Below are 57,671 nucleotides of genomic sequence, written 5' to 3'. Positions count from 1 at the left end.
TTGTCGTTGTACCCCCGCACACCTCGGAGAGTGCCGAAGTAGTGATCAAAAGAGCGGTTTTCCTGCATCAACACGACAACGTGCTCGACCTGGTCGAGGGAGCCAGCCGGTCGGGGCTGCGCGAGTGCATGGCGCAATGATGGCGGCAGCAGCGTGCTCGCAGCGGTGATAGCACCGACTCCTGCGGCGGTCTGCAGGAAGTGCCGACGGGAAAATTCAGATATATTTTTAGGTGAAGTTGCCATAGGCATCTACGTTAAGAAGCGCAGATTACCAGCTGGAAAATTGCGGTTTAAATTTCCTCAATAAACTGCTCTAGACGGTCAACCACAGCCTGTGGCTCACGCGCCCAGCGGTTGTGACCAAGGCGTTGCTCAATAAACTCGTACCTCGCCGAATTCGGCAACATCCGAACCAACGCTTGCGCAGATTCCGCTGGGCAATCACGGTCACCGCCACAGTTCAGCAATAACGCTGGGGTAGTTACTTTCGGCATCTCAGCGGCATAGTCGATGTCTGCACCCCGTGGTCGCAGCAAGCCCGTGCGCGAGAAGCGCGCCCACTCCACCACATGATTGCGAGCCTGCCGACCGTAACCGGCCACATCGAACCTGCCTGCCGGCCAATAACCCAAAATCTGGGATACCACCTGCATAAATGGTGCACCGTAACGAAGCCGCTTGTACTCGTTGCCAGTAAAACACCTATAGTGCGGGGTGCCGGATCCGACCATCACCACGCCGGCCACATCCGCTTCCGGTCGGGCCAAATACAGAGAAGCAATCTGGCCGCCCATGGAATGACACAGCAAATAAACGGGAAGCTTCTCCCCTGCTGCCAGATGGTCGAATTCCTTCCGAGCACGAGCCACCGCCAAGGGATAATCCACCGACGCTAAATCCTGGTAGCCCCAATTGTGACGGCGGGTGGCCACCGCAGTCTGGTTACCCTGGCCGCGTAACTCCGAGGTCAGGACGCAAAAACCTCGACGCTGTAACTCTTGGGCAATCGGCCGGTAGTAGCGAGCACCCATGCCAAAGCCCGGCCAAATAACGACAATGCCCCGAGGCGAACCTTCGGGAAACCGAAGCGCCATCGGGGTCACGGAGCCATCTGGCAATGTCTCCTGCACAATACGTGGCACGACTGGCGGTTCCCCGTTGACCATGCTTCCCCGAGTATCTTCCATTTCATAAACATTAATGGCTGAACGGAGGTTTTGTCAGGGGAACCGACAAGCCGATAACCAGACTTGGTATCGGCTTAGACGTCGAGGAAGCGAACGTCCTTCGCATTACGGGTAATGAACGAACGTCGTGAAGCGACGTCATCGCCCATCAGAATGGTGAACAGTTCGTCCGCCTTCTGCGCGTCCTCGAGGGCGACCTTACGCAGCACGCGGTGATCCGGATCCATGGTGGTATCCCACAGCTCAGCGGCGTTCATCTCACCGAGACCCTTGTAACGCTGAACACCATCGTCCTTGTTGATCTTGCGGTTGGCAGCCAGCCCCTCTTCCAGCAGCTGATCGCGCTCAGCATCGGAGTAGGCGTAGCCCGGCTCACCCTTGGCCCACTTGAGCTTGTACAGCGGCGGCTGGGCGAGGTAGACGTGCCCTTCATCAATCAGCGGACGCATCAGACGGAACAGCAGCGTCAGTAGCAGCGTGGCAATGTGCTGACCATCGACGTCGGCGTCGGCCATCAGCACAATCTTGTGGTAGCGCAGCTTCTCGATGTCGAATTCGTCGTGAATACCGGTGCCCAGCGCCGTAATAATGGCCTGGACCTCGTTATTCTTCAGCGTCTTATCCAGGCGCGCCTTCTCGACGTTCAAAATCTTACCGCGTAGCGGCAAAATGGCCTGGAACAGCGAGTTTCGGCCTGCCTTTGCAGAACCACCTGCGGAGTCACCCTCCACGATGAACAGCTCGGACTGCTTCGGATCCTTCGAACGGCAGTCCGCCAACTTACCCGGAAGACCGCCAAGATCGGTCGCGGACTTACGACGCACCAGGTCACGGGCCTTACGAGCCGCCTGACGGGCATGTGCCGAAGCAATGGCCTTGTTAACAATGGCCTTGGCCTCAGCCGGATTGGCCTCCAGCCAGTGACCGATGTGCTCATTAGTCATGCGCTGGACGAAGGAACGCACCTCGGTGTTACCGAGCTTCGTCTTCGTCTGGCCCTCAAACTGCGGATCGGCGACCTTCACCGAAATCACGGCAGCGAGACCTTCACGGCAATCCTCACCGGAGAGGTTGTTTTCCTTCTCCTTCAACAGGCGGTGCTCACGCGCATAGCGGTTCATCAGCGATGTCAACGCAGAACGGAAGCCCTCTTCGTGCGTGCCACCCTCAATGGTGTTAATGGTGTTGGCGAAGGTGTGCACCGACTCGGAGTAACCCGAGTTCCACTGCATGGCAATCTCGACCTCGTGGCCGTCACCTGCAGCATCGAAGGAAATGATGGTCGGGTGGATGATGTTCTTCGACTTGTTCAGAGTCTCGACATAATCCCGCAGACCATTCGGGTAGTGGAAGACCTTACGGCGCTCCTTCGGCTTGGTGGTCTTCTCTGCCTTCTCCTTCTGCTCCTCAACCGCATCCTTGGCGATTTCAGCGGATTCGGTCTCCGCCTGCTCCGCCAGAGCCTCAGCCTCGAGCTCCTCCTCGGAGACACGCTTGTCCACCAACGTGATGGTCAGGCCCTTGTTCAAAAACGCCATCTCGCGCAGGCGGCGAGAAATGGTGTCGAACTTGAAATCGGTGGTCTCAAAAATCTCCGGATCCGGCCAGAAACGCTGCGTGGTACCCGAACCGCGAGTCTTCTTACCTCGGATAATTTCTTCCGGAACAGCCTGGTCGAAGTTCTGGTACCAGGTGTAGCCATCGCGGATGACCTCGGTTTCCATGCGGGTCGACAGCGCGTTAACCACCGAAATACCCACACCGTGCAGACCACCGGAAACAGCGTAGGACTCGGAGTCAAACTTGCCGCCGGCGTGCAGCTGAGTCATAACCACCTGCACCGTCGGCATACCCGACGGGTGCATTTCGACAGGAATACCACGGCCGTTATCGCGGACCTGAACGCCGCCGTCTTCCAGCAGAGTGACCTCAACATCGGTGGCGTAACCCGCCATCGCCTCGTCGACGGAGTTGTCTACAACCTCCCACACCAGGTGGTGCAAGCCACGCTCACCAGTCGAGCCAATGTACATACCCGGCCGCTTACGCACGGCCTCGAGGCCCTCGAGGATGGTAATCGATGAGGCGTCATATTGATGTTCGGTAGCAGCCACGGTTCGGCGCGTCTCCTATTCTTGGTTCTCTCCCCGCGCAACATTCGTCAGCGCGCGAAAAATAGGCCGGCGGTCAAGCGCTATCAGCGCCAGCCAGAACTACATAGGACTACTAGATAGGTCTGGCTAGTTTGGAAGTCGATAACGTCTCAAGAACCGCCTGCCGGTTTTCTCCTGCCCATCTTACCCCAACGTAGTCCCCTACTGTGGATATAGCCGATGCGCTCAAAGGACCAAATTTCGCAGTTTTACGCATACCGACGGCTAATCGTAGACCGTTTACCGACCTTTACCCGTAAGTATCACGCGGTCCTCGGCCCTCGATGTGCAATTTGCCCTTGCGCCAATTCGGCGCTTTCGGCCCCAGCACCTTAATTTCCTCAACCACTCCATCCCCGACGCGTTCCGCGATCGACTTCAAAACCTGTCGCTGTGCCAGCCGCAGCTGTGTTGCCCATGCTGTCGATTGGCACTCGACCACCAAAGTGCCGTCCTTGAACTCCTTGACCTGGGAGTGTTCCGCGACAACCTTGCCGACCATCGAATCCCACTCCGTCATAATCACACCGTGGGCAATGTGGATCTGCCAGCCGCGATCGACTACTGCCTTATTCAGCACCGCACCAATCGGCGCAGGTCGACGGTCATATTTCCGGTACAGCCGAATCCCCGCCTCCTTCAATAGGCTCGGCGAAATCACCGTTCCGGCACGATCTCGCACCACTGCTTGCGCTGCCCGCTGCTTATCGACGTCCGCAACGATCCCCTCCGCGGCCTTCACAGGCACACGGCTATCGAGGCCAGACCACGAGCCCTTCTTCTTCGGTGGCCGCTGGAGATTCGGTAACTTGTGACCGCCCTCCTTTGCAGCATCGCGCATGCGGAAGAAAGCGTCACTGATCAGGTCGTTTTCCTCTTCCGGTGAGTTATCCGGCTCCATGTTCTCGACCATACCCGTCACTCTTCCGCGACTGGGTTTTCATCCAGCAGTGAGATTCGCCCCTGCTCAGTCTGCGCCACCGTTACCGTGTGATGGGTCACCGAAGAATCCTCGACCAGTGCCTGAGGCAACTCCTCTCCCACCGCCGAGGTGATCAACACCTGCTCAGCCTGCTGCGCAATTTCCATGAGAGCTTCCCGACGATGCCGGTCGAGCTCCGCAAACACGTCGTCAAGCACCAAAATCGGGTCGGGTCCATCGGCCCGGAGCAAAAAGTACGCGCCGAGACGCAGCGCGAGTGCAAAAGACCAGGTTTCGCCGTGGCTAGCAAAGCCCTTGGCGGGGTCATTGCCGAGAATGAGGTCGAGATCATCGCGATGCGGACCAACGAGACAGGAACCGCGCTCAATCTCCGCGGTGCGGCGCTCCGCCATCTTCGTCAGCAGCAGTGCCTCGAGCAGCTCCGGTTCGCTGGGCAATGGCCCGCCATCCAGGCTGTCGACCTTCGGCGCATAGGCGATCGTGGCTGGGCGCGAGTGCGGGGCAAGCGTGGCATAGGCCTCGCTGACATGCTCGGAAAGCTCGGCGATCAAATCCATACGCGCAGCCATTAACGCCGCTCCCACCTGCGCCAATTGCGCATCCCAGGTATCCAGCGTGCTCAGTGCGGCCTGCCCCTCCGAGGAAGAATAGCCACGGCGCAGCGTCGAGCCCGCCGACTTCAGCAGCGCATTCTTCTGACGCAAAATCTTGTCATATTGAATGCGGATACCGGCGGACAGTGGCCGTCGTAAAGCGAGCAAATCATCGATGTATCGGCGACGGGAAGCGGGCTCGCCCTTGACCAGCGTGAGATCCTCGGGCGAGAAAAAGACCGACTTAACGATCCCCAGCAGCTCCCGCGGAGACTTCAGCCGCGTGCGATTAATCTGCGCCTGATTCGCGCGATGCGGATTGATGAGCAGATGCGCCGTCAGCTCGCGGCCATCATTGACCGCCGTCGCCGAAATGCGTGCCGACGGGGTCCCCGAACGAACCAGCGGAGCATCCGTAGACACTCGATGCGAGCCGAGCGTGGAGAGATACCCAACGGCCTCGACGATATTGGTCTTGCCGTAGCCATTTTGCCCGGTAAATACGGTAATTCCAGGCGTGAACTCGACTTCCAACTCCGGCCAGGAGCGGAAGTCCCGCAAGGACAAATACCGAATGTGCATAGCCGCAAACTAGCCCGGCAGGCGCACAGGCATCAGCAGGTAAGTGAAGTCGGTCTCCGGCGTTGGGTAGAAGCCGTCCTCACCGAGCTCCGGGATAGCTTCCGGCTCTGGAATGAGAATCGCGGGACGCGACGGCTGCGTAAAGCCCAGCAGAACGCGGTGGGAGCGAACAGCGCTGAGCCCCTCGAGCAGGTACTGCGGGTTGAAGGCGATCAGAAGTGGTTCCCCATAGAAGTTGCAGGCCACAGTCTCTTCTGCGTGACCGACCTCGTCGCCATGAGCGGAAAGGACAACCTGGCCATCGGAGAAGTCCATGCGAATCTGCGCACCGTGATCCGCCATCAGAGACACACGACGGATGGCATCCTGCAGCTGGTCAACACGAGCAACAGCCATGGAGGAATGCTGCTTCGGCAGCAGCGGACGGAACTTCGGGAACTCGGCGTCCAGCAGTCGCGTGGTAGTGCGACGAGGATCGGCGAGGATAGCCAGCAGACCTTCAGAGCCGACCTCACGATCATCGGATCCGTCGCCGAATGCCAAGGTCACTGGCTCGCTGGAAGTGGTATCGAGAGTGCGGGCAGTCTCCGCGAATGTCTTTGCCGGGATGAGCAGCTTGGTCTCCCCCTCAGGGATCTGCGCCCACTCGAAACTGCGAACCGCCAGGCGGAAACGGTCGGTGGCAGCGAGAGTGACCTCGTTACCTTCGGTTTCCATCCGGATGCCGGTCAGCATCGGCAGCGACTCATCCTTGCCGGCAGCGATAGCGACCTGACCAATAGCCTCAGCCAGCAGAGCAGCACCGACAGTACCGGTAGCAGCCGGAGCTTCTGGTAGCTGAGGGTAATCCTCCAAGGTCAGGCTTGGTAGCTCGAAGCGGGAAGAACCACAGCGAACGATGACCTTCGTGCCATCAAAGTGCATCTCTACCTGCTTATTCGGCAACTTAGAGACAATGTCAGAAACCAACTTGCCATTGACGGCGAAGCGACCGGGCTCATCGACCTCTGCACTAATACGAATCTGAGTCGAGACCTCGTAGTCATAGCCAGCGAGCTGCAGACCATTGTCATCCGCGAGAAAAATCATGCCACGCAGAATCGGCTGAGTCGGGCGTGCAGGCAGGTTACGAGCAACCCAGCTCACCGCACCCGCGAGATCGTCCTTAGCCGCGCGAATACGGACTTCGGTCTGCTCCATCGTTCCTCCACCGGTATTGGATGTCTGTTATTAGCCGTCTTTTGTGTTGTCAGCACGCTATGTCAGCGCACATGACTGGAGTTACAAAGATTCCATCGTACAACTCTACTGCAGACTGCCAAAGACCTCACTGGGATTCTTGTAGTCCGTCTAGTGCTTGATCGTAGTTCTTACTCGTTCTTGGCATTTATGAAGTTGTGCGCGAGAGGTTGCTTGCCAGAGGTTGTGCGCAGGCCCCCTTTTATCTAGAAGTTTCTAGAGATTTTTAAAGTCGGGAGTAGTAATAGGGGGTGTGCACATTGTGAAATTACATGATTCCCGCTGGTCTTCACTGATTTCGCGCTGTGGATAACCAGTGCGTCTAACTGTGGATAACTTGGGTGTCTGTGGATAGTGTTCGGGCTTCATCTTTCATCCACAAAATTTAGGAGTTGTCCACAGCTCTGTGCACGGAAAAACCGCAGTTAATAACAAGAATTCCGCACGCCGAACCCAAGGATTTTAAGCCGTGCCGCGAGCTCGGTCACGAATGCGTGTAGTCAGGTCGTTGACCTGGTCCTTTGAGGGCTTTTTCTCCTGAATTTCCTTAACAATCTTGCGTTCAGCGTGCAAAACCGTCGAATGGTCACGATTTCCGAACTCTCGGCCAATCGACGGCAACGAAAGCTCGGTGAAGGACCTCGTCAGGTACATAGCAATCTGGCGTGCATGAGCGACCGGGCGAGTCTTACCCGGGCCCACCAAATCCGCAACCGTTAAGTCGAAGTACTCAGCCGTGGTGGAGATGATGATCTCCGGGGTAATCTGCACCTCGATTTCGTCGGCACCGAGGATCTCCTGCGCAAACTTCAAGGTCACAGGCTCATGAATCATGGATGCGTGAGCACTAATCTGCAGGAGACGCCCCTCGAGCTCACGAATAGAAGACGAGGTGTTCTCCGCGATGTACTGGAGTACATCATGCGGAACGACCAAATCAGACAGCTGTGCCTTCTTCGACAGAATTGCGATTCGCGTCTCCAAGTCCGGGTATTGCAGATCCGGATTGAGCCCCCACTGGAAGCGGGTACGAAGGCGATCCTCCAGGGTCTTAAGCTCGCGTGGTGGGCGGTCCGACGACAGCACAATTTGGTGATTGGACTGGTGCAGGGCATTGAACGTATGGAAGAACTCTTCCTGTGTACCTTCCTTGCCCTCCAAGAACTGGATGTCATCGATGATGAGCATGTCCAAATCGCGGTAGCGACGCTTGAAGGATTCCTGGGCGTCGTCACGCACGGAATTAATGAAGTCGTTGGTGAACTCTTCCGAGGAAACGTAACGAACCCGCAGGTTAGGGTACAAATGCTTGGCGTAGTGACCAATGCCGTGGAGCAGGTGCGTCTTGCCAAGACCCGAACCGCCGGAGATAAACAGCGGGTTGTAGGTGCGCCCCGGAGACTCTGCAACAGCGACGGCGGCTGCGGCGGCGAATTTGTTCTGCGGACCAATAACGAAGGTCTCGAAGGTGTAGTTCGGGTTGAGGGTGGGCTCCTCGAAAGGCATGCTCATCTCGGTTGGAGTGCCGTGGCTCTCGGAACGGAAAGGACTTGTGACCTGGCGCTGATCAGCAATAGTCATCGGATTCTCGGCAGATGAGTGCGAAAGCCCCTGGGCCATTGAATCCACGGCGTCCATCGATCTGTGCTGTGACTGGGCACTTTGCTGATTATGGACATTTGGCTGATGCGTCTGCGGCACTTGTGGCATCTGTGTCGATCCCTGGTGCTGCTCGTGGAGATTGAAGTCGTTCGTATCTGCACTGGGGAACGGGTAGTTACGGCCAGACTGCTGCTGGTGCTGCTGCTGGTTTGGCTGTTGACGCTGAGCCTGCTGCGGACGCGAAGCTGCAGATGGCATCTGCCCCGAGTGCTGTGCAGATGGTTGAGTGGTCTCTGCTGCCTGGCTATCTTCAGCGTCGTCAGCAGGATCGGCAACGGTGATGACTGTTTCCAACTCCTCGCCGGTCAGCGAGGCTAAGACGGCCTCGATAATGCCCTTGAGCTCTTCTTTTACCAGTGCCTGCACCACTGGCGATTGAGTGCTGAGCAGGAAAAAACCTGGAAAGTCACCAGTGTGCGTCACTGACCGCAGCAGTGCCTTGTGTGGCGGGCGTAGTGGTGCAATGCCCAACTCCGGCGCACCTTCTGGTGAAGTCAGGATAGAAACGACCTGCTCCCAGAGTCCACCTGGCAATTCTGGTTGTTCGCTCACTGTGTGAATGTCCTTTTACATGTTTACGTTCATCAAATTTATCGAGGCGACCTGTTTTTGTGGAGTGTTTTTGGCATGGCGAGAGCGCCATATCTGCCCATTTGGGGGCTATTTCTTGTAATTCGCCCTGTGGGGTGTTTCTACACAAGGTGCTATACGCCCCGAGCAGGACTTCCACATGTTTGTCCACACCTGTGGATAAACCTTGTCGCTAATTGACTAACAGTTTATCCACAGTTTGCCCACAATGAAAAATAGCCCCCTAGTCTGCGTTTACCTAGGTAAACACGTTATTTCCCCTGCTCGCTGTGATTCATGGTGTGGAAGTTATCCACAGCTAATGGGATAAACACCCTGTGGATTGCAGTGCATAGGTCAGTATTTCCACAGGTCAACATCGGTACCGTCGGAAAACTTGGAAAATGATTCTCCAGGTAAATCCGGCGTGTTGATTTGAATTTTTCGCTCGATTCGACGTAACCTATCTGGGTGTTTCATATCCATTGAGATATGAGTCCGAGCTTGTGCTTGGACCCGACAGAACGCATGTAGCTTTCAATCTGTCGGTAAGTAATTTTTCCGTGCATCACGGGAATGCGTCAGACGCATCGCTGCCTCGCACTCGAAGCGAGGAGTTTACTGCGGTGTGTTCAGCGTGGACTCGTGGTCGTTTGAGTTTCAAGGAGTGTCAACCGTGTCGAAGCGGACGTTCCAGCCGAATAACCGCCGTCGTGCACGCGTGCACGGCTTCCGTACCCGTATGCGTACCCGTTCCGGTCGCGCCGTTGTGGCAGCACGCCGCAGCAAGGGCCGTGCCCGCCTGTCCGCTTAAGCAAGAGGACACCGATTTCGGTGCTCCCTCAGAGCAATAAGCTGCGTTCTTCGCGTGACTTCACGGTCACCGTACGACGTGGACGCCGAATCGGACGCAAGACCTTGGTCTTGCATATTCGTGACACCGCCGCTTCTGGCGGTGAAGATAAGACCGATACGCAGATTGCCAGGTTTGGTGGTCCGCGTGTCGGTCTTGTCGTATCTAAAGCTGTGGGCAACGCCGTGACTCGTCACGCTGTATCCCGCAGGCTCCGCCATGTTATGGCCGCGGCCGCGCAGAATCTTCCGTCCACCATGGACATTGTCGTTCGCGCGCTGCCTGCATCTGCCACAGCCACCAGCCAGGAGCTGTCCCACGATGTGCAATCGGCACTCGCCACATACGAACGTCGGCGCTAATTCGCTTGACGACGGCCCCCTCGCTCAGACCCCCGGCGCACGTGTGGCTGAGAGGGCGATTCTCTTCTACCGCCGTCGTATCTCTAATCTGAAGCCCACGAGCACATGTCGTTTTGAACCGACGTGCTCCGCATATGGTCTTGAGGCTGTGCGCCGTTTCGGAGCTATTCGTGGCCTGTGGCTGACTTTCTTGCGCATCTTCCGTTGCGCACCCTGGCATCCGGGTGGCTGGGATCCAGTTCCTGCCACATTCCCCGGCCTGGGTTCGTGGTTGAGGCGAATGCACAGGTAACCTCTAGTAATGCTTAGCCTTTGACGGGGCTTTGTAGACGAAGGCGCGAGTGCGCTGTCCCCTAAAGAACGGAGTGATCTTAGACCGTGCTCAATTTCGTGTATGTGCCGATTTCGGCCATCCTGTGGTTCTGGCATAAGGCCTCAGGTTTCCTATTCGATCCCTCCTCGGGTATCTCCTGGGTGCTGGCCATTATTTTGCTTGTGGTCACCATCCGTATCCTCCTGTTTAAGCCGATGCTGAACCAGCAGCGTTCTGCCATCAAGATGCAGCAGCTCGCTCCTGAGATGCAGGCCATCAAGGAGAAGTACAAGAACGATCAGCAGGCTCAGGCTCTTGCTATGCGCCAGCTACAGAAGGAAATGGGTGTCAACCCGCTCGGCGGCTGTTTGCCGATTCTGGTTCAGATGCCTGTGTTCATTGGCCTTTTCCACGTGCTGCGTTCGTTCAACCGAACGGGTACGACGGGCAATGCGCTTCGCATGTCGGTGGAGCAGAACTGGAATACGCCTAACTACGTCTTCGGTGTAGATGAGGTGCGGTCCTTCCTGCTGGCTCGTGTGCTCAATGCTCCACTGTCCAGTTCGGTTGGTATGGGCGAGGATCAATACGCAGCCTTTACTGTGCCTGGTACGCCTGCGGACTTCACCCGCATGGACATCATGATCGTTGCCATTCCGCTGATTGTTATTGCGGCACTTGCAACGCACTTCAACGCTCGCATGTCTGTTGACCGCACGCGTGCCCGCCAGGAAGCCGGTCTGGTGAAGCGCCAGGAAGGCGTTATGGGTCAGCAGATGGACATGATGAACAAGATGATGCTTTGGTTCTTCCCGATCATGATTCTTGTTACCGGTGCTTTCTGGCACATCGGTCTTCTTGTCTACATGGTGACTAACAACGTCTGGACCTACTTCCAGCAGCGCTACATCTTCGGCAAGCTGGATGAGGAAGAGAAGGAAGCTGTCGCAGCTAAGAAGGCTGCCAAGCGCGAGGCACAGGAGAAGCTCGCTCCGAAGGTTGGCCAGAAGCCAATCAATCCGAAGAAGGGTGGCAAGCGTCAGGCAGCGCAGAATGCGCAGCAGGCGCAGTCCGGTCAGGCCTCTGCAGCGAACAAGGCTTCTAGCCATCTTCCGGATGGTAATTCGGGGAAGGGACAGCAGGGCCCAGCCTCGAAGCCAGCGCCAGGACAGAAACCCGCAAATCGGAAGAACCGGAAGCGGAAAAAGAAATAGCTGAAGTGGAATCGCCCTTCGTCTACATAAGTTAATTAATCGAAACGCCCCGCAGTTGATGCGGGGCGTTTTTGCTTGCCTTCGTGCTCTATCGAGCAAACAACGTTACTGTTATTACAGGCATGTAATTTTCTCCGGGGCCTGGAGTTTGGCATCCAACTTTGATCAATGTTTCACGTGAAACATCGCTGTTGCACTGTCGTACACTAGGGGTAATGAAAAGCTCGACGGGTGACGGCACAGCTGCCCCATTGGAAAGGTTAGTGGAACTGTTGAGTAACTCCGCGAAAGACGTCGATAATCAAGAAGCCTCCGCAGGTTTGGTCGATGCGGATCTGCGTTCGGTGATAGATACCGTGTTTGGAGGGAATGCCGATCGAGCATACCGCTACCACTCATGGTTGGCTGAGGAGGCTACAGTCCGAGGTTTGATTGGGCCACGTGAAACTCCAAAGCTGTGGGATCGGCACATTATCAATTCTGCGGTAGTTGGAGAAGCGATAGGCAAAGGGCTTGTAGTTGCGGACATTGGTTCGGGGGCAGGCTTGCCCGGGATTCCGCTTGCTCTTGCACGACCAGATTTGAAGGTGGTTCTTGTAGAACCATTGCTGCGCCGTACGACTTTCTTGAACGAAGTTGTGGAAGATCTCGAGCTGGACAATGTGACCGTGGTTCGCGGCCGCGCTGAGGAGAAAGTGGTTCGCGCTGAGGTTGGCCAAGTAGATGTCGTCACTTCTCGCGCTGTTGCCCCTCTTGGGAAATTGGCGGGCTGGTCGCTTCCTTTAGTTAAATCCGGAGGCGCGATGGTTGCACTGAAGGGTGGAACTGCGCAAGAGGAGATTGATCGGGACGCAAAGCTTATTGCCAAGGCGAAGGGAACTAATCCCCGCGTTGTAGAGGTTGGCGGTTCCGTGTTGGGAACTTCGACGTACGCCGTGATTATTCAGAAGAAGTAGGTTGTAAGTCCCCCTCCCCTACTCCACTGCCGGTTCGCTTGTGTTTTGGTTTCGACATTGAGGCGCGTAGTGCCGTCGGGCTAGAGTGGGATAAGTATCGCGGTATGGCAAAGTCCTACCGGCCAAGGTGGATGTTTCACGTGAAACATTTCCACAATCGTCGGCGTCTAACGCTTGTTGGGGCTTGATGATTACGCTTTTGCAGATAGTTACTAAGTTTTTATTCGCACTCCAGTGGCCATGATTGGTGATTGCTGTGCTTGTAAGGGGAATAGTTAATGAGCCGGAAGTCCTGGCAAGACACACCCATCGCTGCGGCAGCTCAACGGGCAGCGCAAGTTAAGGCCCCGAACCGTTTATCGCTTCCACGCCCCGAACGCCCGCGCCGTATTACTATCGCCAACCAGAAGGGTGGCGTGGGCAAGACCACTTCGGCAGTCAACATCGCGTCGGCGCTCGCGCGGCATGGTCTCAAGGTGCTAGTCATCGATAATGACCCGCAGGGAAATGCTTCTACGGCCCTGGGGATTGAGCATGTTTCCGGGACCCCGTCGACGTATGAGCTTCTAATTGGCGAACTACAGATTGACGATGTCATCCAGCGTTCCCCTGAATCTGAGAATCTCTTTTGTGTGCCAGCGACGTTGGACTTGGCGGGCTCCGAGATTGAGCTGGTCTCGCTCCTGAACCGTGAGCGCCGACTTCTCGATGCAGTGTCAGATCAGTACCTGATTGACAACGGCTTTGACTTTCTCATTATTGACTGCCCTCCTTCGCTCGGTCTGTTGACTCTGAATTCGATGACTGCCGCCAACGAGGTTTTGATTCCGATTCAGTGTGAGTTTTACGCCTTGGAGGGTGTGACTCAGCTGATGAATAACGTGCAGATGATTCGTCAGCATCTCAATCCGGAGCTACATATTTCTGCTGTGCTGCTCACTATGTTCGATGGCCGCACCAAGCTTTCGGAAGAAGTTGCCAATGAGGTTCGTAACTACTTCGGTGAGGTTGTGCTACGTAATCTCATCCCTCGATCCGTGAAGGTATCGGAGGCGCCGGGATATTCGCAGACCGTAATTTCCTACGATCCAGGGTCTCGGGGCGCAGTTGCTTATCTTGACGCCGCGAAGGAATTGGCAACGCGTGGCGACTATTCCGCAGTTCCGGGTGGAAGTGCGATTGGGCAAAAACCAGCTTCCTCCCCTACCCCGTCCAATTCCACTGAGACAAATTAAAGCCACTAGGAGTAGTAACCGATGTCGAATCAAAAAAAGGATCACCGCAAGGGAGGGCTCGGTCGCGGTATCGCCGCGCTGATCCCAACTGCTCCGGCGGCTAACCCCTCGGTAGGTGAGAGTGCCGCGGATATTATCTTCGGTCCCCGCCGTACCCAGGGGACGAAGCAGGCCGGAAGTAGCGGAGTTGCCGACGTACTGGGAACAGCCGCGACGGGATCCGGCACCTCGTTGACTGAAGGGAAAAACGCCGGAAAATCTGCAAAATCCGGCCAGAGCAAGCCTCATACCGACGAGGCGCAGAAACGTCACAGTGACGATAAGGCTATTGGTAAGTCTAGCGATGTTTCACGTGAAACATTGCCCTCGGCGACGTCGGGAGTAGTGGACCATAGCAGCGCGGAGCCGACCGATATTGACGCTTCGGCCGCAAACGAGTTTGGCGCGACCTATCGCGAGATCGACTTGAAGCTGATCACGCCGAACCCGAAGCAGCCACGAGAGGTCTTCGATGAGGAGCCCCTGAATGAGCTCGCTCACTCTATTCGTGAGTTCGGTTTATTGCAGCCGATTATCGTACGACCAATCTCTGAGGATAGTCGTGCGGCCGCACTCGAGGCAGCGCGCAAGGAAGATCCGAACGCGCCGCAACCCGAGTTTGAAATCATCATGGGTGAACGGCGCTGGCGTGCTTCTCAGCGAGCTGGGGTCGACACGATTCCCGCCATCGTTCGCGATACTCCAAACCAGGACATGCTTCGCGATGCCCTACTAGAGAACATCCATCGCGTTCAGCTGAACCCACTCGAAGAGGCCGCTGCGTACCAGCAGCTACTCGAAGAGTTTGGTGTAACTCAGGCAGAGCTGGCGGATCGAATCGGTCGCTCGCGGCCCGTTATTACCAACATGATTCGACTCTTGCAGTTGCCGGTGGAGGTACAGCGACGAGTAGCGGTCGGTGTTCTGTCGGCTGGTCACGCACGTGCCTTGCTTGGAGTTAAGGCAGGTAAGGAAGAACAGCAGCGCCTCGCCGAGCGAATTGTTGCTGAAGGACTATCCGTCCGTGCGACCGAAGAAGCAGTGACATTACTCAATGCCGGCGAGCGACCGAAAAAGCAGCACCGCGAGCCCACTCCGCAGCCGGAGGTCCTTCACAATTGGGCTGACCGCCTGTCCAATTCTTTTGATACGAAGGTGACTGCCCAGATGGGCAAGCGTAAGGGCAAAATCGTTATCGAATTCGGCAACCTCGAGGACTTTGATCGCATCATGTCACTGATGCATCTCGACGAAGAGTAAACCCGGTTACTGTGACTGAAGTATTCATCGAGAAAATTTCGCTGGCCGACATCGAAGGAATCTATCCAGAGACGATGTTAAGCCTGTTTTGGGAACAGGGCATGGAGCATATCCGTACAGCAACTGCCCTACCCCAGTTCTCGACTGAGCCGCGCGAACCTAATTTGGACCCCAGCACGCCAGAAGAGGATGAAGCGCTCAACGGTGATTTAAAGCATTCGGACGGCCAACCCCCTACTCGGCCAGGCGGAGCTAGTGAAAGCCTCTTAAATGGCGATTTAAGCCCTGATTTAGCCGCCCAGGTGCGCTTGGAGAAGGAAGCATGGCTCAATACCGTCTACCTTTCCTGGGGACCGTGCGGATATTCACTACGACGAAAGCCACCGGCATCACTTATCGATGGGAAACTTGAGACCGTCGGCACGCTGCTCTTTGCTCCGCCACGCTTCTGCCCGACGACATTTTCCATGCCTTCCGGACCAATATCGCCGGATGCGATTGCGCTGACGAGTCTGCATTACAACGCTTTAGAGGTTGACGATGACATGCTCCGCGTGCTCATTGTGACCGCTCTGCACAAGCTCGCGCTGCGCGGGATTTCAGCGGTAGAAGCGTTTGGTTGCAGTGGCACGGCGGATTCTATGTCGGGACCCACGCCGTCATCGCCAACGCCTGACGACGGTACGGAGAACCTAATCGCTGATTTCGAAGCGCAACTCGAAGAAAAGCTAAATCCTAAGCCGTGTATTTCAGATTCGTTGGCGGCGATTAACCATAACGCCGGTGATTTGATTCGTACGCGAACCCTTCTTGACTCCGGGTTTCGGGTGGTCACTCCACATCCGATTCATCCGAAACTCCGTATCGAGTTGGATGCGGAATTGGATTGGGACGAAGAAATCGGCCATGCGTTGGATCTAAGTGCGAAAGAACCCTTTATGCGCTCAAAGCTGTTCAGTCTTTAGCGCCGGGTTTGATTGATCAGCCGTGTTTAGGCTTTTTCCTCTTCAATCAGCTGCGCAAAGCTGTAAGCGCCGGTCATTGGCTGCTGCTCTTCATCGCCCAGGTACAGACGCTTTACAGCGACAACGATAGATTCGGCAATTACGTCACGCTGATCTGGGGAAGAAAGAATTGCGACGTCATCCTCGTTGGTCAGGTAACCAACGGCGACTTCCACCGTGGGCATCCTGGTCAGACGGAGGAGATCCCAGGTACGGGCGTGCGAGCGGCAGTCTACCAGGCTCGTACGGGCAACAATCTCTCGCTGGATAAGGCCAGAGAGCTGTTCGCCCAGAATGGAGTTGGAGCCCTTCATCGAGCCAAAGTAAAAAGTCGCAATACCACTGGCGCGGTTGTTGTGATAGTGGTCGGCCTGCAGGGAGATGAAGACGTCAGCGCCAAATGCGTTGGCCATCTCAGCGCGATCCTCGATGGACGGATTGTCGGTACGAGGACGAGACAGAATAGTCTCTGCACCTGCCGCGACAAGGCGACCCTCGATGCGAGAGGCCAAATCCCAAAGAATCTCTTCTTCAGAAATCTGACCGTAAGGGCCGTCGACCACAATGCCGGGCTCCCCTGCCCCAAGACCTGGATCAATGACAATGCGCTTTCCAGAGAGCTTCGGCCCCATCGTGCGCAGTATTTCCTTCTCGTGGAAGGCGTTTACAGAGCCACCAGTAACCCTCCTGCCCAAGTAGCTGAGCGCCCGGAGAGTAACGGGACCACAGATACCGTCGGGCTCCAGCCCGTAATTGAGCTGGTATTCACGTACAGAGGCATCGGTCTTCGGGCCAAAGTGGCCGTCTACTCGGGCATCGTGGAAGCCGAGTTCCTGCAAGGTAGCTTGGAGAACGCCTACGTCCTCACCGGTCATTTGTGACAGTGGATCGTAGGACAGTACGCGGGTGCCCAGAGTGTACGAGGCTTCTCGCAGTAGGCGCAGGGTGCTGTCGCGGATGATCCCGTCGGCATAGACACCGCGGGACTGTTGGAACGCCAGGAGAGCGTTGCGCATATCCTCATCAAAGAGGTCATCGTCACCAGACCACTGAGGCGAGTTCTCCTCCGCGGCTGAGCCCTCCCAATTGGGCAGAAGCCCAAGACGAGCCAGGGTAGAACGTACCTCGGCTACACGAGGTGACCTATCGCCCACCTTCAGAAACTCTGGCACGAAAACTCCCTTCCGAACTCCACAATTATGTTTAGGCCGTTGTGGGTCCTCACAACACTTAATCAGTATTACTGGCCAGTGAGCTAAACGAAACTTCAGTTAAGAAATCTCGCGCACTCTCAGAGGATATGGTCAGCAATACCTCTCAAGTTGGCGGCAACCTGGTTCCTTCACGGTATTAAGGAAGACGTAAACCGCCATTTCCAGCAAGATTACCAGGTCGCAGGCGCGAATTGATTGTTACGAGGGCGCGTCGGCTAGCCCGACGGCAGAACCCCAGGACTAACTCTAAATCACAACCACAACTTCAGTCACATCATAATGGGGTGTGTCCAACGAAGGTGGCAATAGCGAAGTGGCGGGTGGGCAGTCGTAACCAGGTATCGGATAAGGAGCAACCCCAAGTTCTTTTAAAGGTGCTTTTCGATGAGCGACGTGATTTCGCCCTTCGGGCGGACTCCGCGAATCTCTTCGACCTTCTTGCCGTCCTTGAATAGGAGCAGGCTTGGGATGGACATGATCTGGAACATGCCAGCCAGTGCACGCTCCTCATCAACGTTGACCTTGGCGATGACGGCCTTGCCATCGAGCTCGGTCGCAACCTCGTCCAAAACGGGAGCAATCTTCTTACACGGGCCACACCACTCTGCCCAGAAATCAACAAGCACCGGCTTATCGGATTCGAGGACATCGGACTTAAAGGTGTTGGCGGTGACGGTTACCGGAGCCATGAAATTCTTCTCCTTAGAATGAGCTCGTTTGAGTTCTTAGTGGTTTTGTTTTGTGGTCTTGATTCTAATTTTTCAACCTAGCTTCTTCAGCCTCGCGTACGGATTTGGCGCTCAAGGCGTCAAAAATTAGGGCTTCCGGTGGTGCGAGTGAAGTACTAAATTGTTAATTAATGGTGTTCTTGAGAACGCTGCAAGTGCTCGATGAGTACGGGGCGTACCGGGCTATAACACGTCCTGCTGCGCCCTGATTGAGCTACAGCTAACAACAATTGGGCTTACCGGCTATCGGATATTCCCCATAGTTGGATATCTGCAATCGTAGGGCTTATCCAACAATTGCGATACCCCAACTATTAGGTGTTTATCCAGCTAGTGCGACTGCCCTGCTGTCAGCTACCGAGCAACAGTTTCCAAGTAGTGCTCAGCATCCAGCGCAGCCTTGCAGCCAGAACCAGCGGCGGTAATTGCCTGCTGGTAATGGGAGTCAACAACATCGCCCGCTGCAAAGACGCCCTTGAGGGAGGTCTGGGTGCTCGGAGCGGCTACCTGAATGTAGCCATTCTCATCGCAATCCAGCTGATTGCGAACCATCTGCGAACGTGGCTCGTGGCCAATTGCTACGAACATGGCAGTCACATCCAGGACGGACTTCTCACCAGTGACGGTGTCTTCCAGCTCGAGACCGGTAACTGAACCCTTGTCCTCACCAAGAACCTGGGACACAACCTTGTTCGTCGCAAAGCGAATCTTGTCATTGTTCTGCGCGCGCTCGACCATGATCTTCGACGCCCGGAACTCATCGCGGCGATGGACAATCGTCACCGAGCGGGCGAACTTGGTAAGGAAGGTTGCCTCTTCCATTGCGGAGTCACCGCCGCCGATGACGGCGATATCGTGGTCGCGGAAGAAGAAACCATCACAGGTGGCACAGGCGCTGACGCCATGACCAAGCAGCGCCTGCTCGCCCGGAGCGCCGACATAACGCGGGGCGGCACCGGTTGCCAGGATGACAGCGTGAGCCTTGTGCTCTTCTTCACCAACCCAGACAGACTTGATATCGCCGGTGAGATCCATGCGATCGACAATCTCCATGCGCAGGTCAGCGCCGAAGCGCTCTGCCTGTGCGCGCATCTGATCCATCAGCTCTGGTCCCATGATGCCCTCGGAGAAACCTGGGTAGTTCTCCACATCGGTAGTCGTCATAAGCAGACCGCCAAACTCGATGCCCTCGAACACCACAGGCTTCAGGTCGGCACGGGCTGCGTAGGTGGCAGCCGTGTAACCGGCGGGACCGGAACCGACGATGATCAGGTCGTGAACGATATCGCTCATGAAGACTCCTATAATTTTTATCTCTCACATCACATGGCGCACAGTGATGCTCAGTAGTAAGCAAATTTTTCAGCTCCGGGAAAGAAATTACCGGAACCAGCCACCTCAACCAACGTGAGGTTAGCCATCTCTATTCCCCCAGCCTCTCCCCTGCTCCGCAGTTGTTAGGTCACCTGCACTTCTTCCAATTGTCGCCGAAGCGTACGACGCGCCCGCGCCCGCCGAGACTTCAACGTCCCGCTCGGCTGCCCAATACTGCGAGAAGTCTCCTGCAGCGAATAGCCAAAGATGTCCAAGTACAACAGGGCATCCCGTTGATCCGTTGGCAGCTGCTCCAATGCGGCGGCCATAGTCACACGTAGCGGAACATCCGGGCAGGGAATCGGCTGTGAACTCATAAACGTCTCAAAATCCTCCTCCTTATCGCAGAGAGGGATCTCCCCGAAACGACCGCGGTTGTGGTCAATACACGCATTCTTCACGATGCACGTCAGCCACGTCGCCACCGTCGAACGCCCGCGAAAACTCGCAGCCCCCGCAATTGCCCGCGCCAACCCCTCCTGCACCCCATCCAAGGGATCGAAATCATCCCGACGATAACGCCGCGCCATAGCTACCAACTGCGGGTAATAACGCTGTGCCAACACCGCGAACGCGCGACGATCTCCCGCCAGGTGCGCCTTCAACAATTCACGATCGATCTCGTCTGCCGTTGCATGCTTTCGCATACCGACGACGCCACAATCCCCCAGTCGCCGACCCGCGTGGGCCTTACGGTGACTGCCCCCAATTCGATTTCTTCCCCCAAAGTTCATGGCTCCTATGCAAACACGAAACCCGCGCTCTCCGCTTGGCAAAACTGCCGTGGAGACCGCGGGCTGTGGATGAATTTCAAAACGTCCCAGTAGCTGTGGATAACTTGGGACAACTTGAACTGTTGCCACCTAAGGCAAGCTCAGAGCGTTATTCCGTACCACGCACCTGAATGTCGCCAATAGCAACTGGCAGCAACGAATCCGGAGATTGCTCAGCCAGATTGCGGTCGCCGACAAGTGGGTTGTCCGCATCGGAATTCTGCGACTCAGCATCTGTATCAGCATCTGTATCAGCATCTGTATCAGCGTCAGTGTCTGAGTCGCTGTCGGCTACCGCTTCCGCAGCCGTCGGCAAGCCGGAGATCCAGACAACAAGGTTCTTCCACTCAGTGTCGCGGCTATCGATTTCGATGGTCGTCGTACCTGAGGTGGCAGTAGCGCTTCCGAGAACCGTTGTGTCATCCAAGTTCGTCGAGTCGGCATCTCGTAGGCCGCGAACTTCAATGTGTGCGCCCGGGGTCGCCGCGACCTTAAGCTCTCGAATGGTTGCCGGTTCATCGAGAGTGACCCGAATACCGACACCAGGTTTGAAGTCCTCTGGGCGATTGCCGAACTGGCTGAGGTAAGTCGAAGTTACCCAAAAGCTTTCCTCGTCACTATCGATGGTCAGCTCAGCCATGTCCGGATTGTCTGGACCGGCTGCCGGGTTGTCGCTGTCGGCCTGCCACTCGTTAGCGTCGGCAAGCGAAAGCGTCGTGATCGGAGCCGGGCCGCGTCGTACGGACTCGGAGTTAATCGGTGCGTCCGAGGAACGGTTAACCAGACCAAAGATGCCCGCGGCGACAAGTGCACCGACAATGACTACACCGACAACGACTGCGCCGGTGCTGAATGCGCGGGTGCGATTCTTGGTGTGGCGAGCGTTTGATTGGGCTACACCGTCGGCATCGACGGATTCGCGCGCACCGGTGTCGGGGTCGATTGCGAGAAACTCCGAAGAGTCGGGGCCGAGCGCTGCAGTGCGCAAATCCTCCGCGAGTGTGCGAGCTGGCGACTCCTGTTGGTTGAAGTTCTCCGGGCGAACCTGCTTCGCGCGGTCGATGGCAGCAGAAATATCGGAGGGGATATTTGGCACGTTGTAGAACAGCTCGTCGATGACAGAAAGCAACGCGTTGTAGTCCGAACGTTGCGAGCTATCGGGCAAAACGACGGGGAAAGCGTCGTAGATGTGGCCGTCGCTGCTGATGCGCAATTGCCCAGGCTTGTTTGTCAGGCCAAGGCAACGTCCAGATTCGTGGGCGTCGGCGATTGTCTCGGCAAGTGATGCTACTGCGAGTGCCAGGGCATCCGGGTGGGCGGCCTGATCGAACCGCTCAATACCGATACTGCTGGTCCAGTCGGCGACGATGAGCACCTCGGTGCGTGTCTTCGCCACGCTATGAATGCGGGACATCCCGGTGCCGGCCAGGTCACGCAGCTCGTTGGTCGTCGTGGCAATCTTCTGGGCAGCAACCGATGGCGAAGTGTCGTAGTACGGCAGTGCAATCGTGTCGACGAAGACAAGTGCGACATCTGAGTTGTCGGGATCTCCCATATCCATGGCGCGCCACAGGCGCAGACCTGGGGAGGTCGCGACTTCAGAACGCAGACGGAAACGACCACCTGAGACCATCTCGCCGGGTACATAGCGGGTCGGGCGAGAACCCTGCGTCGGCATCGGCGGCAACAGCGGCGAAGCGGTGAAGCCCTCGTTTGCCAGACCCGTGGCCTCGCCAATCAGGTTCGACGGGGCAATCGAGAAAGCATCAGCGGCGAAGCCACGTTCGCGCTCCATATCCTCACGGTCGGCGACGGCATTGTCGGCTGCATGAGGCTGCGGAGCAAAGCGACGTAGACCCGGAATGCGGCCGAGGAAGCCACCCAGAACGCGGACCTCTTCCAATGGAGCCTGAGCGAGCACCAGGCCGGTACCGATGAGGAAGACCACGCCGGTGACGATGGTCTGCAGTAGCACACCGAAGGAACCGAAGAAATCGAACAGCACAAGGTCGGTCAATGCGAATGCGCCCCAAGCAACGGCGACACCGACAAGCGACGCCCCCAGTGCCCACAGCACGGTGTGGACGGTCGCCTTACTGTCCAAGTGTCCGAGAGTGCGGCGCAAGAGCAAGAAGCCAATTATTGCGCCGGCGACGAAACCGAAACCGTTGGCGGCACCGAGCAACACGACGACGGTCTCATCGTCAGAAGCCAGACGAGGAGCGAAGAACGACAGAATCACCTTGACGGTGGTAATGCCGAGGATGATGAAAGTCGGGGTCCAGGCCTCTTCACGGGCGTAGAAAACACGCAAGTGCAAAAGCACAATGGCGTATGGAATAAGCGAGAACGCCGAGAAGGACAGCGTCCAGCCGAGAATCTCTGCGGTTTCGCGGGGGAACTCCAGATACGCGAAAAGACCGACGGCGATGGGGCGGCCGAATGCGGTGAAGAAGGCAACGATCGGCACCAGCGCAATCATGGTCAGGCGGGTACCGATGGACAGATCTCGGACCACTGCCCCATCGTTGCCGTCGGCTGCATTGCGGGACAGTCGCGGCATGATGGCGGTCAGCAAGGTAACGCCGATGATGCCGTAGGGCACCTGCAACAGCAGCCAAGCCTGCTGGTAAATCGTCGGCGCTGCCTTGGAGGCAGTCGAGGCAATATTGGTGGTGATGAAGTAACCAGCCTGGGAAATTGCCACGTAGGTGATAATCGCGACACCCATGCCGGTGAACTGTTTGATGCGGTCGTCGATACCCCACAGCGGACGCAAATCAATGCCCGCGCGCTTGAGGTAGGGAATCATGATGGCTGCCTGAATGACGACACCCAGGGTGGTACCAAGACCCAAAAGCAGGATGTGCGGATCGGAGAGTGAACCGTCCGAATCCGGACTCAACTGGCCGGGCAGGAACAGATATAGCAAGAGCGTGGCAATGGCCACGACGTTGTTAGCGACAGGTGCCCACGCACCGGGTTTAAAGATTCCCTTGGTGTTTAGCACCGCCATGAGCAGCGCAAATATGCCGTAGAAGATAATCTGCGGCAATAGTAAGAACGCAAATGACGTTGCCAGCGGAACGTTGACCTTACCGGCCTCGTTAAGGCTCAATCTGGTCAACAGTGGCGCACCTATCACCGCCAGCACCGTCACCACTGCCAACAGCGTCATAGAGACAGTCAAGAGACGTCTAATGAAGGCGGCACCGTGATCTGGATCCTCCTTCTCCGCGCGCACCAACACTGGCACCACCAGAGAAGTCAGCACTGCGCCGAGGACGATTTCCGTAATCAGGTTCGGCAGTGTGTTGGCGACGTTGAAGGCTGAAGCCACAGCCGGACCCAGCGTCGCGCCGATGAGCAGGTTTCGCAAAAAACCCGTAATGCGCGAAATCAGGGTAGCGATTGCCATCGAGCCCGTGGAGGCGACGATGTCCGAGTTCGACTGTCCCTGATTTGCGTCCGCCGTCGAGCCTGCGGAGGAATCGCTGGAAGCGGTTGCTGTCGCAGTTGCCGCCTTTGCTGGCGATGGTGATGCCGATTCCGTCATCGCGTCAGCGGCGGTATCGGCATTTGCCTTATGGCCGGATACGCGAGTTAGGTCCGGGGCCGCTTCGGCCGGCTGAGATTCAGCCGTTGGCCGCGCCGCCGGAACTGGGGCCGGTGGCGCGGGGCGACGAATGCGGCCTCGAAGTCCAGATTTATGCGCGTCTGAGTCAGTCACATGTCCTATTGTTGCTTAAAAGGGGGTCTATTTCCGAAAGTACTGAGACCGTTTTGCGGCAAAAAACCCACCAACAGTGACGATGACGAGGGTCACGATAGCCAAAACCCCAACCGAAGCGCCCGATTGCACGGAAATACTCACTGATCGAGAAATCGGCGTGCCGCCAGGTGATTCGAGCCACAGCAACAGGTTGTGGGAGTTGTCTCCACTATCCCGTGGCCGGTCTCCCTCTGGAGCATTGGTCGCCGGAGTGGATTCTGCATCATCACCCGACTTCGGAGTGAACTGAACAGTCACCGACCCCTTGGCGGGGATGGCGGCCTCATACTTCTCCTCCAACACCGAATCTCCAGCGCCGACGCGCACGAACGCGGGAACCGGCAGCGGCAGGCCATTACGAGCCAGCACCGCAATCGGCGACAGCTGCGTTGCGCGGGTGTAGACACCGCCGGGAGCTACCAACGTCACCGAATTGCGCAGGCGTCGATTCATAATCAGTGCCTGGTCGCTGAGTTCTTCGCTCCGCCGCTGCACGTCAGTTGACTGCAGCTGATTTCGCCGGCCGAGAGTTGTAAACGAGCGCAGCAAGTCGTGCCGCAGGGGACGGGTGAATTCATACCGCGTCAGCGCGACATTGGGATCGTTGGACATGATTGTGGTCAGGTCGGTGATCTCGCGGGAGGCCGTCTGAGCCTTCTCCACGAGCGTCTCACTCACTGGCGCGGGATCGGCAAGCTTGTCAATTGGAGTAACCGAGCCCGCATCCAGGTCGTGAGCTGAAGCGGTGATGGAGTCCATCAGCGGAGTCAGCTCAGCCAGGTTATCGTCCACGGCTTTCCTGACCGCAGCCATGAAATCTTCAGCGTCGCTAGCGCGTGGATCCCAACCGGACGGCGGTGCTGCCACCACAGCCGCGCGAGGGTCATCCGAATCAGTCAATGATTGGAACAGAGTGCCAATCGCTGTCTGCATCCGTGCAGCTTCGGAGTCGATTCGGAAATCGTAGCGTCCGAGCAGATTCGAATACGCCACAGTCTGGGGAGACCGTCCTGTTGCAGCCAGAGAGGTTGTCAGTGCCCCAGGGAGGGCGAAGGCGCGGCTACCGTCGGCAAGCACGCCACTATGGCCGGGGCGCAGTGTCTGACCATCGGCGGTGAAGGCGGTGTTGTCTGCGACTAACACGGTGGTGTCGTGCGCGGCTTCGGGTGGAGTGGGCGACGGTGGCATCGTCTCGCCGGTATCTACGCGGTTTTCGAATGCGCGCTCCGGGGTGGTCCCGTTCAGGGCCGTGGCCGCCGAGTACAGCGGGGCGCTTTCCGACGTCACGTATCCCTCGGCCGGCAAATAGAGGCCCGGCAGTGCCTGAACGTCCAAATGCTTGGCGATAGTCTGCCGACCAGCGGCGAGTGCCTCCATCGAAAGCTCGTGATCCCCCACGCGAGCCACGGCGCTGGCATCGGTGCCGCCCCACGGCAGTGACAGTGTGCAGGTGTCCTGTGTGAGATCGTGCAGCCGATTGAGCCAGGCGGCAGCATTGTCACTGGCGGGCATATGCGTGAGATTGGTGTCATCCGCGTTTCCCCAGGAATCCCGCAGTCGCGGAGAGGACTCCACAGGACTTGGGCGGCTGGTGCCAATCCAGTAGTCGCGGGTCATCCTGGAGATTGCGTCGAGGGTCTCCGGGTCGATGGCGATGCAGGTTGATTCCCGCAACCTCTGCCCATCCGGGCCGGCAAAGCCCTTTTCCAACGAGGTGAGCAAACCGTCGAGGCGGCCACCGCGTTCGAGAGACTCGGCCAAAGAATTGTCGGTGAGGATGAGATTCGGCGACGAGGGTGCGTCACCGGTCTCACCGCCGACCAGTGGCACTGGCTGGCTGATGGGCCAAATCAGCGAAAACGGCACTGGGTCGCGGCGGGTGGGCGCATCGGAATTGTCGGTCTCATCGTTGTCGTTCTGATCACCGGCAGGCGGTTCCGGCTCATCACCTTCCGCTTGCGGATCCGTCACCGGAAGCAGTGCGCGTGTTTCCGCCAGCAGGCGGTCGATGTCATCTGCCGGTTGCCCGTTAGCATTGATGAGCAGCGGAAACGTGCCGGCTTCCGTGATGTCGAGTCCTTCTGGAGCCGGTGCGGAGATAGGAACACTTAGCGTAACCTCACGCTTCTCCCCCGCTTTCAGCTCGATGGGGGCACTGAAGGTCCCAGCCACATCAAACACCGATTCAGGCTCAGCGAGAATCGTCCGCGCATCTGCAGAGGAAGCCAGTGCGCCGGCCCGCTGTGGGCGCAGCGCAACATTGCTGATATCCGCATCGGAGGTGTTGTGCACCTGCACCTTGATGGTCAGCGTCGAATGTAGAGCCGCGACATGCGGAGTGAAGCTGGTTATCGAAAGCCGAAGGGGGCCCTGTTCACCGACACGATTGGTGCCACTGCCCCACAACTGCTCATCTTGCGCAAAAGCTGGGGGCGCAACGGTCGTCGGCAAGCACAGTATGAGCGCTGCGGAAGCGGCCGTGACTTTACGAACAACATTTCTTGGCAACTGCAACCTGAACATGCGCAATCACCTCGGCGTCTGCCGGCCTGCTCGCTTTTCCGCGCGGGCGAGATCGGGCAGCAGATTGTGCGCGCGCCGGGCCAGTTTGCGTTCGTCAGCGTAGGCCAACCGTTCCACCAGGGTGTCTACAGGAACCCACATGACCTGGGTGACCTCGGGGTCTTCGTCGTTCAAATCGCCATCGACGTAGCGCAGAAGGTGATGGTGCACGGTCTTGTGAATCCGCGTGCCATCGGAGACAAACCAGTAGTCAATCACACCGAGCTCTTCGATGACCTCGCCGCGAATGCCCGTTTCTTCCCACACCTCACGTTCGGCGGTGGAATCGAAAGCTTCGCCGGGTTCGACATGGCCCTTAGGCATCGACCACAGCAGGCGCCCGCGACGATCGTGCCGACCAATCAGCGCGACATAAATCCGTGACAGGTTGACTTTGCCGCCATCGCCGACAGCCTCAGCAAGCCCCGAGACGACCAGTCCGCCCGCCGAAGTCTCAATCGAGGTCTGCATCGGCGCTGCATTTTGCGCGCGCGACGAGTGCGCACGGCGATTGTTTGTGCGCTTCGTCTGTGCGTGACGACGGCGATTGTTCCTATCCTGACCGTTCTTACGGCCACCGCGGTTGTTCGACTGCTTCGAGGGTCGTGCCGACTTCGGTGATTTGGAAGATTTCTTGGCGCCACCGGAGTTTGGCTTGGCCTTTTGGGGGCCATTGGCACCGGAGCCACTACGTTTCGCAGAATTTCCGCTGGTAGTAGCGTTGCTAGTGTTGGTGGACGAGGAAACGCCACCCCTTCTGCGCGGTCGCCGACGACGTCGACGGCTCTTCGCCGCCGAGTTGTCATTGCGTACCACGTTGTTCATTCCACTTAGACTACCGGGTTTATAGGTATAAGCGGGTATTGTGTCGGTCGTGACACAATCGACTCCTTCAACGACAAATGGTGACCAGCCCGGGGGGACTACACCTCACGGTGCTACTCCGGCGACTGCTGACGCAGACCCACAGGTGCGCAGGACGGCAATGCTGGCAGTGGCGGATCAGGCGATCGCCAAGGAGTCGGAGATCCTCGATTCGCTGGCAGCCGCGTTTAGTGCAGCTGGCCATCGCCTGTACCTCGTGGGCGGTTCTGTGCGCGATGCTCTCTTAGGGCGACTGGGCGTGGATCTCGATTTCACCACCGACGCGCGCCCGGAGGTGACACGCGCAATCCTCGATGACTGGGCGGACATTGTCTGGGATACCGGCATTGAATTCGGCACACTCTCCGCGGAACGGCATGGCCGTCAGGTGGAGATCACCACCTTCCGCGCGGATACGTATGACCAGGTCAGCCGGAATCCGGAGGTCACTTTCGGTGACACGCTGGAGGGCGATCTAATCCGCCGTGATTTCCGCTGTAACGCCATCGCCGTGGAGCTCCACGGTGACGGCACCCGCACCTTCCTCGACCCGCTCGGAGGTTTCGAGGATCTTGTCGCGGGTGTGTTGGACACCCCGGGGGCGCCGGAGGTCAGTTTTGGCGACGACCCCCTGCGGATGCTGCGTGCCTGCCGCTTCGCATCCCAGCTGGGGTTCGACGTGGCACCGCGTGTGCTCAAAGCGCTGAAGGAAATGTCCAGCGAAATTGACCGCATCACGGTCGAGCGCATCTCCACCGAGCTGAACAAGCTCATCCTGGGTGCGGACCCAAGCCGAGGTATCGACCTGATGGTGGAATCGGGGTTGGCCGACCGCGTGCTGCCGGAGATCTCCGACATGCGCATGACGCAGGATGAACACCGCCAGCACAAGGATGTCTACCAACACTCTCTGCAGGTCATGCGGCAAGCTATTGACCAGGAAGAACCCGGTGAACCGGACCTCGTACTGCGCTGGGCGGCACTGCTGCACGACTGCGGCAAACCCGCTACCCGTGCCTACAACGAGCAGGGAAACGTCACCTTTTACCAGCACGAAGTTGTCGGCGCGAAGCTGGTGCGACGCCGCCTTCGGAAACTGAAGTTCCCGAAGAAGACCAACCACGAAATCTCGCAGTTGGTCTACCTGCACATGCGCTTCCACGGCTACGGCGAAGGCAAGTGGACGGACTCGGCGGTGCGACGTTATGTCAACGACGCCGGAGATCTGTTGGAACGACTCAACAAAATCGTGCGGGCCGACTGTACGACGAGAAACCGTCGTAAAGCAGCACGCCTCGCACGAGCCTGCGACAGCCTGGAAGCGCGAATCAAGGAGCTCGCCGAGCAGGAGGACCTCGCACGCGTCCGCCCCGACCTGGATGGCAACGAAATCATGGAAATTCTGGACCTGAAGCCCGGCAAAGAAGTCGGACAGGCCTGGAATTACCTGAAAGAGCTGCGATTGGAGTCCGGTCCGCTGGAGCGTGAAGATGCTATCTTGGCGCTGAAGAAATGGTGGTACGAGCAGTCCGGTGAGCAGGCTGAAAGCGAAAGTGAGAGCTAATGGCATCGATTAATCCGGAAAATCTCTACGGCGACCGGCTTTTTACCAGCCTCGAGCGCAACGACCCGGCTGCCGGTATGCTGCTGCTCGCAGCACCCGGCATGCTCTCGCCGGAGTTTTCCCGCTCGGTGATTTTCCTCATTGAGCACGATGAACACGGCACCCTTGGTGTCGATCTCACACAGCGTTCGCAGACGCCGGTGCACAATGTGCTCGAGCCTTGGGCGCCGCTGATGGCCAAGCCGCCGGTGCTCTACGTCGGGGGTCCGGTCAACCAGACACAGCCAATCTGCATTGGTGTGGTGCGAAATGGTGCCACCCTCCCAGAGGAGACCGACAGTATTACCGGTGCCCCGCTGATGGAACGCATCGCTCACAGGTTTGCGCTGGTCAACCTCGGTGCGGAGCCGGAGGGCGTACGCGACCGCATAGATGGCGCACGCATCTTCGCCGGTTACGCAGGCTGGGATCCGGGGCAGCTGGAAGACGAGCTCGAGCGCGGTGACTGGTACGTCGCCCCTGCCCTGCCCTCAGATGTACTCGCGCCTGCTGCCGCAGACATCTGGGGTGATTGCATGCGCCGTCAGCCCTGGCCGCTGCCACTGTATGGCACCTATCCCGTAGATGTACGTGACAACTAGATGAGTGAGCACATCAATACCGAAGGAATCAGCGCTGAAGGAAGTAGCGCCACAACCACAGCAACTGGCGACCGCAGCGACATAGCTGCCGGCATCCGGCAGACACTGCCCGTGGGCATGGGACTCATTCCGCTAGGGCTCGCATTCGGCCTGCTCATCGCACAAACTGGCTTTAGCTGGTGGTGGGCACCCATCTTCTCCTTCGTGGTCTACGCGGGGTCGATGGAGTTCCTCGCTGTCGGCCTGGTTATGGCGCATACGGGTCTGCTCGGCTGTGCTGTGACGTCCTTTATGGTCAACTTCCGCCACGTCTTCTATGGGCTGACGTTCCCACGCGACCGGATACAGTCTCGTCTCGGTCGCGCATACTCCACATACGCGCTTACCGACGAGTCGTATGCCATCGTCTCTGCGGCAAATGCGGACGAAAAGATGTCGGGCCACCGACTGCTGACGATTCAGATTCTCTGCCAGTTATTGTGGGTGGGCTCCGGTATTGTCGGGGCTCTAACCGGCGCAGCACTGCCCGAGGGTATCCGCGGTGCCGAGTTCGCACTGGTGGCGCTCTTTACGGTGCTGGCCATGGACGCGTTTGAGACTTCCAAGGATTGGTCACTGCCCCTGTCCGCTATCGTCTGCACGCTGGTGGGCTGGCTGATTAACCCGAACCAGATGCTGGTTATCGGACTGCTGATGTACTTCGGCCTGCTGCTGTTGCGCGTGTGGTCACCGCGGGTGGATCGGGTGATGCGCATGACGTCGGCAAGCAATCAGCGTGTAACGGAGGGAGAGCGAGCATGACCGCGATGCCCGATTCCGGCTATGTGCTTGCCGCGCTCTTTGCGATGGGTACGGTGACTCTTGCGCTGCGTGCGCTGCCGTTTGCATTCGTGCGCACTCTGAAGGGGGCTCCCCTGTTCGAGTTCCTCGGCACGACCATGCCGGTTGGAGTCATGGTGGCGTTGGTTGCCTATACCGTCTTCGGGCGGTTAGGACTCAGCGGCGAGAGCGGTGACCCCGGCGCTACCTGGGCCGTGCCCGTAGCGCTGGCCGTCACCGTTGGCCTGCACTGGTGGCGGCGCAACACCGTGATTTCGATTTTTGTAGGCACGGCGCTGTATATGGTCCTCGTGAACCTTGTCGCGTGAGGTGCGCTGTGTGTGGGACGGTGCCAGCGGACCAGTGGCTAGCGGCAGTGGCTAGAACTGTGCCGGTACCTGACCAGTGAAGTCCGGTAGTCCCGGAATCTGGGGCAGCTGCGGGGATTCCGGCAGATTCAGTAGTTCGCCGAGATTTGGGCTCTCGGGCAGGTTCGGGACGCCTGGGATGTCCGGCAGGCTCGGGCTGTCGGGCAGGCCAGGCAGCGATGGAGTGCCCAGCGTGCCGTCGAAGGCATTCTGGACATCGCTGGTGTGAGTTTCCTTCGTGCCGTAGGTGTTAGCAGCGACGCTGAAGTCAGGTCCAATGGATGCCGAGGCGTGAACGCTCTGGCGGTCATCGGACCAACCCCACTTTGTGCCAATAACACCCGGCAGCGTGGCGGTGCCGTAATCCTGACGGTAGCCATCCGCTGCCACAGGTGACGCGGTGCTCATAGCAACCAGCACCGGGTCAGAAGTGTTCTCACGCTTCTTGGCCTCCAGGAACTTCACAGTGTCCGCGCTGGACGTAGTTGAATTTCCCCAGTGACCTGCATCGTGGGTGTTGCTGAGGCCGTATTCACGCGCAGTGGCGTTGATGGAATCCGGGTAACGGCCATAGAGCTCACTGGCGATATTGTCATCGGAGTAGCGAATCATCTCTGTGGCCTTCGCCTTGTCCGCTTCTGTGCCATGTTTGAAGACGTAGTCCGCAATGTAGAGCTTGACAATCGAAAGCCCCGGACGAGCCTCATTTTCGTTCGCCGTACCGTAGTGCGTGCCACTTGGGGTGTGGGTAAAGCTGATCTGGGTTCGCCCCGGAGCATCAATAGTGCCCTGCGGAGTCAGTTTTGGCTGCGGAGCCGCAGCGACGTTTCCAGCTGCCAGCGGAAGGCTGGTGACAGCGATGACACCGGTAAGACCCATGCGAATCGCGCGGGAAGGCCGTGGAGTAAGACGATGACGAGCGTTCATAACAAAAAACCAATCTACACGCGCAGGTGACCGACGCGCTGCCAAGCTGGATCGTAAGCGGTATCGATGACATGCTCTCCCTCGGTCCACGTCTCCGCAACAGCTTGCAGACCCGCCTCCGCATCAGATGCCGGGTCAATAAAGAAGTGCATCAGAGCCATGCCATCGGATTGCTCAGTTGCAACAAAAATACCCTTGTCCTCAGCGATGGCTTCAGCGGCAGCGGTATTGAACTCGGAGAGGGATTCCTTCGATTCGTCCGTCGGCAAGCCCTTGTCGTCAATATTGCCGAGCATGAGCTGAATCAGCACATGCTGCGTCATAGTCGGGCTCACCAGCTGCGTAATCGGAGCGCGGGTGGCGACGACGAGCGGCTGGCCGTTGGCTTCGGCATCAATGGTGAGCCACTCGGGGCACTCTTCCGCGAGCTTCTCGACGACACCGCCCAGCTCCGGTAGCGGGATTGCACCTTCCGGCTCCTCGCCGGCGAAGGCAAAACCGCGTAGCCATAGGCCGAAGTCCTCCTCCCCCAGAGCCAGCTGCAGCAGCGTGAAACCGAGCTGAGCTACCAAGCGCTCACCGTCCTCCAACTGAGCAATTGCCGGGAACAGCGGGTGGAATAGGCGAACGTCCACTGCCCCATGACCACTGCTAACAGCCACGCGGGCGTCTGCCGGATCGACCTCGGCCGGAGCATCGGCCTCGAGAGCACCCTGTGCAACCAATGTGGCCGCGACATCCCCCAGCGACAGCTTCATCGCCGGATCCGCCTGGCGGAGGTCGGTGAAAGACCACACCGCGCCGTCGTCAGGCGCGGCCTCCAGCCAACGGCGAGCGACCGGACGCAGCTCAGGGTCACCCGCAGCGCTAACAGTCAGAAGGTGGCGAGAATACGGAGCGCCAGCCTCAAACCCCCAGATGAGCCGGTCATTAATAGCGGCGATGCGGCCGCCGACCTCCTTCTGGACATCAATAATGTCCACATCGGCGGCGTTCGGAGCACCATCGATACCGAGCTGGACACTAAACATCGAGTCGAGCGCATCGGCGCCAAAAGAGTTCCACCACGACCAGAACTCGTTGATTGCGGTCTCTTCTGCGGCGCGCTGTTCCGGGGAGAACGGAGCCGGATTCTCGTTAGCCATATTGAATCTCACACTTTCGTTTGCTCGTTTAAAACCGAACCATATGTTGTGCGCCCCAGTATATGTGCCAAGCCGGATTCGCCCCTCGGGTCCATGCCCTGGACCGCGTTAAGCGGGTTGTGGCTCCGGCTCGGCTTCTGCCTCCTTGCCCCAGCGAGCGGCGTAGACCGCACAGATCATCAGCTGAATCTGGTGGAGAATCATCAGCGGCAAAATGTAGAGGCTGGCATCGGCACCGAAGATAACGGCGGCCATGGGCAGACCGGTGGCCAGGGACTTCTTCGAACCGCAGAACTGAATCGCAATGCGGTCCTTGCGGTCGAAGCCCATCTTGTTGGCGACGAATCCGGACAACCGCAAAACGAATTCCACCAACACGACCGAAAGCACGCACAGGATGACAATGTCCCCTGCCGGCACCTTCGACCAGATGCCCTGCACCATGCCCTGGGAGAAGGCTGCGTAAACGACCATTGCGATGGATAGGCGGTCAACGTTCTTAGTCGTCTTCGCGGCGGCAAACTTCAGGGTCCAACGGCGAGTGAGCTGGCCGATTGCGAATGGCAGCAGCAACTGCAGCGAAATATCCAAGAACACCGACGAATCCACATGAATGCCGCCACCGGTGGCCATCAACAGCATCACCAGCACCGGTGTGACCACAATGCCCAGCAGGTTAGATGCCGAGGCACTGACGATGGCGCCGGCGACATTGCCCTTGGCGATGGACGTGAAGTTCACACTCGACTGCACCGTCGACGGTGCCAGCGTCATGTACAAAATGCCCAGGTAGAGGCCAGGAGAAAGAATCCAATCCAGGGGTTTCATCAGCAGGCCGAGGATTGGGAACAGCACGAATGTGAAAGCCAGAATGGTTATGTGCAGCCGCCAATGCTTAACACCGGCCAACGCATCCTGCGGGCTCAGGCGCGCGCCATAGAGGAAGAACAAGAAGCCAATGGCGATCTTTGTGGCCCAGCTGAAAACCTCAGCGGTAGTGCCGCTTGCAGGAAAAATAATCGCCAGTATCGCTGCAGCAACGATACCGACGATGAGGGGATCTGGACGCCAATTCACAATTCGTTGCCACATGGACAAATAGCTTAGTGGGCAACCAGATGTTGTCTTACTATTTTGCAGAAGCTTTTCTCTGCAATAATTTTTTACTTCTTCTGCTCAGCTGCCTTGCGCAGCGCATCCTTGTCCACAGGCTTGAAAGTGGCATTCGCGGATGAGCCCTTGTCCGTGCACAGTCCTTCCAGGCCACAGGAGCTGCAGCCACCGGAGACACCGCAGTCTGCTGCCGGGTTGTCGGAGCAGCAGGCATCATCAGCCGCAGTGTCGGCGGCATCAGTGGCGGCGGAGTCACAGCCACAGCCGCTGTCACCGTCACCGCACCCACAACCGGAGCCGGACTCGGCGGAGACCTTGGCGTCGTAAAGCGCGATGGTGTGCGAGCCGATAGCCGCACCAATGCCGAGCATGGCGATACCGGCGAGCAGAGCGACGGCGTACCACAGCCACATCCAACCAGAGGCCTCCGGGCGGATGGCGAGGAAGCCGAGCATGGTGGCACCGAGGAAAGCGACAGCGGACACAGCCCACGGCGGGCCGGCAACGCGGTGCGTAATATCCCAGTTTTCCTGGGACTTTCGAGCCTCAGGCGCACGAATTCCGATCCAGTTATTACCCGGTAGCTTCGCCGACCATGCCAAACCAGCGACAACGGCTATGCAAACAGCCAGAACCAGGGTAATTACAGGGATGACAATCATGCTTCCAATTTATATAGGTGGTTGAGCACGTGCCAAACGCACCTATTAGACTGTGAGACCATGACCAACAGCGAAAAGTCCTCGTCCTCGGCAGAAGCCACCGACTACCGCTACTCCCCCGAGCTGGCGACTCAGCTAGAGGGAAAGTGGCAGGCGTATTGGAAAGATAACGGCACCTTCTACGCCCCCAACCCGGTGGGCGATTTGGCAGCTGCCGACGGCTCGACTCCGCCGAAGGACAAGCTTTTCGTCCAGGACATGTTCCCGTACCCGTCCGGTGTCGGTCTGCACGTAGGCCACCCGCTGGGATACATCGCCACCGACGTCTTCGCGCGCTTCCACCGCATGCAGGGCGCAAACGTGCTGCACACCCTGGGCTACGACGCCTTCGGTCTGCCGGCGGAGCAGTTCGCAATCCAGACCGGTACGCACCCGCGCGTGACGACGGAAACGAATATCGCCAACATGGAGCGACAGCTGGGCCGCCTGGGACTTGGCCATGACCGCCGCCGTGTTTTCGCGACCACTGACCAGGACTACTACAAGTGGACGCAGTGGATTTTCCTGCAGATTTACAACGCCTGGTTCGATGAGGATCAGAAGAAGGCCCGTCGCATCGATGAGCTGATTCCACTGTTGGAGTCGGGCGAGATGGCTACCAAGGACGGTCGCGTCTACGCTGAGCTCAGCGAGACCGAGCAACGCGAAGCCGTGGATGAGTTCCGTCTGGTCTACCAGTCGAATTCGATGGTCAACTGGTGTCCGGGCCTCGGCACTGTGCTGTCCAACGAGGAAGTGACCGCCGAGGGCCGTTCGGAGCGCGGTAACTTCCCGGTGTTCCGCAAGCGGCTGGGCCAGTGGATGATGCGCATCACCGCATACGCTGACCGTCTGGTCGACGACCTGGAGCTGCTGGACTGGCCGGACAAGGTCAAGTCCATGCAGCGCAACTGGATTGGCCGCTCCCGCGGTGCCGAGGTCGACTTCACAGCCGAGGTCGGCCCGAAGGTCTCCACCAAGATCAGGGTCTTCACCACTCGCCCGGACACTCTCTTCGGAGCCTCCTACATGGTGCTCGCTCCTGAGCACGAGCTGGCGGATCAGCTGGTCGAAGCCGGCAGCGGTACCTACGAGGGCGTGGATGAGCGCTGGACCTTCGGCAAGGAAACCCCAGCCGAGGCCGTCGCCGCTTACCGCGCCGCAATTGCCTCCAAGTCCGACCTGGAACGCCAGGAGAACAAGGAAAAGACCGGTGTCTTCCTGGGCGCTTACGCCACCAACCCGGTGAGCGGTGAGCAGGTGCCGGTGTTCATTTCCGACTATGTCTTGATTGGCTACGGTACCGGTGCCATCATGGCTGTCCCGGCCCACGATGAGCGCGACTACGAGTTCGCCACTGCCTTCGGTCTGCCAATCCGCGAGGTTGTTGCAGGTGGTGACATTGCAAAGGAGGCGTACGTCGGTAACGGTACGTGCGTGAACTCCGCCAATGATTCCGGCCTGGACATCAATGGCCTGGACAAGGACACCGCCATCGCCACCGTCATTGAGTGGTTGGAGAAGGAAGGTGCTGGTCACGAGAAGGTCCAGTACAAGCTGCGCGACTGGCTATTCGCCCGCCAGCGCTACTGGGGCGAGCCCTTCCCCATCGTCTACGACGAGGACGGTCACGCCCACGCGCTGCCCGAGTCCATGCTTCCGGTCGAGCTGCCAGAGGTCGAGGACTACAAGCCGGTCACCTTCGACCCGGACGATGCCGACACCGAGCCAAAGGCTCCACTGGACAAGGCCACTGACTGGGTCAATGTCGAGCTCGATCTCGGCGATGGCAAGAAGAAGTACCGCCGTGACACCAACGTCATGCCGAACTGGGCAGGTTCCTCCTGGTACCAGCTGCGCTACATCGACCCGAACAACGCTGAGGAGTTCGTTGACCTGGAAAACGAGCGCTACTGGACCGGCCCTCGCCCGGAGACTCACGGTAAGGACGACCCAGGCGGCGTCGACCTCTACGTCGGTGGCGTCGAGCACGCAGTGCTGCACCTGCTCTACTCCCGCTTCTGGCACAAGGTCCTCTTCGACCTCGGCTACGTGACCTCCAAGGAGCCGTACCGCCGTCTGTTCAACCAGGGCTACATCCAGGCTTACGCCTACACCGATGCCCGTGGTGTCTACCAGCCGGCGGATCAGGTTGTTGAGCGCGATGGTAAGTTCCTCATCCCGGGCGGCGCCGAAGACGGCTCTGACCTGGAGGTCTTCCAGGAGTACGGCAAGATGGGCAAGTCCCTGAAGAACGCTGTCTCCCCCGACGAGGTCTGCGACAACTACGGCGCCGACACCCTGCGCGTCTACGAGATGGCCATGGGTCCGCTGGACACCTCCCGCCCGTGGGCGACGAAGGATCTGGTCGGCTCGCAGCGCTTCCTCCAGCGCGCTTGGCGCCTGGTGGTCAATGAGGACTCCGGTGAGCTCGCCGTCACGGACGCAGCGCTTTCCGACGACGACCTCAAGGCGCTCAACCGCACCGTGGAAGGGGTTACCTCTGACTACGCAGAGCTGCGTGACAACACGGCCGTCGCAAAGCTCATTGAGTACGTCAACTACCTGACTAAGACCTACGGTTCGACCGGTGCCCCGCGCGCCGCCGTGGAACCGCTGGCCCTCATGCTTGGCCCTGTGGCACCGCACATCGCGGAGGAACTGTGGAGCCGTCTCGGCCACACCGAGTCCCTGGCACACGGTCCGTGGCCGGCAGTTGACGAAAAGTGGCTGGTCGACGACACCGTTGAGCTGCCAGTTCAGATCAACGGCAAGGTTCGCGCTCGCATTGACGTGGCTACCGATGCTTCCCGCGAGGACATCGAGGCCGCCGCGCGTGCCGACGAAAAGGTTGTCGCAGCTGTGGAGAACGCCGGTGGCAATATCGTGAAGGTCATTGTCGTTCCGGGCAAGATGGTCAATCTAGTTGTGAAGAAGTAGCCGGGAGGCTAATGCCTACAAGAAAGTGTCTGGGTTTATGTCAGTTTGAAGCCTAAAATCGGCTCAAATTTGACATAAACCCAGACACTTTCTCGCTTGAGACTTTCTCGCAAAAGCCTCAAGGGGTGGCTCCGAGGCTGGCCGCCTCTTACCCCTACTTAACGCCCAGAATCAGGACGCCGAATGTGGAGAGCATCCACATCAAAGTGAAGGGCATGAGCACCCAGCACATAGCGAGCCACGCGCGCCAGTTGCGGAAGTTCTTCCACTCCACGTAGGTCTGCCAGAAGCCCAAAAGGCAGCCGACCAGGGAGATTACGCCCGGGACAACGGGGAAAAGGATCTCCCAAGTGCGGGAGCAGAGGAAGCTGGACTTACCCGCATCACAGGTGGGGCCACCGACAATGGCGCCGGCGATGCCAATAATGAGGCCCGCGAGCAGCGTCGTAAGAATCACACCCGCGGTGTAGATGTAGGCGCGCTTGCCGGAATACATCTTGCGCTCAAGCTCGTCGAAGATTTCATCCTCATTGCGCTCTGGTGTACTGCGCTTCGGTGAATTATCCACCATCTGCTCCCCTCGCCTCTAAATGCCGTCTGATGTGCCTGCCATACTAGGCCGGAGTAATCAGCATTGGCACCGGGCTGTGGCGAACGATGTGGTTAGTCGACGAGCCGATGAAAATTCGTCCGAATGGGCCAAGGGTAGACGAACCCAAAACGAGCAAGTCTCCCTTTTTCCACTTGATGGACTGAATGGCCTCTTCCCAACCGTTGCCGGACGCCACTTCCGCATCAACGGAAAGGTCTGGGTAACGGGTATGTGCGCGGTCGATACCGCGGTCGAGCAGCCCCATAGCCTGCTCGCGCCACTCAATCATCAGGTCAGAGGAGGGGCCGTAGCCGTTCTCCGTTGGGTACATGGTCGCACCACGAGGCGTAAACGAGACCAGGCGCAGGGGAACTTCCCAGCGATATGCCAGGTCAGCAGCCTTATTCAATGCATGGTGGGACTGCGGGGTGTCAATGTAGCAAATGCTGACACGGGTCACACCGTGCTTAGAAAGCTTCGCGCCGGGGATCGCCAATCCCAGCGGGATTGGCGAGTAATGCAGCAGCGCATCCGAGGTTGATCCCGCAGTAAAGCGACTGCGGTTCTTGGCGGTCCAGTCCTTGGTATTGCTTCGGCGCGTGCCAAGCAAAACCACATCGGCTTCGAATTCTTCGGCTTCGTTGCAGATAGTTGTGGATTCGCTGGAGGATTCGATGATTCGTACGGCATCGTCGTCAAGCATGCCCTTGCGCAGGCCAGCGAGCTTTAGCTCATCCTTGATGATTTTTTCAAGAGACTCGGTTTCGTGGGAAACCCAGGAGTCATTGGTGCTCAACCGAGCCAGTGAGGTCAGCGGCCAGCCGCGCGACAGTGCGCTGACAACGCGAATCTGCACCTTCGTGGTGCGAGCTAACCAAGCGGCGTAAGCAAGCGTTTCGGTGCCGTACTCGCCTGGACGCCACGCAATCATGATACGAAGCGGGCGGGAAGCCATCGCTAATCCTCCTGTGATTACTCAGAAATATCCAAGTGGTGCTTCTGGGTAATAGCCTACGTGGATAGGCGGGCATATTTAAAACGGCACCGAGGAAGTGTAAAAGCTATGTATCCTGCCTGTGGGCTTAAAGAGGGCAGGGCTAGCTGGAAAAGAGACTAGACGTTTGGGTTTGTCTTTGGGTGCTCCGGGTAGTTTTCGAGAATCTTGGACAGAATCGTCTCAAGACCAGCGCCAAATTCCAGCTCTTCCTGGCTCAGCGTGCTGAACATCTCAGCCATCTGCTGATCGCGCTCTTCAGAAACACGGTGCAGCTCTTCACGGCCACGGTCGGTCAGTTCAACGCGGACGCCACGACGGTCTTTGCTGTCGCGGACGCGCTCCACCATGCCGGCGACCTCCAAGTGGTGCACGGCGTTGGAGGCGGTGGGCATGCGGATGGCCTCGGCCTCAGCCAACTGGCTGATACGGCAGGCGCCCAGTGCCTCCAGGGTCATCATGATGGACAGCTGCGCGCGGCTGAGCTGGGACTCCGAGGAGCGGCGACTGTAGAGCAGCTCAGCGCGAGTCAGGAGAGGGCGAATGCGCTTAGCGAGCGACAGAGGAGTAACGGCATCAGGATTGCCAATCGAGCCCGAAGATAATGTCATAGCGACGATGTTATATGCGAACAGTGCTAGTTGCCAATACGAAATTTATTTGGGGTGCTATTTATTTTTCTACAACTGGTGATTTCGGCGATGAAATCACCAGGAATTTTCCACCAAACATCTAAAACCCCAGTACAAAACATTAAACCTATCTGCGTATAAGGTTTTTCGGTGCTGGCAGAAACCCCCTAAAGTGTCACTTCTTCTGTACTTAGAACGTTGGGTTGGAGGTAGCCATACGGCTACTTTCGCGAATGCTTTTGGCTTGTGATATGTCTCGCAGATTCATCCTCGCGGGTGTATTGCTGTCAGCTTTACGACGACTGCAGCGCACGCATCCATGGCGGGGACGAGATGGGCGCAGCAGCGAGTAGGGCGAGGAGGACGAGAAGAGCGTGGGAGGGCGCGGGGAGGCTAGAGAAGCACAAAAGCGCCAGCGGCTACCGCATGGGTAACCGGCTGACGCTTTTCAAGGAACATGCTCTCGGAGCTGCTGGCTTATACCTTTGAGTGCTTGTGCCTTTTAGTCTTCGCCCTTGATGAACGCTTCGAGCTGTGCTCGCGCAACATCGTCGGCAAGCTGCTTCGGCGGGGACTTCATCAGGTAGGAAGAAGCGGCGTAGACCGGGCCGCCGATGCCGCGATCCTTGGCGATCTTGGCAGCGCGAACAGCATCGATGATGATGCCAGCGGAGTTCGGGGAGTCCCAGACCTCGAGCTTGTACTCAAGGTTCAGCGGCACCTCGCCGAAGGCCTTGCCCTCGAGTCGGACGTAGGCCCACTTGCGGTCATCCAGCCAGTCCACCCAGTCGGACGGGCCGATGTGGACGTTGCGGTCATCGATCTTGCCGGCCAGTGGACCGGTGAGATTGGAGGTGACGGCCTGGGTCTTGGAGATCTTCTTGGACTCGAGGCGGTCGCGCTCGAGCATGTTCTTGAAGTCCATGTTGCCGCCGACGTTGAGCTGCAGGGTGCGCTCGAGGCGGACACCGCGGTCCTCAAATAGCTTGGCCATGACGCGGTGGGTGATGGTTGCGCCGACCTGGCTCTTGATGTCGTCGCCGACAATCGGAACCCCTGCGTCTTCGAACTTCTTGGCCCACTCCGGGTCGGAAGCGATGAAGACCGGCAGGGCATTGACGAAAGCTACACCAGCGTCAATGGCGCACTGTGCGTAGAACTTGTCAGCCTGTTCTGAACCGACCGGCAGGTAGGAGACCAGGACATCGACCTTGGCATCCTTCAGCGCCTGAACAACGTCGACCGGTTCAGCCGGGGATTCGTCGATGGTGTCCGCGTAGTACTTGCCAACGCCATCCAGGGTCGGGCCGCGCTGAACCTCAACGCCGAGAGTCGGGACATCGGCAATCTTGATGGTGCAGTTCTCGGAGGAAACAATGGCCTCGGAGAGGTCCTTGCCGACCTTCTTGTCGTCAACATCGAAAGCTGCGACGAACTCGACATCGGAGACGTGGTAGTCGCCGAAGACGACGTGCATGAGGCCAGGAATGGTCTCATCGGGCTTTGCATCGCGGTAGAACTCGACACCCTGCACCAGGGAGGAAGCGCAGTTGCCGACGCCGACGATAGCGACGCGAATTGAACTCATTTGGTAATTCTCCTTGAAACTATGTGCTCGGAGGCTTTGACCTCGCGCCGGGAACTCACACCGGGAACTCGCATCAGGACCTAGCATCAGGACCCCGCGCCAGGGCCTTACGCCAGCGGTGCGGCCGTGAGTGGGTGCACGCATTGAGGTAACGAGCGTGACGTTATACCTTTATGCGTTTTTTGCCGATGCCCGAACCGTGAGGGGGCATGTGTTTACCGATAAAGCGGGGGTGAAATCAGCCCGCACGCGCCTGCTAATCTGTCTTCGTGATGACATGGCAGGGCGAGATCGATCACTCCTTGCTCAAGAAGCAGTTATTGGAGCAGTGGCGTGCAGGGGAGATTTCACGGAAATCACTCTGTGATGCCGATGCTCGGCTGGTCGCTGCCGCGCGTTTTCACGGCAGAAAGCCCCAGGAAGAGTGCCCAGTATGTCGCAAATTCGACCTCCGACTCGTATTCTGGGTGTTCGGAGAAAACTTGGGCCGTCGTTCCGGCTCTGCTTGTACTGAAAACGAATTATCCGCAATAGTTAATGAATATGGTTCGTGCACCGTCAAAGAAGTTGAGGTGTGCCCCGACTGCAAGTGGAGTTTCCTGACCCGGACACTTCAGGCAGCTCGAGAAGAGTCAGAAAACTAGGGAGAGCACCCGTGAGCAATGATCGACCCGATAGCCCAGGCGGTCCTAACAGCCCTCACGAGGGCCAGGGTTCTAATTCATCAGGCGAGTGGTGGGATCAGCCGGATGCTGATTCCTTCAATACGCACGCACGCTCCGATGACGCATCGCTTGACGACGATTCCAGCGACAGCATTGATGCTGTTTCGGTCGGTGGCAGTGACGAGGGTCTGGCTACCGATTCAGAGATGACGTCGGCAAGCGAGCCGGACCCGGAGAAGGGGCAGTACGCCCCAGATGACCATGAACCAGATGACCATGAAGAGGAAAGCTCGATGGCGCAAGAAGAACAGCCGACTGATAATAAGCGGCGAATTTTAGCGTGGCTCGGTCTAGCCGTGGCGCTGGTCGTGCTGTTGCCGGTAGTTGTGTTCGGTGTTGCTTATGCGACAACGGACGTGCCGGAGCCAGAGGAGTTGGCCAATAGCCAGATTGCGGTGATTTATGACCGCAGTGGTGAAAAGGAAATCACGCGCATCGTCCCCGAGGGCGGTAACCGAAGCAACATCACTATCGACAAGGTGCCGGATGCTGTACGCAATGCAGTGCTGGCAGCTGAGGATCGTGATTTCTATACCAACCCGGGTTTTTCCTTGACTGGTTATGCCCGTGCGGCTCTGGGAGTCGTGACTGGTAATTCCAGTGCCGGTGGCGGCTCGACCATTACGCAGCAGTACGTCAAGAATGCTGTGGTGGGCAATGAGCGCACGCTGACCCGTAAGGCCAAGGAACTGGTCATGTCGGCGAAGATGGCGCGGGAGTGGACTAAGGACGAAATCCTTGAGGCCTACCTCAACACGATTTACTTTGGTCGTAACGCATACGGTATCGCGGCAGCGTCGAAGGCCTACTTCGGTAAGGAAGTCGGTGAGCTGAATGCCGAAGAGGGTGCTGTGCTGGCAGCCTCGATTCAGCGTCCATCTGCACTGGATCCGTGGACTAACCGCCCGGAGGCTGAGCAGCGTTGGAACTACGTCCTCGATGGCCTGGTGGAGATGAACATCGTCTCGCCGCAGGACCGCGCGGGAATGCAGTACCCGGAGACCATCGATCCGGCGTTGGCGCCGAAGCAGGCTCCGGAGCCCGGCCCGGCTGCCATGATTAAGAATCAGGTTCTGGCTGAGTTGGAGCGCGAAGGTATCTCCGAGCAGGAGGTCAACACTGGCGGTCTACGCATTACGACGACCATTGACCCGACGGTGCAGCAGGCTGCCCTGGATGCGATGGAAAACTACGTCGATCAGTCAACGGGTTTGCGTGCCGCCATCGTTTCGGTGGAGCCGAAGACCGGTGCTGTCCGCGCCTACTACGGTGGCGACGATCCGACTGGTTGGGACTACGCAAACAGCGGTCTGCAGACCGGCTCTACTTTCAAGATTTTTGCGCTGGCAGCAGCTCTCGATCAAGGTATTCCACTGACCGCGCAGTACTCTTCGGCACCTGTGCAGTCCGGTAACGTCACTCTGCACAACGACGGCGGTGCCGGCGGTGGCGTGCTTCCGCTTTATGAGTCCCTGAAGCAGTCGCTGAACACCCCGTTTATTCGCCTGCAGCGCGACCTGAAGAATGGTCCGGATGACACCGCCAAAATGGCTCATCGTCTGGGCGTGGCTGAGTCCATCCCGGGTATTGAAAAGACTCTGATGGACGACAACGGTCACTCGCAGGACGGTATCGCCCTGGGTCAGTACCTCTCACGTCCGCTGGATATGGCCGTTGGTCTGGCTACCCTGACTAACGATGGCGTCTATCAGCAGACTCACTTCGTAGAGAAGGTCGAAAACTCCAAGGGCGAGATTGTTTACGAGTCCAACGCTGACAAGGGCGACCGTCGAGTTTCCAAGGCAGTGGCCACCAATATGATATCGGCCATGGAGCCTATTGCCGGTTACAGCAACAAGCCCTTGAGTGGTGGTCGCCCGTCGGCCGCCAAGACCGGTACTACGCAGTTGGGTGACACCGGCCAGAACAAGGATGCGTGGATGATCGGTTCGACACCGCAGCTGTCGACTGCAGTGTGGGTTGGCAACGTCGATGGTTCGGCGCTCTACAACTCCTATGGTGGCATCATGTACGGCTCGCAAACCCCGGGCGATCTGTGGAAGTACACCATGGATAACGCACTGTCTAACGAGGACTTTGAGTACTTCACCAAGCCGGAGCCAATCGGTGGTGTCGCAGGTGCGCCGCAGTACCAGGCGCCGTCGACCTCTGACTCTGGCTATGACCAGGGCTATGCCCCGGAGACCACAGAAGAGGAGTCGGCCGAGGAGTCGACCTCTGAGTCCTCCGAGGAGCAGCCTGCACCGCTTCCGGTTCCGGGTGGCGATGGCGGAGGCGGTGGCGGCGGAATCGCTGACCTACTGCCCATCCCGATTCCGGGAGGCGGTGGTTTCGGCGGTGGCAATGAAGGCGGCGGAGACCCCGGTAACCCTGGAGGTGGACAGTAAGTGGACACGTGGGTGATTTTCACCATCGTCTGCGTCGCGATTGGCTTCCTGATGTTCGGCACGGCCTTTTGGGGCTTCATGCAGAAGTGGAAACCGGCAATCATTTGGGCTCTGTGCCTGGCAGCTTTCCTATTCGCGACAGTCATTCCGGTGATTATTGCGTTGGCACATGCTTCCTCGACATCAATGTAGGACGCAGGCCAGGTAGTCAGTTGCTAGAGCGTTAACTGCCCACCAAGCACGCGACAACTTCACAATTCAAAGAGGCGCACGCAGTAGCTCTGTGTGCGTCTCTTTCTATTCGGCGCCCTGACACCGCTTGCCAGTACTGCTTGCCGATGGCGCCTGCGATTAGGACATATACCTCTGCCTGCGGTACCCTGGCAGGGTTGCTTGACGCAACGATCCTCCTGCTGCATAGCGGTTGGCATGAAAGACAGTGCCAGCGCACCACGCTGTGTAGCCGAAATACAAGAACTAGACCATAGGAGGTGATGAGGTCCGTGCGTCACTACGAAGTAATGATTATTATCGATCCGTCTCAGGATGAGCGCACCGTAGGCCCGTCCCTGGAGAAGTACCTCGACGTTGTCCGCAAGGAGAACGGCAAGGTGGAGAAGGTGGACATCTGGGGTAAGCGCCACCTCGCCTACCCGATCGAGAAGAAGGAAGACGGCATCTACGTTGTCGTCGACCTCACCTGCGAGTCCGCAACCGTGCTGGAACTCGACCGTCGTCTGAATCTGAACGACAGCATCCTGCGCACCAAGGTGCTGCGGGTTGATCGTTAATCTGCGTCATATTTGCGTAACCAGAGTGCTCGAATGGGACACACCGGTAATGCGAAAGTCGTAGGATAGCGGGCGAAAGCCCCATCATCAGCTCGACAGAATACAACCGAGGAGAAGAAGCATGGCTCAGGGAGACGTACAAATCACGGTGGTTGGCAACTTGGTTGCTGACCCGGAGCTTAAGTACACCCAGAATGGCACCGCCGTGGCGAATTTCCGCGTTGCGTCGACTCCGCGGGTGTACCGAGATGGCCAGTGGGTTGACGGCGAGGGCATGTTCCTCACCTGCAGCCTGTGGCGTGAGGCAGCGGAGAACGCTGTCGAAAGTCTCTCCAAGGGCATGCGCGTCATCGTCCAGGGTCGTCTGCGCCAGCGCAGTTACGAGACCCGCGAGGGCGAGCGTCGTACCGTCTTTGAGGTTGAGGTCGATGAGGTGGGCCCGTCCCTGAAGTTCGCTCGAGCTCAGGTCACGCGCACTCCACGCAACGGCGGTGGAAGCTTTGGCGGCGGCAACCGCGGCCAGGGTGGAAATGCCGGTGGTGGTTTCGGCGGTGGCTTTGGTGGAAACCAGGGCAACCAGGGTGGACAGAGCGATCGCGGTTTTGGTGGCGGAGCTCCTGCGGAAGATCCGTGGAACTCAGCTCCTCCGGCCGGTGGCGGCTTCGGCGGCGATGAGCCTCCGTTCTAAACTCCTTCCAGCCACGGCACTACGTGACTAGTTTGCAGCAGATTTAGCATCCACAATTCTCAAAATCTTTTAAAGACATATCCAGCGAAAGGCAGGGATCATGAAGCTGATCCTCACCGCCGACGTTGACAAGCTCGGTGTCGCAGGCGACATCGTTGAGGTCAAGGCCGGCTACGGACGTAACTACCTGCTTCCTCGCGGACTGGCAATTGTTGCCACCCGCGGCGCAGAAAAGCAGATCGAGGGCATTCGTCGTGCCCAGGAGGCTCGCGCTATCCGCGACCTCGACCATGCACGTGAAGTCAAGCAGAAGATTGATTCGCTCGACAACGTCTCCGTTGCTGTGAAGGCTTCGGAAAATGGCAAGCTGTTCGGTTCTGTCACCAAGGGTGACATCGCCGATGCAGTTCGTAAGGCTTCCGGTCAGGCTATCGACAAGCGCGCAGTCGTGCTTGCTCCGAGCCAGATCAAGTCCCTTGGTAAGCACACCGTTGACATCGCGCTGCACCCGCAGATTACCGCGCATGTTTCCGTACAGGTCGTCGCCGCGTAAGTTCGCGGTTTAGAGTTTTTACTTTGACGGCGGCTGACGAGCACCGCGTTTAAAGACTGCGCGGGCTCTGAGGCCCAATGACAACAGCACACGTGAAGCTCTGATCTTTCGTAGTGAAAGGTCGGGGCTTTTCGTGGTTTAAGGCTGGTTTAAAGCCTTTTACGCAGGTGCTGGAAAGAGCGTCTACGACTTGTCCACAGGCTAACGACGATTGCTGTGGATAGACCTGTGGGTAACTTGCCTGGCTGCCGTGGATAACTTTTCTGGAGAGCGCGAGATTTTTATTAATTCATCGTTAATAATCTCCGCATGAGCAGCATCGATGCTAAAGGGGTAGCAGAGGATTACATTTGTGCAGGATTAAGGCAAATACGCACTGACCTGCGTAGATAGAATATTTTCGGATTGAAACTCCGCTACCCCCGTTAACATTCAAGCGGCGGTTTAGGGTTACGGACCGTTCACCTGGACTTTTCTTGATTGTGCACATGTTCTCCCCAGGCTTATCCACAGGTGCTGTGGATAACTTCGGGGATAAACACCGTAGAAGATTGTTTTCTGGGGACTCCAAGGGTACTTTTACAGGTCCATCAATCCGCTCGAACAGGTATAACTGCGGTAGGTAGTCAGGTGTCCACTGCTGGCGGTCGGAACAGACATATTGAGTGTGACGGTCAGTCAGCAACAGGGTTGAAAAGGCACCTAAGTGGTCCAGAAGGGGAGGAGCTGCTCACGATGAGTCAGCCTGTAGGTGATGGTGGTCATTCCGGAGCAGGGGACGAGGCGTCCTCCTACTCGGTAAATTCCCACGATGATTCCTTCGATGACGTTCCGCTGCCCCCGGAACCGCCGGTAGAGGATGCGCCACCGGAGGAGTATTCCTTCTCGCAGAGCTCGGGCAACGGATCGTCGGCAAGCGGATCTGGGGCGCGGGACTGGGAGCGAGACCGTGGTCGTGGCGCTCGTGCGAGTGCGGTCGCGGGCGCGACTTTTGAGCGCACCCCGCCGCACAATATCGAGGCGGAGCAGAGTGTGCTCGGCGCGATGCTGCTGAACTCAGAGGTCGTTGCGGATGTGTACGAGCAGCTGACGCCGGAGGATTTCTACCGGCCAGCGCACCAGACGATTTACTCGGCGATTTTGCACCTCTACGGTGAGTCCTCGGAAATTGACCCCATTTTGCTGGCAGGTCGTCTGGATCGAACTGGAGACCTGGAGCGCATCGGTGGTCCGCTGTACCTGCACACCTTGGCCTCCCTGGTGCCAACGGCGGCGAATGCGCAGTTCTATGCCCGCATTGTTGCGGAGAAGGCGACAATCCGTCGCCTGGTAGAGGCCGGCACGAAAATCGCCCAGATTGGCTATGCGGGCGCGGAGGACACGGAGCCGGAGCAGCTGGTGGATGAGGCGCAGCAGCTCATTTTCAGCGTTGGACGTGAGAACACGAAGAATGACTACGTTCCCATCGCCGATGTCCTGGATGACACGCTGGAGGAACTGGATCTTATTACCCAAAACGGCGGTCTGGCGCAGGGTGTGCCGACGGGGATTACCAACCTGGACAAGCTGACAAATGGCCTTCACCCAGGTCAGATGGTGATTATTGCGGCCCGTCCGGGTGTGGGTAAGTCCACGCTTGCAATGGACTTCATGCGTTCGGCCTCGATTCGCAACGGCATGACCAGCGCAATTTTCTCGTTGGAAATGTCGCGCAACGAAATCATGATGCGCATCATGTCCGCAGAGGCGAAGATCAACATGGCATCTTTGCGCTCCGGTGACCTGGATGAGCGGGACTGGACAAAGCTGGTCGAGGTCGGCGACAAGATTCGTGATGCTCCGCTGTTTATTGATGACTCGCCGAACCTGACCATGATGGAAATTCGCGCGAAGGCACGTCAGCTGAAGCAGAAGCACGATCTGAAGATGATCGTGGTCGACTACCTGCAGCTGATGAGCTCGGGTAAAAAAGTCGAGTCCAGGCAGCAAGAGGTCTCGGAGTTCTCCCGTCAGCTCAAGTTGTTGGCGAAGGAGCTCGAGGTACCGCTGATTGCAATTTCGCAGCTGAATCGTGGTCCGGAAGCTCGCACAGATAAGAAGCCACAGGTCTCGGACCTGCGTGAGTCGGGTTCGCTGGAGCAGGATGCCGATATCGTCATGCTGATTTACCGGCCGGACTCGCAGGAGGCTGACCATGAACGTGCTGGTGAGGCGGATATTATCGTCGCAAAGCACCGTGGTGGACCGACCGGAAGCATTGCTGTGGCCCACCAGCTGCATTACTCCAGGTTCGCCAACCTGGCGGAGGAGCCCAGCGGTTCTCTCTAGGTGCCTGGCCTAGCCACCCAGAATTAGTGCAATCCGGGTGGCTAGGTAAGGTGAGTGACAGTCAATAGGGCGAGTTTTCGTGCGTTGATGGTTTTGAAGGTTTTGAGGGTTACGCGGAGTCGTCGGGAAGCGGGGAAGCACTATGTCACCAACTGCCGCTCCCGTGGCAGCGGAGGCCAAAGCGAAAAGGCAGAAGAGTGCGCCGAAACAGCGCGTCGGTTGGGTAGATGCGGCTAAGGGGCTGTGCATTCTTTTAGTTGTGCTTGGCCATGCCATCACAGAGCTGCAAGCGCACGGTTACTACACGGCGCAGTGGGCGGGGATTAACTTCTTCCTCGGACCAATCCGTATGCCGCTGTTTTTCCTGCTATCTGGGCTGTTCGCCGGCAAGGCACTTAAGGAGTCGTGGCATAAGTTAGCCAATCGCCGAATCTGGGTGATGGTCTATCTCTACGTGATTTGGGTTCCACTGCGTGACTTCGTGCTTTTCCTCATGCCGTATACGCACGTGGATGCCGATGGCATAGTATCTCCGCCGCCGATCACGGACCACAGCGCGTGGGGGCCGCGAATTTACAACACGCTTCACGCGATCATCGAACCAACTTCCTACCTTTGGTTCCTGTGGGCGCTGGCGCTGTTCGCAATTCTCACACGAGCATTTCGCTGGGTACATCCGGTGATTCAGCTCATCGTTACAGGCCTCATTAGTGCATGGGCACCTTTTGCCTCGTCCAGCTGGTCGTGGGACTTTGTCACCAAGATGCTGTTCTTCTACGTGCTGGGCATGTACGGTGCGCCCTGGATTTTCCGGATGGCACAGCGTCGCAGCGGCCTCTCACTGCTAGTGACGCTGACGGCGTTCCTGTCGGTGGCGATCTGGGTGCAGGCGACCTACTCGAGCTTTAACGAAGGCAACGTCGGCTTCACCCGCGTGTACCTGTCCACCACTGGCGCACTGGCTGCAATCAATATTATGGCGATGCTGCAGAACACTCGCCTAGTTGTGCCCTTTGAAAAGGTTGGCGGCCGAACGCTGCCTATCTTCCTCATGCACATTCCAATGTTGGTTGTGGTCATGATTATTTGTGACCTCATTCTGCCGAAGGACCCACATTTGGTCATCATGACGCCGCTGGTGACTATCATTGCGGCGATGCTGTGTCTTGGTCTGCACAGGTTGCTGCTTGCCATCGGTGCCGGGTGGCTCTTTGTCCGTCCTGCGTGGGTAGTGCGCATGACTACGCCGGGGCAGCGTGCCCTTCAGCGCAGTCAGAATCCTTCTTCCCTGCCTGAAGGCGAGGCTCCGCGGCAGCCTAAGAGCGAACCTGCTTCCTAATTCAGCTCAACAAGGCGGTAGCGTGGAACCGGGAGCCGATCAGGCGGCAGAAGTGACACAGAGAATAGCCATGAAGAAATGAGAAAGCCATGCGTCTAGCAACGTTGCGATACCAGGGTGCAACCCGCGCCGCTGTTCTCGGCGACGGCGTAGCGGTCCTTTTTGATGACCACTGTCTCGGAGATGTGTTAGCGCGGCCAACGTGGCGTCGTGAAGCGGAAGAACTCTTGGCGGAGGCGGGGAACAACCCTGACAACGTCATGGCGGAGAGCGCGTGGGCGTTCGCACCGCTGATTACGCGGCCGGGCAAAATCGTCTGCGTCGGCTTGAACTATGCCGCGCACATCGACGAGATGGGGCACCAGCGCCCCGAGGTGCCAACGTTATTTGCGAAGTTTGCCGATGCCGTCGCCGGTGCGAAGGATGATATCCGAGTGCCGGAGGCCTGCGCGGAGAAGCTCGATTACGAAGGCGAGCTCGCGGTTATCGTCGGCGAGACCTGCCTGCGGGTGTCGGAGGAGCAGGCACAGGACGCTATCGCTGGGTACGCGATTATGAATGACTTCACTCAGCGCGATTTCCAGTACGCTACCGCGCAGTGGCTACAGGGGAAGACGTTGCAGCGCGCCAGTGCTTTCGGGCCGTGGATGCTCACGGCCGATGCTTTCGATGCGGACTCCGCGCGGGTGCGCACATACGTCGACGGAGAGCTGCGCCAGGATGCACCGATTGCGGACCTTGTTTTCTCCCCGGCAAAGTTGATCGCCTACATCTCACAGTTCGTGCAGCTAAACCCGGGCGATGTCATCTCCACGGGAACGGCGGCGGGTGTTGGCCACGGCATGAGCCCGCAGACCTACCTTCAGGATGGTCAGGAAATGGTCATCACCATCGATGGCCTGGGTAAACAGGCCAACACTGTCCGCATCAACCACTAGCACGCGCCGCTTTACGACGTTCCCGCGAACCCGGCGGGAATGAAACGACCCCCGCGTGCGTTGTGGGAGACTAACGGGTAAAAACCTACGTAAAGAACGTGAAGTTAGAACACGACGTTAAAGAGTAAGAGGAGTTAGACCCATGGCAACTGTTGATATTACGAACGAGACTTTCGCCGAGACCATTCAGAACAACGACATTGTGCTCGTTGATGCCTGGGCATCCTGGTGCGGTCCGTGCCGCCAGTTCGCCCCGATTTATGAGAAGGCTTCCGAGAAGCACTCAGAGGTAGTGTTCGCAAAGCTGGACACCGATGCCAACCAGGAGGTTTCGGCAGCCCTGGGCATTCAGTCGATTCCGACGCTGTTTGTTTTCCGCGAGGGAATCCTGCTGTTCCAGCACTCTGGTGTGCTGCCGGAGGCCGCCCTGAGCGATCTGGTTGGCCAGGCTTCGGAGCTGAACATGGATGATGTCCGTGCGCAAATTGCCGAGCAGGCCGCACAGGATAGCGCTACCGAGTAAACTCTGCGGTTCAGCCCGCATACTGTGCGTTTTCCGACTTGGAGCACTTCCGCGTAAGCCCCCGCGCCTGAACTAGCCCTCAAGCGCGCGGGGGCTTTTTGTATCTAGTCCGCGCGCTGGCCACGAATGAGCCAGCCAATACCAAAGCCAGCGAGTGCTGCTACTAGCGCCCACAGGGCTGGAGCGACTTTGTTTGAGTCCTCCTCAATCGACAGTGGTGCGCTGGTGCGGGCGTGCTTTGTCTCCTTCTCACCTGTTGGCAGAACCTGCCCGTCTGGGAACACGTGCTTGACAGCTTCGGTGAGTTCGTTGGCGGTCAGGTTTTTGCCCAGAACCGCGATAGCGTAACGGTCATCGTCGCCAAGGAATCCGGCAGTGGTGTGCTGCTCTTCGTACCAACCGGACTTGTTGGCAATCGTTTCCTTCGGTAGCGCTGCACGCAGACCGAAGTTCTGGTCTGCATCGCCGTAGGAGTAGCGCGGCAGTGAGTACATCAGCTGACGCATGTATTTGGTCTCCGTGTCGCTCAGCCCGCCTTCTTCGCTCAGCATCCGGTCAAAGTAGGCAACCATGTCGGCTGGCGTACTGGTGGTGGCTCCCCACATAGGTGAGCCGACAGTCTTATCCGAGAGGCCGTAGCGCTGTCGGACATTGTCAACGATGCGTACACCGCCGTAGGAATCCCACAGCTCGTCAGTTGCTTCGTTGTTGGAGTATCGAATCATGTCGTCGCGCAGCATGGCGTCGGGGTTGCCCTCAACCGGCATATCACCCTGGCCAGCGACAATCTCGCCCTTCTTCGGCTGCGTGTAGTTGGAATAGGCCACAACGTCGGCGACGAATACCTTCATCAGGCTGGCGAGGCGAAAAACATCATCACAGTGTGAGTTGCAGATGAACTCACCGGTCTGGCGATCCAGAATGCCCATGCCGAGCATGCCGCCCTTAGCGTCGAACTTCTCAGTCACTTCGTCGAGACGAGTTTGCACGCCAAGGCCCCACTGGGTCTTCGCCCCTGGCACAAGTGGGGGAAACTCCTTCGGCTCACTTTTCACAGTGCTTTCCGACGGCTCCGTCGAGGACGTTTCCGATGTCGGTGAAGAGGTTTTCTCGGTCGACTTCTCAGCCGACTGTTCCGCCGACTTCTCTGCGGTTCGCCCTGTGCTCTTCTCGGGAGCCTTTTCAGTTGGCTTTTCGGTGGTCTTCTTGGTTTTTGCGTCGGAGGGCTTAGCCGGCTCCGTTGACGATGGAGCTGCTACGACTACCTGCGAAAATGCACCGGTATCGGTGGAGTCAGCAGTTGCGGTGACTGTCGCGTTAGCCAGCGGCGCAGTTGCTGACAGAGTAATTACCGCGGCGAGACTCGCGGCCAGTCCGCGGTACGTGCGTTGAGGGCAATGAACCATGTTTAGAGAGTTTACAACTCTGGGGGAGTCTTGCTTGTCGGTAACCAGCTCTTTCCGTTTGCCGAGAGAGAGCGAGCTAGCTCACGTACAATTTTTTAAGAGATGGAATCTTCTCGGTTCCGATTAGTTATTCCGCATATGTTGAGGAAGGTTGGATTTGCATGGCTAATCCATTTGCCAAGGGCTGGAAGTACATGATGTCTTCGTTCGATAAGAAGATCGAGGACAATGCGGATCCTAAGGTTCAGATTGCACAGGCAGCTGAGGCCGAGCGTCAGCGCCATCAGGAGATTCAGCGTCAGGCTGCGGCTATCATCGGCAACCGCAATCAGCTGGAAATGCAGCTGGGGCGGTTGACCTCTGAGCGTGACAAGATTACCGAGAACACCCGGCAGGCACTCGCCAATGCGGATCAAGCTCGTGCCAAGGGCGATGAGGCCACTGCACAGAAGATGGAAAGCACTGCTGAGGTGTTTGCCACCCAGCTGGTGAATGTTGAAAAGGAGCTGGAAAATACTACGCAGCTCCACCAGCAGGCCGTATCTGCTGCTGAGGAGGCACAGCGTCAGGCGCAGCAGTCGCAGGCTCGCTACGAGCAGATTAAGCAGGATATCCGCAAGCTGGAGTCGCAGGCCGATCAGGCCAAGATGCAAGAGACCGCGTCGAAGACTCTCCAGAGCATGCAGGGTATTTCCGAGGATCCGAATGTGCCGACTTTGGATTCGGTCCGTGAGAAGATTGAAGGCCGCTACGCCAATGCGTTGGGCGCTCAGGAGCTCGCGGAATCCTCACAGGCAGGTCGTATGGCTGAGATCGAGACTTCGACTCGCGATGCCGCTGCTGACATGCGTCTGGCCGAAATTCGTGCCCAGATGAATAATGAAAACGCTGCTCTCGAATCCGGTTCTGCCGCGAAGGATAACGCCGGCGAGCTGGAGGCCGCCGAGTCCGCCGAGTCCGCCGAGTCCGTTGAGGCCGTTGAGGACACCACAACGGACGCAGACGAAGCGAAGTAGCGTTCACCAGTTGCCAACAATCGTCAACAAGAAAGTGTCGGGGTTTATGTCAGTTTGAGCGGGAAAACCACCCTAAACTGACATAAACCCCGACACTTTCTCGCACCAGCAGCGCCAGCAGCGCCAGCAGCGACAGTAGCGCCAGCAGCGACAGTAGCGCCAGCAGCGACAGTAGCGCCAGCAGTGCTGAAGCCACCGAAACTGCCGAATCCGTGAGGCGCGCTATTACTCCAATTCGCCGTTCTTCCGCGCGAGCAGCACTCCGCGGATACCGGCGTGGAAACCATCGCGCAGATTGACGCGCTGCGTCTCCGTCAGCGTGTATTCGTGCAGGGTTTCGCACGCAAACTGCAGCAGCGGACGATCAATGTCCGGTGGCAGCCCACCACCAGAGAGCAAGTGGGCACTATCGCGCGCCTGCTCGTTCGCAATATTCTCGTACCACCAGTTCGCGTACTGCTGTCCCACATCGAACGGCGTCTGAAAACCCGCGGATGCCCACACCTCGTTCGGCAGGGGCACGTATCGACTACGCAGCTTCCTCCTTGGCGCCATCATCGAAGGATTCGGCCGCGGGCTTGGTTTCGGCGTACTCGTGTTGGCACCGTCTTCGCTTGTCGACGACTCCGTCGCCGACTCCCCACTGCCGGTTGCAGTCGACGACGCGGAATCGGAGGCAGACGCGCCTGCATGCTCGGCTCCGGTGTTGTTCACAGTGTCGTTACCAGCCCCACTGCCAGTGTTGACTGTCGCGCCGGGCATGGTCGCTGGAGAAGGCTGTGCTGGCTGCGTTGGCTGCGCTGGTGAGGCAGCCGAAACGCCCGAAGCAGCGGAATCCACCCGTGTAGCTTCCGAACCGCCGGTGCGCTCTACCTCAGCGCGGTGCTCAGCCTGCGCCGGGATTTCCCGGGCACCCATCTTGGCCGCGTGCTCGACCTCGTTGAACTTCGGCGAGTCGGCCTTGGCCGTCGGCGTGGCTGCGGCATTGTCTTCGCTGCGACAGTCGGAGTCGCTGTCAGCCGTGGGGGATGGCACAACGCGCTGGTCCTGCGGAACCTCCGGAGTGCCGGCCTCCGGCGAAGCAGCGTCACCGTCGGCGGCGGAGGGAGTGTTCTCCGTGCCGTCGTCAAGCGAGCCCTCGCCCGGAGGAGTGATGCGCGTATCCGGCACGCAGGTAGCGCCGAGATCTTCGATTGGTTCGGCATCGCCCAGCGGCTTATTCGTGCGGACGACCGGCGGGATTGGGCCTTCGAGGACATTGAGCTGCATGGCGTCGGCGAAGTCCTCGCGGGGATCGAGGATTGTCGTCGAATCGCAGGCATGGCGAAGTGCACCGGACATGGAGTCCCAGCCGAAGCCGTAGAGATGCACACGCACACCGGCAGCCGAAGCCTCAGCGACGCCGGGCAGCATGTCCGCATCGCCCGAGACCAGCACGATATCGGAAACTTGGTTGCGCAGGCCGGCGACAACCATGTCTGCGACGAGCCGAGTATCGACGGCCTTCTGCGTCCGTCGGTCACCCCATTCAATGAGTTGACCTGCGCGCAGCTGCACACCATCGATCGTGCGCAGTGAGCGCTGGTAACGATGCGGCCCCGACTCCGGGATGCCGTCGTACCAAAGTTGCCGCTGAACTGGCTGGTTCAGCTGCTGGTTAATCATTCGGTCAAGGACACTAACTACTTCTCTAAGGTCGATTTCTAATTGCCCGCGGGCTCCGGTTTCCCACGAGTTGTAAAAGCTCGCCAATAAATATGACGTATCGACGAACACCAATGTGCGTTCAAGCATGGCTCCTAATTCCTGATTCTTTATTAACTAAATAAGCAAACCGGTTACATCGACAAGGATGCCCGAATAATTCATTCTATGCGCTAAACATGTTTAACTTCAGGGACTATTCTTAATAAGCCGCATCACTTTGACCGCTCTTCGCGGGTTGGCAGGAGTGCGAGTCGACGAGAAGGCACCGATCAATTTAGGTATTGACGTGCAAAGAAATCGCCCCGCGAAGAGTACGACCACACAGGAGAAGGGGAGTTACAAACAGGTATGAGACGCTGGTTCGGCCTATTGGTTCTCATTACTGTGTTGGGACAAGCGGTTTTCAACGGCGGTCGCGTGCTGCTTTCTTGGCGAGTCCTCGATTTTGGCGGTTCCGCCGCCACCGTCGGCTGGTTCACTGCCGCATTTTCACTTGTACCTCTTATTATTGCGCTTCCCGCCGGCAAGCTTGTCGACAGTCATCGCGCCACCGAAGTCATGTACTCCGGTCTCGTCGCCACCGTCATCGCGGCAGCAGTAATGGCGCTCTCGCCGAACCTACCTATTCTTCTGCTCGGCTACGTGGCCCTGGGTTTTGCCCACATGACCACGCTCATCGCCGCTCAAGGCATGGTTTCGCACCTGCGTGGCGGCGTCGCCGGGCTCGATAGCCTCTTTGCTTATTTCACGCTCGGAATTTCCGTCGGGCAGTTCCTCGGCATTGTCGGTGCAGGTCTGCTCACTCCCAACCACGACGGCAGCACTATGACCGCTACAACTTTCGCGCTCTGGGTGATGACGGGAATCGGCGCGGTCGCCCTGGTCATCGGCTGGCCGGTCGCAACTGCTTATCGACGGCACGAAGCGAATGCAGCCGCCGAAGTGCAAGCTGCTAGCTCAACTGAGCAATCCCCGGCGTCGACTGTTAGCGACCGCAGCCGGATGGACGAGAGGCGGCCGGGGCAGGCCGAAGCCAGCGGCGCATCGGTCTTAAGCATCCTGCGTATCGACGGCATGTCCAGCGCCATGGCTGTATCAATTGCGGTCATCGTAGCCATTGACCTGTTGACGGCATATGTGCCGGTGCTGGGACGCGAACTGGGCTTTAGTGTTGCCGAGGTGACGGTAATCCTTGGTGCGCGTAGTGGCCTCGCGATTATTTCCCGAGCCCTCATGCCGACTGTTTTGCACCGAGCTAATCGCAATCGAGTCCTTATCATTGCAGTTTGTGCCGGTGTCCTGCCGCTTTTGGCAATGCCGTGGCTACAGAGTGCGTGGCTGATGGTTGTCGCGGTTGGTATCTGTGGCTTGGCGTGGGGTTTTGTCATGCCCATGTCAATGACGTGGGTGAGCTCCCTGGTGGATGCCGAGGTGCGCGCTCAGGCGCTATCCATCCGACTGATGGGTAACCGCTTGGCGCAGGTCATCCTGCCGCCGGTTGCTGGTTTGGGTGCTACCGCGATGGGTGCAGGCAGCGTGTTTCTGGGTGCGGGTGCGCTGATGGGGGTCGCGTCTGCCACTGCTTGGCGACGACTCGCAGGTGACAAGGCGGCTCTGACTAAGTAATTGGTCAATTGCTGAGTTGCTGAAAAGTAGCGCCCGAGCCGTAGGAAGGCTCAAATCTGGCATACAGAGTTAACTAAAGTGATTCGTTTTCCAGGTTCTACCAGCGGATTCGCTTAAATAGGGGCATGTGTGTAATGTATTCGGA

General features: G+C 58.1%; 50 protein-coding genes (1 of these 50 running past the window's edge). 25 read left to right on the top strand and 25 right to left on the bottom strand.

Annotated elements, in window-relative coordinates:
• The 7 genes from CHU70_RS04440 to dnaA form a co-directional block, all read right to left on the bottom strand.
• Positions 1-245, bottom strand: the start of a protein-coding gene (locus tag CHU70_RS04440) for an alkaline phosphatase family protein (RefSeq protein ID WP_147719297.1). The gene continues 1,708 nt to the left of window position 1, outside the view; the window shows 245 of its 1,953 coding nt (coding positions 1-245); its start codon is at positions 243-245; the stop codon falls past the left edge of the window.
• Positions 246-292: 47 nt separating this feature from the next.
• Positions 293-1,189 carry an alpha/beta fold hydrolase gene (locus tag CHU70_RS04435; protein ID WP_338149070.1) on the bottom strand — a complete coding sequence of 299 codons (897 nt, stop codon included), beginning with the start codon at positions 1,187-1,189 and terminating at the stop codon, positions 293-295.
• 74 nt (positions 1,190-1,263) lie between these two features.
• Entirely contained in the window at positions 1,264-3,303 is a 2,040-nt protein-coding gene (gyrB, locus tag CHU70_RS04430) for a DNA topoisomerase (ATP-hydrolyzing) subunit B (protein ID WP_016421743.1), read from the bottom strand.
• A gap of 289 nt (positions 3,304-3,592) precedes the next feature.
• Complete coding sequence (locus CHU70_RS04425) at positions 3,593-4,255, bottom strand: DUF721 domain-containing protein (protein ID WP_005511606.1); 663 nt, start codon at positions 4,253-4,255, stop codon at positions 3,593-3,595.
• A 5-nt stretch (positions 4,256-4,260) separates the two neighbouring features.
• Positions 4,261-5,460 carry a DNA replication/repair protein RecF gene (gene recF, locus CHU70_RS04420; RefSeq protein WP_049170115.1) on the bottom strand — a complete coding sequence of 400 codons (1,200 nt, stop codon included), beginning with the start codon at positions 5,458-5,460 and terminating at the stop codon, positions 4,261-4,263.
• Positions 5,461-5,469: 9 nt separating this feature from the next.
• Positions 5,470-6,660, bottom strand: a complete 1,191-nt coding sequence (gene dnaN, locus CHU70_RS04415; protein WP_147719298.1) for a DNA polymerase III subunit beta — start codon at positions 6,658-6,660, stop codon at positions 5,470-5,472.
• A gap of 501 nt (positions 6,661-7,161) precedes the next feature.
• Positions 7,162-8,913 (bottom strand): chromosomal replication initiator protein DnaA, encoded by a 1,752-nt coding sequence (gene dnaA, locus CHU70_RS04410; protein WP_147719299.1) that lies wholly within the window; start codon positions 8,911-8,913, stop codon positions 7,162-7,164.
• A gap of 694 nt (positions 8,914-9,607) precedes the next feature.
• Between dnaA and rpmH the strand changes: the two genes are divergently transcribed.
• The 8 genes from rpmH (at position 9,608) to CHU70_RS04370 (ending at position 16,128) form a co-directional block, all read left to right on the top strand.
• Entirely contained in the window at positions 9,608-9,745 is a 138-nt protein-coding gene (rpmH, locus tag CHU70_RS04405) for a 50S ribosomal protein L34 (RefSeq protein WP_005511646.1), read from the top strand.
• Between the two features lie 20 nt (positions 9,746-9,765).
• The gene (gene rnpA, locus CHU70_RS04400; RefSeq protein ID WP_049170110.1) at positions 9,766-10,146 is read left to right on the top strand and encodes a ribonuclease P protein component; all 381 of its coding nucleotides are present in this window, start codon (positions 9,766-9,768) and stop codon (positions 10,144-10,146) included.
• Positions 10,106-10,438 (top strand): membrane protein insertion efficiency factor YidD, encoded by a 333-nt coding sequence (yidD, locus tag CHU70_RS04395; protein ID WP_080969543.1) that lies wholly within the window; start codon positions 10,106-10,108, stop codon positions 10,436-10,438. Before rnpA ends, yidD begins: the two co-directional genes overlap by 41 nt.
• Before the next feature lie 86 nt (positions 10,439-10,524).
• On the top strand, positions 10,525-11,673 hold the full coding sequence (yidC, locus tag CHU70_RS04390) for a membrane protein insertase YidC (protein WP_049189412.1): 1,149 nt from the start codon (positions 10,525-10,527) through the stop codon (positions 11,671-11,673).
• 320 nt (positions 11,674-11,993) lie between these two features.
• Complete coding sequence (rsmG, locus tag CHU70_RS04385) at positions 11,994-12,629, top strand: 16S rRNA (guanine(527)-N(7))-methyltransferase RsmG (protein ID WP_231367212.1); 636 nt, start codon at positions 11,994-11,996, stop codon at positions 12,627-12,629.
• 278 nt (positions 12,630-12,907) lie between these two features.
• A complete protein-coding gene (locus tag CHU70_RS04380; protein WP_016421734.1) occupies positions 12,908-13,864 on the top strand; it encodes a ParA family protein in 957 nt (318 codons plus the stop codon).
• 21 nt (positions 13,865-13,885) lie between these two features.
• The gene (locus CHU70_RS04375; protein WP_147719300.1) at positions 13,886-15,163 is read left to right on the top strand and encodes a ParB/RepB/Spo0J family partition protein; all 1,278 of its coding nucleotides are present in this window, start codon (positions 13,886-13,888) and stop codon (positions 15,161-15,163) included.
• Between the two features lie 11 nt (positions 15,164-15,174).
• On the top strand, positions 15,175-16,128 hold the full coding sequence (locus CHU70_RS04370) for a hypothetical protein (protein ID WP_147719301.1): 954 nt from the start codon (positions 15,175-15,177) through the stop codon (positions 16,126-16,128).
• Positions 16,129-16,154: 26 nt separating this feature from the next.
• Here the strand turns inward: CHU70_RS04370 and CHU70_RS04365 are convergent, their stop codons facing one another.
• From CHU70_RS04365 to CHU70_RS04335, 7 genes are all read right to left on the bottom strand, one after another.
• A complete protein-coding gene (locus CHU70_RS04365) occupies positions 16,155-17,339 on the bottom strand; it encodes an N-acetylmuramoyl-L-alanine amidase (RefSeq protein ID WP_048733139.1) in 1,185 nt (394 codons plus the stop codon).
• A gap of 410 nt (positions 17,340-17,749) precedes the next feature.
• The gene (gene trxA, locus CHU70_RS04360; RefSeq protein WP_016421730.1) at positions 17,750-18,070 is read right to left on the bottom strand and encodes a thioredoxin; all 321 of its coding nucleotides are present in this window, start codon (positions 18,068-18,070) and stop codon (positions 17,750-17,752) included.
• 393 nt (positions 18,071-18,463) lie between these two features.
• Complete coding sequence (trxB, locus tag CHU70_RS04355) at positions 18,464-19,402, bottom strand: thioredoxin-disulfide reductase (RefSeq protein ID WP_005511625.1); 939 nt, start codon at positions 19,400-19,402, stop codon at positions 18,464-18,466.
• 164 nt (positions 19,403-19,566) lie between these two features.
• Positions 19,567-20,130 (bottom strand): sigma-70 family RNA polymerase sigma factor, encoded by a 564-nt coding sequence (locus tag CHU70_RS04350; protein ID WP_070566084.1) that lies wholly within the window; start codon positions 20,128-20,130, stop codon positions 19,567-19,569.
• 235 nt (positions 20,131-20,365) lie between these two features.
• A complete protein-coding gene (locus CHU70_RS04345; protein ID WP_147739776.1) occupies positions 20,366-23,986 on the bottom strand; it encodes a murein biosynthesis integral membrane protein MurJ in 3,621 nt (1,206 codons plus the stop codon).
• Positions 23,987-24,013: 27 nt separating this feature from the next.
• Positions 24,014-26,551 carry a hypothetical protein gene (locus tag CHU70_RS04340; RefSeq protein WP_147719302.1) on the bottom strand — a complete coding sequence of 846 codons (2,538 nt, stop codon included), beginning with the start codon at positions 26,549-26,551 and terminating at the stop codon, positions 24,014-24,016.
• A gap of 6 nt (positions 26,552-26,557) precedes the next feature.
• Positions 26,558-27,415 carry an NUDIX hydrolase gene (locus CHU70_RS04335; protein ID WP_172620226.1) on the bottom strand — a complete coding sequence of 286 codons (858 nt, stop codon included), beginning with the start codon at positions 27,413-27,415 and terminating at the stop codon, positions 26,558-26,560.
• A gap of 160 nt (positions 27,416-27,575) precedes the next feature.
• Here CHU70_RS04335 and CHU70_RS04330 point away from each other — a divergent pair, with 160 nt between their 5' ends.
• From CHU70_RS04330 to CHU70_RS04315, 4 genes are all read left to right on the top strand, one after another.
• A complete protein-coding gene (locus CHU70_RS04330) occupies positions 27,576-29,018 on the top strand; it encodes a CCA tRNA nucleotidyltransferase (protein ID WP_016421726.1) in 1,443 nt (480 codons plus the stop codon).
• On the top strand, positions 29,018-29,659 hold the full coding sequence (locus CHU70_RS04325) for a YqgE/AlgH family protein (RefSeq protein WP_016421725.1): 642 nt from the start codon (positions 29,018-29,020) through the stop codon (positions 29,657-29,659). Before CHU70_RS04330 ends, CHU70_RS04325 begins: the two co-directional genes overlap by 1 nt.
• A 117-nt stretch (positions 29,660-29,776) precedes the next feature.
• Positions 29,777-30,460 carry an AzlC family ABC transporter permease gene (locus tag CHU70_RS04320; RefSeq protein WP_048733174.1) on the top strand — a complete coding sequence of 228 codons (684 nt, stop codon included), beginning with the start codon at positions 29,777-29,779 and terminating at the stop codon, positions 30,458-30,460.
• Entirely contained in the window at positions 30,457-30,807 is a 351-nt protein-coding gene (locus tag CHU70_RS04315) for a branched-chain amino acid transporter permease (protein ID WP_147719304.1), read from the top strand. The genes CHU70_RS04320 and CHU70_RS04315 overlap by 4 nt, the downstream gene beginning before the upstream one ends.
• Before the next feature lie 51 nt (positions 30,808-30,858).
• Here the strand turns inward: CHU70_RS04315 and CHU70_RS11365 are convergent, their stop codons facing one another.
• From CHU70_RS11365 to CHU70_RS04295, 4 genes are all read right to left on the bottom strand, one after another.
• Positions 30,859-31,773, bottom strand: a complete 915-nt coding sequence (locus CHU70_RS11365; RefSeq protein ID WP_370449635.1) for a hypothetical protein — start codon at positions 31,771-31,773, stop codon at positions 30,859-30,861.
• Positions 31,774-31,787: 14 nt separating this feature from the next.
• Entirely contained in the window at positions 31,788-32,918 is a 1,131-nt protein-coding gene (locus CHU70_RS04305) for a DUF695 domain-containing protein (RefSeq protein WP_049170090.1), read from the bottom strand.
• Positions 32,919-33,026: 108 nt separating this feature from the next.
• Positions 33,027-34,010, bottom strand: a complete 984-nt coding sequence (locus CHU70_RS04300) for a bile acid:sodium symporter family protein (protein WP_147719305.1) — start codon at positions 34,008-34,010, stop codon at positions 33,027-33,029.
• Between the two features lie 71 nt (positions 34,011-34,081).
• Entirely contained in the window at positions 34,082-34,693 is a 612-nt protein-coding gene (locus CHU70_RS04295) for an SdpI family protein (RefSeq protein WP_016421712.1), read from the bottom strand.
• Positions 34,694-34,753: 60 nt separating this feature from the next.
• On the opposite strand from CHU70_RS04295, the gene leuS reads away from it, so the two are divergent.
• Entirely contained in the window at positions 34,754-37,672 is a 2,919-nt protein-coding gene (gene leuS, locus CHU70_RS04290; protein WP_147719306.1) for a leucine--tRNA ligase, read from the top strand.
• A gap of 154 nt (positions 37,673-37,826) precedes the next feature.
• On the opposite strand, the gene CHU70_RS04285 is transcribed toward leuS, so the two are convergent.
• The 4 genes from CHU70_RS04285 to CHU70_RS04270 all read right to left on the bottom strand — a co-directional run bounded on the left by CHU70_RS04285 (position 37,827) and on the right by CHU70_RS04270 (position 41,478).
• Positions 37,827-38,243, bottom strand: a complete 417-nt coding sequence (locus CHU70_RS04285; protein ID WP_048733161.1) for a hypothetical protein — start codon at positions 38,241-38,243, stop codon at positions 37,827-37,829.
• Positions 38,244-38,286: 43 nt separating this feature from the next.
• The gene (locus CHU70_RS04280; protein ID WP_016421709.1) at positions 38,287-39,219 is read right to left on the bottom strand and encodes a universal stress protein; all 933 of its coding nucleotides are present in this window, start codon (positions 39,217-39,219) and stop codon (positions 38,287-38,289) included.
• A gap of 158 nt (positions 39,220-39,377) precedes the next feature.
• Complete coding sequence (locus CHU70_RS04275) at positions 39,378-39,869, bottom strand: MarR family winged helix-turn-helix transcriptional regulator (RefSeq protein ID WP_070429059.1); 492 nt, start codon at positions 39,867-39,869, stop codon at positions 39,378-39,380.
• 523 nt (positions 39,870-40,392) lie between these two features.
• Positions 40,393-41,478, bottom strand: a complete 1,086-nt coding sequence (locus CHU70_RS04270) for an inositol-3-phosphate synthase (RefSeq protein ID WP_016421706.1) — start codon at positions 41,476-41,478, stop codon at positions 40,393-40,395.
• Positions 41,479-41,750: 272 nt separating this feature from the next.
• Here CHU70_RS04270 and CHU70_RS04265 point away from each other — a divergent pair, with 272 nt between their 5' ends.
• From CHU70_RS04265 to trxA (CHU70_RS04220), 10 genes are all read left to right on the top strand, one after another.
• On the top strand, positions 41,751-42,122 hold the full coding sequence (locus tag CHU70_RS04265; protein ID WP_224433683.1) for a DUF5318 family protein: 372 nt from the start codon (positions 41,751-41,753) through the stop codon (positions 42,120-42,122).
• A gap of 11 nt (positions 42,123-42,133) precedes the next feature.
• Complete coding sequence (locus tag CHU70_RS04260) at positions 42,134-44,611, top strand: transglycosylase domain-containing protein (protein WP_016421705.1); 2,478 nt, start codon at positions 42,134-42,136, stop codon at positions 44,609-44,611.
• Positions 44,612-44,803: a hypothetical protein gene (locus tag CHU70_RS04255; protein WP_016421704.1), complete on the top strand. Its 192-nt coding sequence runs from the start codon at positions 44,612-44,614 to the stop codon at positions 44,801-44,803.
• A 311-nt stretch (positions 44,804-45,114) separates the two neighbouring features.
• Positions 45,115-45,402 (top strand): 30S ribosomal protein S6, encoded by a 288-nt coding sequence (gene rpsF / locus CHU70_RS04250; RefSeq protein WP_005511978.1) that lies wholly within the window; start codon positions 45,115-45,117, stop codon positions 45,400-45,402.
• A 121-nt stretch (positions 45,403-45,523) separates the two neighbouring features.
• Positions 45,524-46,090 carry a single-stranded DNA-binding protein gene (locus CHU70_RS04245; protein ID WP_049193096.1) on the top strand — a complete coding sequence of 189 codons (567 nt, stop codon included), beginning with the start codon at positions 45,524-45,526 and terminating at the stop codon, positions 46,088-46,090.
• 100 nt (positions 46,091-46,190) lie between these two features.
• Complete coding sequence (gene rplI / locus CHU70_RS04240; protein WP_005511982.1) at positions 46,191-46,643, top strand: 50S ribosomal protein L9; 453 nt, start codon at positions 46,191-46,193, stop codon at positions 46,641-46,643.
• A gap of 735 nt (positions 46,644-47,378) precedes the next feature.
• Positions 47,379-48,971 carry a replicative DNA helicase gene (gene dnaB, locus CHU70_RS04235; RefSeq protein WP_049170075.1) on the top strand — a complete coding sequence of 531 codons (1,593 nt, stop codon included), beginning with the start codon at positions 47,379-47,381 and terminating at the stop codon, positions 48,969-48,971.
• Positions 48,972-49,113: 142 nt separating this feature from the next.
• A complete protein-coding gene (locus tag CHU70_RS04230; protein WP_049189420.1) occupies positions 49,114-50,310 on the top strand; it encodes an acyltransferase family protein in 1,197 nt (398 codons plus the stop codon).
• Between the two features lie 89 nt (positions 50,311-50,399).
• A complete protein-coding gene (locus CHU70_RS04225) occupies positions 50,400-51,248 on the top strand; it encodes a fumarylacetoacetate hydrolase family protein (RefSeq protein WP_070602147.1) in 849 nt (282 codons plus the stop codon).
• Between the two features lie 142 nt (positions 51,249-51,390).
• Positions 51,391-51,771: a thioredoxin gene (trxA, locus tag CHU70_RS04220; protein WP_016421700.1), complete on the top strand. Its 381-nt coding sequence runs from the start codon at positions 51,391-51,393 to the stop codon at positions 51,769-51,771.
• A gap of 104 nt (positions 51,772-51,875) precedes the next feature.
• Here the strand turns inward: trxA (CHU70_RS04220) and CHU70_RS04215 are convergent, their stop codons facing one another.
• Positions 51,876-53,177, bottom strand: coding sequence for a serine hydrolase (locus tag CHU70_RS04215; protein WP_070549571.1), 1,302 nt, complete (start codon positions 53,175-53,177; stop codon positions 51,876-51,878).
• A 161-nt stretch (positions 53,178-53,338) separates the two neighbouring features.
• Between CHU70_RS04215 and CHU70_RS04210 the strand changes: the two genes are divergently transcribed.
• The gene (locus tag CHU70_RS04210; protein ID WP_070595884.1) at positions 53,339-54,193 is read left to right on the top strand and encodes a PspA/IM30 family protein; all 855 of its coding nucleotides are present in this window, start codon (positions 53,339-53,341) and stop codon (positions 54,191-54,193) included.
• A 49-nt stretch (positions 54,194-54,242) separates the two neighbouring features.
• Here the strand turns inward: CHU70_RS04210 and CHU70_RS11220 are convergent, their stop codons facing one another.
• Both CHU70_RS11220 and CHU70_RS04205 read right to left on the bottom strand, forming a co-directional pair.
• Positions 54,243-54,389: a hypothetical protein gene (locus CHU70_RS11220; protein ID WP_187269951.1), complete on the bottom strand. Its 147-nt coding sequence runs from the start codon at positions 54,387-54,389 to the stop codon at positions 54,243-54,245.
• 29 nt (positions 54,390-54,418) lie between these two features.
• Positions 54,419-55,987 carry an NYN domain-containing protein gene (locus tag CHU70_RS04205; RefSeq protein ID WP_070549570.1) on the bottom strand — a complete coding sequence of 523 codons (1,569 nt, stop codon included), beginning with the start codon at positions 55,985-55,987 and terminating at the stop codon, positions 54,419-54,421.
• Positions 55,988-56,248: 261 nt separating this feature from the next.
• On the opposite strand from CHU70_RS04205, the gene CHU70_RS04200 reads away from it, so the two are divergent.
• Complete coding sequence (locus tag CHU70_RS04200) at positions 56,249-57,526, top strand: MFS transporter (protein WP_069358885.1); 1,278 nt, start codon at positions 56,249-56,251, stop codon at positions 57,524-57,526.
• The last annotated feature ends 145 nt before the right edge of the window (positions 57,527-57,671 follow it).

It is taken from the genome of Corynebacterium sp. LK10, assembly GCF_008042455.1.
GTDB lineage: Bacteria > Actinomycetota > Actinomycetes > Mycobacteriales > Mycobacteriaceae > Corynebacterium > Corynebacterium jeikeium_D.
The sequence above is the reverse complement of the archived record's forward strand: the minus strand, read 5'-3'. Positions and strand labels throughout refer to the sequence as shown.

Bases quoted from the DNA above. Each gene is read 5' to 3' on its own strand.
- CHU70_RS04435 (WP_338149070.1), bottom strand. From the start codon at position 1,189: ATGGAAGATACTCGGGGAAGCATGGTCAACGGGGAACCGCCAGTCGTG.
- CHU70_RS04425 (WP_005511606.1), bottom strand. From the start codon at position 4,255: ATGGTCGAGAACATGGAGCCGGATAACTCACCGGAAGAGGAAAACGAC.
- recF (WP_049170115.1), bottom strand. From the start codon at position 5,460: ATGCACATTCGGTATTTGTCCTTGCGGGACTTCCGCTCCTGGCCGGAG.
- dnaN (WP_147719298.1), bottom strand. From the start codon at position 6,660: ATGGAGCAGACCGAAGTCCGTATTCGCGCGGCTAAGGACGATCTCGCG.
- yidD (WP_080969543.1), top strand. From the start codon at position 10,106: ATGTGCAATCGGCACTCGCCACATACGAACGTCGGCGCTAATTCGCTT.
- CHU70_RS04380 (WP_016421734.1), top strand. From the start codon at position 12,908: ATGAGCCGGAAGTCCTGGCAAGACACACCCATCGCTGCGGCAGCTCAA.
- CHU70_RS04375 (WP_147719300.1), top strand. From the start codon at position 13,886: ATGTCGAATCAAAAAAAGGATCACCGCAAGGGAGGGCTCGGTCGCGGT.
- trxA (WP_016421730.1), bottom strand. From the start codon at position 18,070: ATGGCTCCGGTAACCGTCACCGCCAACACCTTTAAGTCCGATGTCCTC.
- trxB (WP_005511625.1), bottom strand. From the start codon at position 19,402: ATGAGCGATATCGTTCACGACCTGATCATCGTCGGTTCCGGTCCCGCC.
- CHU70_RS04350 (WP_070566084.1), bottom strand. From the start codon at position 20,130: ATGCGAAAGCATGCAACGGCAGACGAGATCGATCGTGAATTGTTGAAG.
- CHU70_RS04340 (WP_147719302.1), bottom strand. From the start codon at position 26,551: ATGTTCAGGTTGCAGTTGCCAAGAAATGTTGTTCGTAAAGTCACGGCC.
- CHU70_RS04335 (WP_172620226.1), bottom strand. From the start codon at position 27,415: ATGAACAACGTGGTACGCAATGACAACTCGGCGGCGAAGAGCCGTCGA.
- CHU70_RS04330 (WP_016421726.1), top strand. From the start codon at position 27,576: ATGCTGGCAGTGGCGGATCAGGCGATCGCCAAGGAGTCGGAGATCCTC.
- CHU70_RS04325 (WP_016421725.1), top strand. From the start codon at position 29,018: ATGGCATCGATTAATCCGGAAAATCTCTACGGCGACCGGCTTTTTACC.
- CHU70_RS04320 (WP_048733174.1), top strand. From the start codon at position 29,777: ATGGGACTCATTCCGCTAGGGCTCGCATTCGGCCTGCTCATCGCACAA.
- CHU70_RS04315 (WP_147719304.1), top strand. From the start codon at position 30,457: ATGACCGCGATGCCCGATTCCGGCTATGTGCTTGCCGCGCTCTTTGCG.
- CHU70_RS11365 (WP_370449635.1), bottom strand. From the start codon at position 31,773: ATGAACGCTCGTCATCGTCTTACTCCACGGCCTTCCCGCGCGATTCGC.
- CHU70_RS04305 (WP_049170090.1), bottom strand. From the start codon at position 32,918: ATGGCTAACGAGAATCCGGCTCCGTTCTCCCCGGAACAGCGCGCCGCA.
- CHU70_RS04300 (WP_147719305.1), bottom strand. From the start codon at position 34,010: ATGTGGCAACGAATTGTGAATTGGCGTCCAGATCCCCTCATCGTCGGT.
- CHU70_RS04295 (WP_016421712.1), bottom strand. From the start codon at position 34,693: ATGATTGTCATCCCTGTAATTACCCTGGTTCTGGCTGTTTGCATAGCC.
- leuS (WP_147719306.1), top strand. From the start codon at position 34,754: ATGACCAACAGCGAAAAGTCCTCGTCCTCGGCAGAAGCCACCGACTAC.
- CHU70_RS04285 (WP_048733161.1), bottom strand. From the start codon at position 38,243: ATGGTGGATAATTCACCGAAGCGCAGTACACCAGAGCGCAATGAGGAT.
- CHU70_RS04280 (WP_016421709.1), bottom strand. From the start codon at position 39,219: ATGGCTTCCCGCCCGCTTCGTATCATGATTGCGTGGCGTCCAGGCGAG.
- CHU70_RS04275 (WP_070429059.1), bottom strand. From the start codon at position 39,869: ATGACATTATCTTCGGGCTCGATTGGCAATCCTGATGCCGTTACTCCT.
- CHU70_RS04270 (WP_016421706.1), bottom strand. From the start codon at position 41,478: ATGAGTTCAATTCGCGTCGCTATCGTCGGCGTCGGCAACTGCGCTTCC.
- CHU70_RS04265 (WP_224433683.1), top strand. From the start codon at position 41,751: ATGACATGGCAGGGCGAGATCGATCACTCCTTGCTCAAGAAGCAGTTA.
- CHU70_RS04245 (WP_049193096.1), top strand. From the start codon at position 45,524: ATGGCTCAGGGAGACGTACAAATCACGGTGGTTGGCAACTTGGTTGCT.
- rplI (WP_005511982.1), top strand. From the start codon at position 46,191: ATGAAGCTGATCCTCACCGCCGACGTTGACAAGCTCGGTGTCGCAGGC.
- dnaB (WP_049170075.1), top strand. From the start codon at position 47,379: ATGAGTCAGCCTGTAGGTGATGGTGGTCATTCCGGAGCAGGGGACGAG.
- CHU70_RS04230 (WP_049189420.1), top strand. From the start codon at position 49,114: ATGTCACCAACTGCCGCTCCCGTGGCAGCGGAGGCCAAAGCGAAAAGG.
- CHU70_RS04225 (WP_070602147.1), top strand. From the start codon at position 50,400: ATGCGTCTAGCAACGTTGCGATACCAGGGTGCAACCCGCGCCGCTGTT.
- trxA (WP_016421700.1), top strand. From the start codon at position 51,391: ATGGCAACTGTTGATATTACGAACGAGACTTTCGCCGAGACCATTCAG.
- CHU70_RS04215 (WP_070549571.1), bottom strand. From the start codon at position 53,177: ATGGTTCATTGCCCTCAACGCACGTACCGCGGACTGGCCGCGAGTCTC.
- CHU70_RS04210 (WP_070595884.1), top strand. From the start codon at position 53,339: ATGGCTAATCCATTTGCCAAGGGCTGGAAGTACATGATGTCTTCGTTC.
- CHU70_RS04205 (WP_070549570.1), bottom strand. From the start codon at position 55,987: ATGCTTGAACGCACATTGGTGTTCGTCGATACGTCATATTTATTGGCG.
- CHU70_RS04200 (WP_069358885.1), top strand. From the start codon at position 56,249: ATGAGACGCTGGTTCGGCCTATTGGTTCTCATTACTGTGTTGGGACAA.